Annotated in this window: 56 protein-coding genes (2 of these 56 cut by a window edge); 9 read left to right on the top strand and 47 right to left on the bottom strand. The window is 58.5% G+C overall.

Features of this window, described 5'->3' with window-relative positions; genetic code table 11:
* Positions 1 to 445, top strand: the 3' portion of a protein-coding gene (locus E2F43_RS15025) for a hypothetical protein (RefSeq protein WP_133214068.1). Its footprint begins 17 nt before the window's first position; 445 of the gene's 462 nt are visible here — the last part of the coding sequence; its start codon lies beyond the left edge, outside the window; its stop codon occupies positions 443 to 445.
* Between the two features lie 65 nt (positions 446 to 510).
* The gene (locus E2F43_RS15030; protein WP_133214070.1) at positions 511 to 1,458 is read left to right on the top strand and encodes a UDP-N-acetylglucosamine 2-epimerase; all 948 of its coding nucleotides are present in this window, start codon (positions 511 to 513) and stop codon (positions 1,456 to 1,458) included.
* Positions 1,459 to 1,514: 56 nt separating this feature from the next.
* On the opposite strand, the gene E2F43_RS15035 is transcribed toward E2F43_RS15030, so the two are convergent.
* From E2F43_RS15035 to E2F43_RS19095, 3 genes are all read right to left on the bottom strand, one after another.
* Positions 1,515 to 2,156 carry a hypothetical protein gene (locus E2F43_RS15035; protein ID WP_133214072.1) on the bottom strand — a complete coding sequence of 214 codons (642 nt, stop codon included), beginning with the start codon at positions 2,154 to 2,156 and terminating at the stop codon, positions 1,515 to 1,517.
* Between the two features lie 422 nt (positions 2,157 to 2,578).
* Positions 2,579 to 2,716: a BrnA antitoxin family protein gene (locus E2F43_RS15040; protein ID WP_476707503.1), complete on the bottom strand. Its 138-nt coding sequence runs from the start codon at positions 2,714 to 2,716 to the stop codon at positions 2,579 to 2,581.
* An 80-nt stretch (positions 2,717 to 2,796) separates the two neighbouring features.
* Positions 2,797 to 3,933 (bottom strand): trypsin-like serine peptidase, encoded by a 1,137-nt coding sequence (locus E2F43_RS19095; protein ID WP_165954337.1) that lies wholly within the window; start codon positions 3,931 to 3,933, stop codon positions 2,797 to 2,799.
* A gap of 593 nt (positions 3,934 to 4,526) precedes the next feature.
* Here E2F43_RS19095 and wecB point away from each other — a divergent pair.
* The 3 genes from wecB to E2F43_RS15065 all read left to right on the top strand — a co-directional run bounded on the left by wecB (position 4,527) and on the right by E2F43_RS15065 (position 7,963).
* Positions 4,527 to 5,654 (top strand): non-hydrolyzing UDP-N-acetylglucosamine 2-epimerase, encoded by a 1,128-nt coding sequence (gene wecB, locus E2F43_RS15055; RefSeq protein WP_133214078.1) that lies wholly within the window; start codon positions 4,527 to 4,529, stop codon positions 5,652 to 5,654.
* Complete coding sequence (wecC, locus tag E2F43_RS15060; protein ID WP_133214080.1) at positions 5,647 to 6,888, top strand: UDP-N-acetyl-D-mannosamine dehydrogenase; 1,242 nt, start codon at positions 5,647 to 5,649, stop codon at positions 6,886 to 6,888. The genes wecB and wecC overlap by 8 nt, the downstream gene beginning before the upstream one ends.
* Before the next feature lie 124 nt (positions 6,889 to 7,012).
* A complete protein-coding gene (locus tag E2F43_RS15065; protein ID WP_165954338.1) occupies positions 7,013 to 7,963 on the top strand; it encodes a nucleotidyltransferase family protein in 951 nt (316 codons plus the stop codon).
* A gap of 1 nt (position 7,964) precedes the next feature.
* On the opposite strand, the gene E2F43_RS15070 is transcribed toward E2F43_RS15065, so the two are convergent.
* From E2F43_RS15070 to E2F43_RS15205, 27 genes are all read right to left on the bottom strand, one after another.
* On the bottom strand, positions 7,965 to 8,660 hold the full coding sequence (locus E2F43_RS15070; RefSeq protein WP_133214084.1) for a WecB/TagA/CpsF family glycosyltransferase: 696 nt from the start codon (positions 8,658 to 8,660) through the stop codon (positions 7,965 to 7,967).
* Entirely contained in the window at positions 8,650 to 9,840 is a 1,191-nt protein-coding gene (locus E2F43_RS15075; RefSeq protein WP_133214086.1) for a delta-aminolevulinic acid dehydratase, read from the bottom strand. The genes E2F43_RS15070 and E2F43_RS15075 overlap by 11 nt, the downstream gene beginning before the upstream one ends.
* Before the next feature lie 66 nt (positions 9,841 to 9,906).
* On the bottom strand, positions 9,907 to 11,244 hold the full coding sequence (locus tag E2F43_RS15080) for a phenylacetate--CoA ligase family protein (RefSeq protein WP_133214088.1): 1,338 nt from the start codon (positions 11,242 to 11,244) through the stop codon (positions 9,907 to 9,909).
* A 324-nt stretch (positions 11,245 to 11,568) separates the two neighbouring features.
* On the bottom strand, positions 11,569 to 12,636 hold the full coding sequence (locus E2F43_RS15085; RefSeq protein ID WP_133214090.1) for a glycosyltransferase family 4 protein: 1,068 nt from the start codon (positions 12,634 to 12,636) through the stop codon (positions 11,569 to 11,571).
* On the bottom strand, positions 12,633 to 13,049 hold the full coding sequence (locus tag E2F43_RS19560; RefSeq protein ID WP_420820778.1) for a serine O-acetyltransferase: 417 nt from the start codon (positions 13,047 to 13,049) through the stop codon (positions 12,633 to 12,635). The genes E2F43_RS15085 and E2F43_RS19560 overlap by 4 nt, the downstream gene beginning before the upstream one ends.
* 11 nt (positions 13,050 to 13,060) lie before the next feature.
* Positions 13,061 to 14,263: a hypothetical protein gene (locus tag E2F43_RS15095; protein WP_133214092.1), complete on the bottom strand. Its 1,203-nt coding sequence runs from the start codon at positions 14,261 to 14,263 to the stop codon at positions 13,061 to 13,063.
* The gene (locus tag E2F43_RS15100; RefSeq protein ID WP_133214094.1) at positions 14,264 to 15,424 is read right to left on the bottom strand and encodes a hypothetical protein; all 1,161 of its coding nucleotides are present in this window, start codon (positions 15,422 to 15,424) and stop codon (positions 14,264 to 14,266) included.
* A gap of 384 nt (positions 15,425 to 15,808) precedes the next feature.
* A complete protein-coding gene (locus tag E2F43_RS15105) occupies positions 15,809 to 16,111 on the bottom strand; it encodes a type II toxin-antitoxin system RelE/ParE family toxin (protein ID WP_133214096.1) in 303 nt (100 codons plus the stop codon).
* Positions 16,111 to 16,350, bottom strand: a complete 240-nt coding sequence (locus E2F43_RS15110; protein ID WP_133214098.1) for a type II toxin-antitoxin system ParD family antitoxin — start codon at positions 16,348 to 16,350, stop codon at positions 16,111 to 16,113. Before E2F43_RS15110 ends, E2F43_RS15105 begins: the two co-directional genes overlap by 1 nt.
* Before the next feature lie 231 nt (positions 16,351 to 16,581).
* Positions 16,582 to 16,866 (bottom strand): tyrosine-type recombinase/integrase, encoded by a 285-nt coding sequence (locus E2F43_RS19565; RefSeq protein WP_133214100.1) that lies wholly within the window; start codon positions 16,864 to 16,866, stop codon positions 16,582 to 16,584.
* Entirely contained in the window at positions 16,830 to 17,321 is a 492-nt protein-coding gene (locus E2F43_RS19475; protein ID WP_133214102.1) for a tyrosine-type recombinase/integrase, read from the bottom strand. The genes E2F43_RS19565 and E2F43_RS19475 overlap by 37 nt, the downstream gene beginning before the upstream one ends.
* Positions 17,322 to 17,422: 101 nt before the next feature.
* A complete protein-coding gene (locus tag E2F43_RS15125; protein ID WP_133214104.1) occupies positions 17,423 to 17,758 on the bottom strand; it encodes a type II toxin-antitoxin system HicB family antitoxin in 336 nt (111 codons plus the stop codon).
* A 398-nt stretch (positions 17,759 to 18,156) separates the two neighbouring features.
* A complete protein-coding gene (locus E2F43_RS15135) occupies positions 18,157 to 18,864 on the bottom strand; it encodes a nucleotidyl transferase AbiEii/AbiGii toxin family protein (RefSeq protein ID WP_238946961.1) in 708 nt (235 codons plus the stop codon).
* Complete coding sequence (locus E2F43_RS15140) at positions 18,851 to 19,330, bottom strand: helix-turn-helix domain-containing protein (protein ID WP_133214107.1); 480 nt, start codon at positions 19,328 to 19,330, stop codon at positions 18,851 to 18,853. Before E2F43_RS15140 ends, E2F43_RS15135 begins: the two co-directional genes overlap by 14 nt.
* Positions 19,331 to 19,446: 116 nt before the next feature.
* Positions 19,447 to 19,707, bottom strand: a complete 261-nt coding sequence (locus E2F43_RS15145) for a helix-turn-helix transcriptional regulator (protein WP_133214109.1) — start codon at positions 19,705 to 19,707, stop codon at positions 19,447 to 19,449.
* Positions 19,708 to 19,853: 146 nt separating this feature from the next.
* A complete protein-coding gene (locus tag E2F43_RS15150) occupies positions 19,854 to 21,026 on the bottom strand; it encodes a nucleotide sugar dehydrogenase (protein ID WP_133214111.1) in 1,173 nt (390 codons plus the stop codon).
* A 7-nt stretch (positions 21,027 to 21,033) separates the two neighbouring features.
* Positions 21,034 to 22,173, bottom strand: a complete 1,140-nt coding sequence (gene gmd / locus E2F43_RS15155; protein WP_133214113.1) for a GDP-mannose 4,6-dehydratase — start codon at positions 22,171 to 22,173, stop codon at positions 21,034 to 21,036.
* A 229-nt stretch (positions 22,174 to 22,402) separates the two neighbouring features.
* On the bottom strand, positions 22,403 to 23,365 hold the full coding sequence (gene fcl / locus E2F43_RS15160) for a GDP-L-fucose synthase (protein WP_133214115.1): 963 nt from the start codon (positions 23,363 to 23,365) through the stop codon (positions 22,403 to 22,405).
* Between the two features lie 78 nt (positions 23,366 to 23,443).
* A complete protein-coding gene (locus E2F43_RS15165; RefSeq protein ID WP_133214117.1) occupies positions 23,444 to 23,779 on the bottom strand; it encodes a MarR family EPS-associated transcriptional regulator in 336 nt (111 codons plus the stop codon).
* Positions 23,780 to 24,026: 247 nt separating this feature from the next.
* Positions 24,027 to 24,533: a transcription/translation regulatory transformer protein RfaH gene (gene rfaH / locus E2F43_RS15170; RefSeq protein WP_133214119.1), complete on the bottom strand. Its 507-nt coding sequence runs from the start codon at positions 24,531 to 24,533 to the stop codon at positions 24,027 to 24,029.
* Positions 24,533 to 26,779, bottom strand: coding sequence for a GumC family protein (locus E2F43_RS15175; RefSeq protein ID WP_133214121.1), 2,247 nt, complete (start codon positions 26,777 to 26,779; stop codon positions 24,533 to 24,535). Before E2F43_RS15175 ends, rfaH begins: the two co-directional genes overlap by 1 nt.
* Positions 26,779 to 27,318: a polysaccharide biosynthesis/export family protein gene (locus E2F43_RS15180; RefSeq protein ID WP_238946945.1), complete on the bottom strand. Its 540-nt coding sequence runs from the start codon at positions 27,316 to 27,318 to the stop codon at positions 26,779 to 26,781. The genes E2F43_RS15175 and E2F43_RS15180 overlap by 1 nt, the downstream gene beginning before the upstream one ends.
* Positions 27,319 to 27,330: 12 nt before the next feature.
* Complete coding sequence (locus E2F43_RS15185) at positions 27,331 to 27,795, bottom strand: hypothetical protein (protein WP_133214123.1); 465 nt, start codon at positions 27,793 to 27,795, stop codon at positions 27,331 to 27,333.
* 10 nt (positions 27,796 to 27,805) lie between these two features.
* Complete coding sequence (locus tag E2F43_RS15190; protein WP_165954342.1) at positions 27,806 to 29,014, bottom strand: outer membrane beta-barrel protein; 1,209 nt, start codon at positions 29,012 to 29,014, stop codon at positions 27,806 to 27,808.
* Between the two features lie 56 nt (positions 29,015 to 29,070).
* Complete coding sequence (locus tag E2F43_RS15195) at positions 29,071 to 30,501, bottom strand: O-antigen ligase family protein (protein WP_133214127.1); 1,431 nt, start codon at positions 30,499 to 30,501, stop codon at positions 29,071 to 29,073.
* Between the two features lie 21 nt (positions 30,502 to 30,522).
* A complete protein-coding gene (locus E2F43_RS15200; RefSeq protein ID WP_133214129.1) occupies positions 30,523 to 31,008 on the bottom strand; it encodes a hypothetical protein in 486 nt (161 codons plus the stop codon).
* 100 nt (positions 31,009 to 31,108) lie between these two features.
* Positions 31,109 to 31,558: a lasso peptide biosynthesis B2 protein gene (locus tag E2F43_RS15205; protein WP_133214131.1), complete on the bottom strand. Its 450-nt coding sequence runs from the start codon at positions 31,556 to 31,558 to the stop codon at positions 31,109 to 31,111.
* 94 nt (positions 31,559 to 31,652) lie between these two features.
* Here E2F43_RS15205 and E2F43_RS15210 point away from each other — a divergent pair, with 94 nt between their 5' ends.
* Positions 31,653 to 33,353 (top strand): ABC transporter ATP-binding protein, encoded by a 1,701-nt coding sequence (locus E2F43_RS15210; RefSeq protein WP_133214133.1) that lies wholly within the window; start codon positions 31,653 to 31,655, stop codon positions 33,351 to 33,353.
* Between the two features lie 160 nt (positions 33,354 to 33,513).
* Here E2F43_RS15210 and E2F43_RS15215 read toward each other — a convergent pair whose 3' ends face one another.
* Entirely contained in the window at positions 33,514 to 35,430 is a 1,917-nt protein-coding gene (locus E2F43_RS15215) for an asparagine synthase-related protein (protein ID WP_133214135.1), read from the bottom strand.
* Positions 35,427 to 36,353: a phosphoenolpyruvate carboxykinase (ATP) gene (locus E2F43_RS15220; protein ID WP_133214137.1), complete on the bottom strand. Its 927-nt coding sequence runs from the start codon at positions 36,351 to 36,353 to the stop codon at positions 35,427 to 35,429. Before E2F43_RS15220 ends, E2F43_RS15215 begins: the two co-directional genes overlap by 4 nt.
* A 316-nt stretch (positions 36,354 to 36,669) precedes the next feature.
* Here E2F43_RS15220 and E2F43_RS15225 point away from each other — a divergent pair, with 316 nt between their 5' ends.
* Entirely contained in the window at positions 36,670 to 39,936 is a 3,267-nt protein-coding gene (locus E2F43_RS15225; protein ID WP_133214139.1) for a hypothetical protein, read from the top strand.
* 56 nt (positions 39,937 to 39,992) lie between these two features.
* Here E2F43_RS15225 and E2F43_RS15230 read toward each other — a convergent pair whose 3' ends face one another.
* From E2F43_RS15230 to E2F43_RS15290, 13 genes are all read right to left on the bottom strand, one after another.
* Positions 39,993 to 40,418 (bottom strand): hypothetical protein, encoded by a 426-nt coding sequence (locus tag E2F43_RS15230; RefSeq protein WP_133214141.1) that lies wholly within the window; start codon positions 40,416 to 40,418, stop codon positions 39,993 to 39,995.
* Between the two features lie 166 nt (positions 40,419 to 40,584).
* On the bottom strand, positions 40,585 to 41,880 hold the full coding sequence (locus E2F43_RS15235) for an adenylosuccinate synthase (protein ID WP_133214143.1): 1,296 nt from the start codon (positions 41,878 to 41,880) through the stop codon (positions 40,585 to 40,587).
* A gap of 310 nt (positions 41,881 to 42,190) precedes the next feature.
* The gene (locus E2F43_RS15240) at positions 42,191 to 43,357 is read right to left on the bottom strand and encodes an ATP phosphoribosyltransferase regulatory subunit (RefSeq protein ID WP_133214145.1); all 1,167 of its coding nucleotides are present in this window, start codon (positions 43,355 to 43,357) and stop codon (positions 42,191 to 42,193) included.
* Between the two features lie 9 nt (positions 43,358 to 43,366).
* Positions 43,367 to 43,558, bottom strand: a complete 192-nt coding sequence (locus tag E2F43_RS15245; RefSeq protein WP_133214147.1) for a DUF2065 domain-containing protein — start codon at positions 43,556 to 43,558, stop codon at positions 43,367 to 43,369.
* A 205-nt stretch (positions 43,559 to 43,763) separates the two neighbouring features.
* Positions 43,764 to 44,639, bottom strand: a complete 876-nt coding sequence (gene hflC / locus E2F43_RS15250; protein WP_133214149.1) for a protease modulator HflC — start codon at positions 44,637 to 44,639, stop codon at positions 43,764 to 43,766.
* A gap of 2 nt (positions 44,640 to 44,641) precedes the next feature.
* Positions 44,642 to 45,811: an FtsH protease activity modulator HflK gene (hflK, locus tag E2F43_RS15255; RefSeq protein WP_133214151.1), complete on the bottom strand. Its 1,170-nt coding sequence runs from the start codon at positions 45,809 to 45,811 to the stop codon at positions 44,642 to 44,644.
* Between the two features lie 292 nt (positions 45,812 to 46,103).
* Positions 46,104 to 47,375 carry a ribosome rescue GTPase HflX gene (gene hflX, locus E2F43_RS15260; RefSeq protein ID WP_133214153.1) on the bottom strand — a complete coding sequence of 424 codons (1,272 nt, stop codon included), beginning with the start codon at positions 47,373 to 47,375 and terminating at the stop codon, positions 46,104 to 46,106.
* Between the two features lie 56 nt (positions 47,376 to 47,431).
* On the bottom strand, positions 47,432 to 47,680 hold the full coding sequence (gene hfq / locus E2F43_RS15265; RefSeq protein WP_066052834.1) for an RNA chaperone Hfq: 249 nt from the start codon (positions 47,678 to 47,680) through the stop codon (positions 47,432 to 47,434).
* Between the two features lie 154 nt (positions 47,681 to 47,834).
* Positions 47,835 to 48,881 carry a tRNA (adenosine(37)-N6)-dimethylallyltransferase MiaA gene (gene miaA, locus E2F43_RS15270; protein WP_133214155.1) on the bottom strand — a complete coding sequence of 349 codons (1,047 nt, stop codon included), beginning with the start codon at positions 48,879 to 48,881 and terminating at the stop codon, positions 47,835 to 47,837.
* A 13-nt stretch (positions 48,882 to 48,894) separates the two neighbouring features.
* Positions 48,895 to 50,772, bottom strand: coding sequence for a DNA mismatch repair endonuclease MutL (mutL, locus tag E2F43_RS15275; protein ID WP_133214157.1), 1,878 nt, complete (start codon positions 50,770 to 50,772; stop codon positions 48,895 to 48,897).
* Between the two features lie 313 nt (positions 50,773 to 51,085).
* A complete protein-coding gene (locus tag E2F43_RS15280) occupies positions 51,086 to 52,390 on the bottom strand; it encodes an N-acetylmuramoyl-L-alanine amidase (protein WP_133214159.1) in 1,305 nt (434 codons plus the stop codon).
* A 34-nt stretch (positions 52,391 to 52,424) separates the two neighbouring features.
* Positions 52,425 to 52,904, bottom strand: coding sequence for a tRNA (adenosine(37)-N6)-threonylcarbamoyltransferase complex ATPase subunit type 1 TsaE (tsaE, locus tag E2F43_RS15285; RefSeq protein WP_275259683.1), 480 nt, complete (start codon positions 52,902 to 52,904; stop codon positions 52,425 to 52,427).
* On the bottom strand, positions 52,901 to 54,379 hold the full coding sequence (locus tag E2F43_RS15290; protein ID WP_133214161.1) for an NAD(P)H-hydrate dehydratase: 1,479 nt from the start codon (positions 54,377 to 54,379) through the stop codon (positions 52,901 to 52,903). Before E2F43_RS15290 ends, tsaE begins: the two co-directional genes overlap by 4 nt.
* 77 nt (positions 54,380 to 54,456) lie before the next feature.
* Between E2F43_RS15290 and queG the strand changes: the two genes are divergently transcribed.
* Complete coding sequence (gene queG, locus E2F43_RS15295) at positions 54,457 to 55,551, top strand: tRNA epoxyqueuosine(34) reductase QueG (RefSeq protein ID WP_133214381.1); 1,095 nt, start codon at positions 54,457 to 54,459, stop codon at positions 55,549 to 55,551.
* Between the two features lie 36 nt (positions 55,552 to 55,587).
* Here queG and orn read toward each other — a convergent pair whose 3' ends face one another.
* The gene (gene orn, locus E2F43_RS15300) at positions 55,588 to 56,136 is read right to left on the bottom strand and encodes an oligoribonuclease (RefSeq protein WP_133214163.1); all 549 of its coding nucleotides are present in this window, start codon (positions 56,134 to 56,136) and stop codon (positions 55,588 to 55,590) included.
* 83 nt (positions 56,137 to 56,219) lie between these two features.
* Here orn and rsgA point away from each other — a divergent pair, with 83 nt between their 5' ends.
* Entirely contained in the window at positions 56,220 to 57,227 is a 1,008-nt protein-coding gene (gene rsgA, locus E2F43_RS15305; protein ID WP_133214165.1) for a small ribosomal subunit biogenesis GTPase RsgA, read from the top strand.
* A 40-nt stretch (positions 57,228 to 57,267) separates the two neighbouring features.
* On the opposite strand, the gene asd is transcribed toward rsgA, so the two are convergent.
* A protein-coding gene (gene asd, locus E2F43_RS15310; protein WP_133214167.1) for an archaetidylserine decarboxylase crosses the window boundary here: on the bottom strand, positions 57,268 to 57,671 show its final stretch. Its footprint extends 457 nt past the window's final position; 404 of the gene's 861 nt are visible here — the last part of the coding sequence; its start codon lies beyond the right edge, outside the window — the gene reads right to left on this strand; the stop codon is at positions 57,268 to 57,270.

Genomic DNA, 57,671 nt, shown 5'->3' on the forward strand with positions numbered 1-57,671 from the left:
TTTTCTATCTGCCGCAGCACTGCTGACGGCCAGCATGACCAGCTTCGCCGCTGATCGCGAAACCATACTCACTCACGTACAGGCCCCGGTGATGGTTAACCAGGGGGAGAACTACGTGGAAGCCACCCAGAGCATGTTGCTGTACCCCGGCGACCGGCTGATGGTGATGCAGGGCGGCAGCGCCCAGGTACAGTTCGCCAACGGCTGCGTGCAATCGATCCGCTCCAATGAGATCACCACCGTCGGTGACGCCCAGGCCTGTGTCACCCACCAGGCGGCTGGCACCTACAACCAGGTAGGCAGCACCGGCACCGCCGGCGGCGGCAGCGGCAGCTCCGACCTTGACCCTGCGGGTATTATATTTTCCGTGGCGGTTGGCGGTGGCTTCATGTACGCCATTACCGACGACGGCAATGACCGCGAGCCGCCACCCGCCTCACCCTGAGGCCGACGCGACCCGCTGAATAGCGAACCGGGCGGCACCAGCTGCCCCTCGCAAGCGACTACACCATGTTCAAAGCCTTCGCCCTGTTCGGCAGCTGTCGGGAGATCATTGATACCGCCGCAGCCGCCCGCAATATCGCCCGGCAACGCGGATGCAAGCTGGTCAGCTGCCTCGCCGCCGACCAGCCCCACGCCATGCTGGCCCCCCTGACCGCCCTGGGACTGCGTGCCCACGGCCAGATTCCGAGCCTGCCCGAAACCGGCAAACTGCCCGCCGCCGCAGTGACCGCGCTGGAAGCCCTGGTGAAAAAGCACCAGCCCGGCCTGTTAATCGCCCAGTACGGCACACCCGCTGCGGCGCTTTGCCAGCCGCTTGCCCTGCGCCACGGCATTGAACTGCGGCTGCTGTCCCGCAGCCTCCGGCCGCTGGCCGATTGCATTCGCGCCGACCACGAGCTGGCGCTGGACCTGGAACGCCAGCTGCCCTATATCCCCCCGGACCATCGTCTGCTGCTGGTGTACGCCCGCAACCGCAAGCGGGTTCCCCACGGGGAAAGCGCCACCTGCCGTGCCGTCCAGGCCCTGGCCAGCGAGCCCCGGTGCAGTGTGGTGTTTCCGGTGAACAAGAGCCCGGACATCCAGGACATTGTGTACGAGCAGGTTGCCTGGCACGAGCACATCCACCTGCTGGAACCTTTGGAGCGGCTGGTGTTCCTGCACCTGTTGGACAAGGCGCAGGTGGTGCTGACGGACTCGGTTCACGTGGCCAATGAGGCCGCCGAATTGGGCCGTCCGGTGGTGTTTGTTTTCACCGACGGCGCCACCACGCCCATCGGCCTGCCCACCGGCACGCTGACCCGGGTGGCCAATGAGGCCGGGAGTATCGAGGCGGCGGTGCGCGCCATGCTGGCTCCTCCCGCAGGCGAGCAGGAGGCGCCCACAATGCTACCTGCTCGGGTGATGTCCTGGCCTTACCCCCTGCGTCGGCTCGAGGGCAGGGTCAACAAGGGATAAGCCCCTTTTCAGCCATGGGCCCGCCAGGGGGTGCATTCGGTTATTTTTGCCGTGTACTAGAACCTCGCCAGGAGCATCTCCACGCTATTTTTTGCGCGACCGGAAATTTCAGCCGTATTCACAATTTCCTGTACCCGCTTCCTGTGGTCACTGTTACCCGCCAACAAGTGGGCGCGGCGAAGGTAATCTATCGACAACAGGGGGTTTTTCTCCAGTTCATCCGCCAATTGCACGAAATACTCCTCCAACTGCAGAGTTGAATCCAGAAAAGAACCGAACCGTCTGTTGAAGTGGCCATCGGCCCGAATATATTCGGTTCGCACGAAGTCTGAGGGGATCGCGGCGCCTGGAGATTTTACGACTACGGTATGCTTACCGAGCGCATCCATCATTCCAAGCTCGTAAAAGATGTTAGCCACGGTTTTTGGTGACATGTCTTCATGGATTATGGCGACACCAATCGGCACTGAAACAATTAAACGCCAAATTTTGTCCAGAAAGTCGCCACCGGTAACCACGCTGTCTGCATCGATCAACTCGATCTTTTTCTTTTTCAATTGGTTTTCGACACTCGATCGGATGCGGGAGATTTCAGCGGGAACAGGCGTGCCCAATTGAGTCATGAGAAAACAGGTTTTGGGGCGCGGAGTTACCGCAGTCGTCAATACTTCCCCATCCGTGGGTCTGTAAAGAATCACTTTTTTGACTTCCTCGCTACCGGCACTCCCTTGTAGGGACCTTCCGACTTTTTGTGGGAAATGATTCGACCCTCAGTGCGATCAATTTTGACATACCTCTGTGTCACCGGGTTCTTCACCTGCACAATGTCACGCTGCTTGGTCGCCATCAGCACCTCCTTAACAAGCTTCCCAAGGATGCCAGCTTTGCACTACTCATGCCATATCATTTCTGATCACAGCCGCCGAACTGGGGCCGCCTACACCCAGTCGGCCAGCGCCTACAACGCGGGAATGGCCACCGCCACCAGGACAACGCCGAGAAGCACAGAGATCCGCGCCAGCTTTACCTCCAGCGCGTAGAATCAGGCGCGACGGCACGTACTGAAGAGGGCATCTCCAGTCAAACAGGTGCGTGTACAGCCCTGTTCAGGTGCTTGCTCTCAGTCATGACGATGCGCTTCATAGCAGGCCCTGAGCACAGCATTGATCCGGCTCTGGTAACCCCTGCCCTGGGCCTTCATCCATGCCAGGACGTCAGCGTCGAGCCGAATGGTCACCGACTTTTTACCTGTTGGCACGCTTGGAGCCTGTACCAATTCGACACACAGGCGTGCGCAGCAAATCAAAGTTTTAGCCGACTCTCACCTCATGGGACTTTTTAACACCCCACACGGCTAACAGTGCTTCCAGCACCCGCTAATTTTGCCGCATCAAACAAGCATTCGGCATCGTTGCCACTGAGTCGCGGGCCTCCCATGTACGGTTTGCCACGAGAAGGGCCATAGCTATTTACGGAAATTATTGGGCCTTTCCCCAGGTTCAGCTCCGTAGACTGGCTCCAGGGGCCGCCCGAAGCACCGCCAGACAGACCGCAATTGCGGAGAAGTAATCCCTGATAACTGCTATCCGTGACCGGTTCACCACAGTACATGAAGTTGGGGTCATCACTGTAGGAATAGCCCAGGGCGCGGGTATAAACATTGACCGTCGCATCTGCAGCATCAAAGGAGACGTCCATCGGAGTGGTCACGTTATCTAAAGAGCCACGTAAGCCAGACCCTGGATACTGTGGATCCGAGTCGTTGCCAAGGGCATAAAACCCATAATCCCAGGGGATGCTGTTGGGCCACGCGTTGGCCACCCAATCGTTACTTACCACACCAAAATCAACCACCCAACAACCTAAAGGGTCGTTATTGCAATCGAAATCGGTGCGGCTGCCATCGGTTCCCGCCTGATTGGGAATAAAAATCGCGGACTCCGCAAACCCGCCGCCAGGGCCCTCGTGAACACAGTGGGCGGCGGTCAGAATAATACTCCGATCGTTGTCCAAATTGCCGTCATTCACCAACGTCCCGGAACACACGTAGAACCCATCGCTCATTTCAAACAGTATGCGTCCCGCAGCGGTCTGCACGTTACCGCCATTTAACCACTCGGCGTTCTTAACGTTCTCGAACCCTGTCTCGCCAGTATCACCACCCCCTGAACCACCTCCTGGCTTACCGCCACCATTGCCACCATTACCGCCTCGCGCGCGTGGCTCAGGCTGAGCAGGCGTGGAGTGGCCGTAAGGGGTCAATTTTCCCTGCCTACCTTTCAGATACCAGAGTCCGCGCTGGTCTACGACAAGGTCCCGTGGCTGGGCCGAAGAAATCCTCTCGGCAGTCCAAAAGGCCTTGATCGCTGCCACTTCCTTCGCCCTATCGGACGCATTTGGGGACTGGGCAACTGCAGCAGGTAGGGCGGAGATAAAGACAGTGAATGTTAAACCTGTGGTGATTTGCTTGATCATGCCGACTTTCCTCCGTTTGCGAGCTCGCCTAACCATCACGAACCAGCTTTTCATCCCGCTGCTCGGGAATTGGCTCTAGCTAGTGAGCATCCGGAAACGCAGTTTTCAGCTGACCCCGTCATCCCCGCGCAGGCGGGGATCCAGTTAACTGATTGAATTGACTGGATTCCCGCCTGCGCGGGAATGACGGCATACGTTTAAAACCCGCGTTTCCGGATACACACTAGCTAACACTCTCAGTCTAGCTGGTTCCACGTGATCCTTCCAAAACACAATATAGCTTTTATATACACAGCATGATCTCCAACTAACATACGTGAGAGGTCTGAATATTCCCTTTCACACCTCAAAGCCGACATTAAAGTGGCTACTCATTCCGAGTAGACGCAGCTCTGGATCTTCTGGAGAAGGGTGAACCCCTGGAAAAAATCATGCTCAGAGGCGGATGGAAATCTGATTCCACCGCTATGAGATACCTGCGCGAGTGGCAAGCTGTTACATGAGTTCAGGTCGAATACCAATTACTCAATAAGAGGCAGAAAACGCAAAATAAGCTGGTATGATACGCGCTGTTTTAAGTTTATCTGTATTCCATGCCCACTATACTCACCATCTTCGGTACCCGCCCCGAAGCCATTAAAATGGCGCCTGTTGTAAAAGCAATTGAGGAAGAGCCAAGCCTCACCGGCAAGGTGTGCGTTACTGCGCAGCAAAGAGAAATGCTGGACCAGGTGCTGAACCTGTTTGAAATCAAGCCAGATTATGACCTCGACCTGATGACCAAAAATCAGGGCCTGGCCGACCTCACGGCCAGGGTGGTAACAGGCTTGCAGGAGGTACTAACCGAGGTAGAGCCCGACCTGGTACTGGTACACGGCGACACTACAACCACCATGGCCGCTAGCCTGGCGGCCTTTTACCAGAAGGTACCGGTGGGCCATGTTGAGGCAGGGCTGCGCACCCACAATATCTACTCTCCCTGGCCTGAAGAAGTTAACCGGCAGATTACCAGCCGGATTGCGGCACTCAACTTTGCCCCTACACAGCTTTCCCGCCAGAACCTGCTGGATGAGGCCACGCTCGCCGAGAGCATCACAGTAACCGGCAACACGGTGATCGATGCACTGCTCTCCGTGGTGGACAAGATCCAAAACGACGAACAGCTGAAAGCCGAGTTAGATGCCCAATTACCCAACTGCCCAGCCGATAAGAAACGCATTCTGGTAACCGGCCACCGCAGGGAAAACTTTGGCGAAGGCTTTCTCAACATCTGCCGGGCACTGGGCGAACTGGCGGAAAACCCAGAACTACAAATTATTTACCCGGTGCACCTGAACCCGAACGTACAGGGGCCGGTTTATGATGCCCTGGGTAACCATGACAATATCCAGCTGATCGAACCGCTGGATTACCTGCCCTTCGTGCACCTGATGAACAAGGCCCACATCATCCTCACCGACTCCGGCGGCATACAGGAGGAAGCCCCCAGCCTGGGCAAGCCCGTGCTGGTAATGCGCGACACCACCGAGCGACCGGAAGCCGTTGATGAAGGCACCGTACGTCTGGTAGGTACCGACAAAGACAAAATCGTGAGCGAGGTCAATCGCCTGCTGGGGTCCGAGCAGGATTACCAGGCCATGGCCCGCGCACACAATCCCTACGGCGATGGCAAGGCAGCCAGTCGCATTGTGAACACCATCAAGGAGCGATACGTTGACTAAAATCGCTGTAATCGGCCTGGGCTACATTGGCCTGCCCACCGCGACTGTGCTGGCCCTGCGCGGCTTTGATGTATTGGGCGTGGATATTTCCCAGAAGGTTGTGGATACGCTGAAGGAAGGCAAGATCCACATCGTGGAGCCAGATCTGGATGTATCCGTAGCCGCCGCCACCAAATCCGGCGCGCTGCAGGTAAGCACCCAAGCAGGCCCCGCCGATGTTTTCATCATCGCGGTACCAACGCCGTTCAAAAATGGCAAGACACCTAATCTGGATTATGTGGAAGCCGCCGCCCGCGACATCGCCGTTCACCTGCAACCGGGCAACCTGGTGATACTGGAATCCACCTCTCCCGTAGGTACCACACTCAAGGTTTCTGAGTGGATAGCCGAAAAACGCAGCGATCTCGAACTTCCCCACCAGAACCCGACACAACCGGACATCAACGTATCCCACTGCCCGGAGCGCGTACTCCCCGGCCGCATCATGACCGAACTGGTGGAAAATGACCGCATCATCGGCGGTATCTCCCCAACCTGTACGGAAAAGACCATCGACCTCTACCAACAATTTGTGCGCGGCCAGTGCCTGCCCACGGATGCAGCCACTGCTGAAATGGCCAAGCTCACCGAGAACGCTTTTCGCGACGTGAATATCGCCTTCGCCAACGAACTTTCCCTCCTGGCAGACAAACAGGGCGTAAACGTGTGGGAGTTGATCAAACTCGCCAACCACCACCCACGGGTTAACATTCTCAGCCCCGGCCCCGGCGTGGGCGGCCACTGTATTGCCGTTGACCCCTGGTTCCTGGTGGACGCAGATCCGGAACAGGCGAACCTGATCAGAACGGCGCGCGAAGTTAACGACCTGAAACCGGCGTTCATTATTGAAAAGGTGAAGCAGGCCATTGCCGGCAAAGACAAACCCACCATCGCCTGCTTGGGACTGGCCTTCAAAGCCAACGTGGATGATTTGCGGGAAAGCCCTGCACTGGACATCTGCCAGGTCATCGCCCAAATCGAAGGTGTGAATATCGCGGCGGTAGAGCCCCACATCAAGGAACTCCCAGAAAGCTTAAGCCAATATGCCAATGTACGCTTGGAGGTTCCAGAAGCTGCCATCCGCGCCGCAGACATCCTGGTGCTTCTGGTAGACCACCGCCAGTTCAGGGATATTCCCTCGCTGTTCGATCTTTCCAGCATCGAGATTATCGACACTCGTGGGCAGTGGGAATAACAAACTTCATAAACACACTCCCGCCACATTAAAGCTGGCGGAAGTCCTTCTCGACCCTACAAAAAGTAATATAAATACACTTCGATCGAGACTAATTGATTACGAACTGGAATGTTCCTCTACATTGGCACCCTTAGCCTATGAATTCGCGCCTTACTTCTACTACCTACTTAACCAGCTAGATTGCTTCGAAAATATACCAGAAAGCCTACAGCAGCTGATGCGAGACAGTTCGCTTCATGCAGCAAGTGTCGCCATTGCCCGCCGCCATGTCATAGAAAAATTAGGAAGGAGTCTAAAAGACGCTGGTATAGAGGCCATACTTTTGAAGGGTGCAGCTATGGACCGATGGACATACCCCGAACAGGCTTTTCGACTGGGCGGTGATGTAGACCTGCTAGTCAGAGAGAGTGACTATCACACAATCGATAAGATCTTAGCTCCAATAGCAAAGCGCCATGACAAATTCCCCGGACAACCCGCCTTTAGTGCACTTGCAGTGGAAAAGCCATTTGTCGTTTCAAGCCCAACAAAAGTGTGCCTGGACGTACATCGGAACCTAACTATCCCCCATGTCTATAACATTGACCTAGAAGGCTTCTTCGACAGAGCAACTCCGCACCCGGCGAAAAGCAACTTTTTGGTGATGAGCCCAGAAGACAATTTGCTGCATTTTGCAGTACACAGCTTCTACGACATGCGTCTTTTCAACAAACAGACGATGGACGCCGCGCAGTTGATGGAAAAGACGCAGATCAATTGGGATGCTCTGCTAGACAGTGCCAACCGTTATAAAATGCAAGGACCGCTGAAACTTTTTCTGTGGGGATTACGCTCAGCATTCACTCAACAGCAAGCAATGCCACAGCAAGACATCGACACCCCTTCCCTCTGGAAACAATATCTTACTCGTATGCTTTTGACGGCTAGTAATGAGACCCATGGAAGAAAAGGTAAAGTGTTCAGATTTCGGCAGGTGACTAGCCAGATTTTTCTTTCGGGAGATATAGCGGGTTACACGCGTTACAACATCGCCTATGCCGCTGCAAAAATGGGGAGAATAACAGCAAAATAAGTTACAGCTTTCCTAATGCTAATTGCCAGAGATATCTAACAAGATGAATTTGCCTCGCAGCTCGCCAGGGTTCTTTGACCAACCGGTAGAGCCACTCTAGCCCATTGTTTAACCACCAATCTGGAGCTCTCTCTACACGCCCTGTATATAGATCAAAACTACCGCCGAGCCCTTGATATAGAGCAGAATGACAGTTACTCATTTCTTCCATAAGCAGTTCTTGGCGAGGAGAACCCATCGCCACAAAAACAACATCTGGTTTTTTTTGAACAATATCTGCCAGCAACAACTCTCTCTCACCTTGCTTTAGGTATCCGTTTCTGTAATTGACGATATTGATTCCAGGAAACTCAGACCGCAACTTAAGTACTGTTTCCTCTATAACTTCATCCTTTGCACCAATCAGATAAAAGCGCTTGTCTTTCATTTGGGTACGAATGATATCTAACCAGAGTTCACAACCTGGAATTTTGATTACTTGATCAAGTCCCTTCTTCTTCAAACCCATTACCGCGCCGATACCGTCTGGATAACCCAAATTACGATTGATGATATCTCGAGTCTGATCCGTTGCGTGCAGTACTTTTTCAGCGTTCACAGCTACCAGTAGACTATGATTATTCAGGGCGTAGTTAATTAACTCTTGTCTTGTAGCAGGTGCGTACACCTGTACTCCATTGAGCAGCCTACTTTCCATGAGTCTCCAATAGATAATAGGACATTGCATTAAACATGAAAGCGTTACTCCAGCGCATATATGGGATCTTAGAGCTTAGCCCTCTCTTCAATTGATAATAAAAATATCCCGCTTGATCCTGCATATTTCTAATAGTCCACTCCATAACACGTCCGCAAAGTGCCTCGTTATCCTCCCACTTTCCTAGCACACTTAAGGTAACCCAAAGCTGTGCAGGACAATGAATATCAATCGGGTAGACCTTATCGTGGTAATACTTCGGCGTTCCATTCGACTCAAAAAAGTTGTCAATGTAGTAATAAAGCCCCTTTTCCATATACACATCGAAACTAGAGTCATCGCAGAAAGTACTGTAGTGCGAAATGGCATCAAGATTGTATCCGGTATGAAAACTATCTTTCCATGATTGTATTGGCAGCAAGCCGTAGACCCATGAACCATCGGCTTCCTGTCCAGCGCATGCAGCACTCACTATTTCGCTAGCAGCGTCCTTGTACCTCACATTCTGGGTATAGCGATAGCAATAGCTGAGCAACTTAGCTCCAAGCAATGACGCGTTGTAAACCGTATCATTTCCGGGAATAGGGCTGTATGACAACATAAAACCGCCCTTACAAGCTGAGCGATTAAGATCTTTCAATACGAAGTCACCGGATGAAATCGCAACGTCCAAATACTTTTGGTTTCCTGTCGCCTCGTAAGCAGAAAATAGAGCACTAGCGCAAAACGCAGTTGCGACAACGGTAGGAGTATATGCAGGGAATAAGAACAATCTACGAGCCTGCCAATCAAAATTGTAACCCCAGCATGCCCCTGAATAGCCTTCTGATCGAAGCGATAGTAACAATTCAGCGAGCATGTTTATTTTACTTAGATGGTCAACAGGTTGGCCAAATCGACTATCCCCTGCAAGAGCCATCGCATATAAATTGCAATACCCATTTAAAAAAAGCCCCACACCTTTAGCGTTATACTCTTTTGGAATTCGTAATATTGGCCTGAAATTAATAGGGCTTCGCTTGCAACCCTGAATCAGTACAAGCCGAGCAACATCCCAATTTCGCAGTGGAGTCGCTTGGAATATTTTGGAATTGAGACCATCATATGGATCCCAGCCTTTGTATCCTTCTTTTTCACAATATTCCATTAGTGAAGTAAATGACGATTCGGAACTAGACATAATTATTTGACTTTTACAAGATTTACTGACCCATACGATCACCCAGAAAATCCAGACATTGTTCACTCAGGCCTTGATAGCTTCTTCATCTATGTATTGCTTTAGCGGCAAGAACTTCCCGTTTGATTCCTTCGGTATCGAATCGGTGTAAACGAACTTGTGGGCGCATTTCCCGCGCAAGGCCGTTGCAAAGTGTTCTGTAAATCTCTTTTCTGTTGACTTCGTGAAGCGTTCGCCCTTTATCAGATGAACCTCCAACTTACCAACTTCCTTTTGTACGTATTGCATACCGTCGATAAATGTATAGAGATCTGAATGAAGATTAAGCGCTGTAATGGACACATAACTTAGGTCATCTAAGTATATTTTATTGATTTCCCACCTACCCTGAATATTGTCGATCAAAGGTAAGTGTCGCTTGCAATAGCTACAGTAATCACCAACGTAATCTGCAAAGTCACCCGTCCGATAACGGATCAGAGGCATATATTTATTATGCAATGTAGTAGCAACGATTTCACCAGTCTTCCCTTTTTCGTTAACTGGAGCTCCGTCCTCATCTATCAACTCAAAGAATCCATACGTTGGCTCTATATGTATAGCGCTGTTTCCTGGACATGGTCCTCCAAGAACTAATTTCTCTGAATGACCATAAAAATCGTAGATTTTGATACCCAAATCGCCAACAATAAGCTGCCTTTGCAAATCAGTAACTCCTTCAGAGCCACATAGAAAAGCCTTGATAAAAGAAACGTTTTTTTTGAATGCCTTGAGGTAGCGAGCAAATTGGTGCGCACTGCTTGGATATGCATGAACATATCCAATTTTGTGTCGACGGAGCACTTCATACATCAGTTCGTAGTATTCTTGATCCGTTCTAAAACCATCAAAAACTACTTCTTTCTTTATCAAATCAACTACAAACAATTTTCCGGGTTTAATATGCTTGTTTCGAATCACACCTCTCAATTGACCTGTCCAGCCAACATTCCTCCACATGCTGAACATAGTATTGAACTCAACAATATAACGGTCTTTTCCTGCTATTAATTTAAGCGGCTTCCCTGATGTACCCCCAGTTGTCCCCTCATCAACCTCTCTTGAATTTACGTTGGGCAACAAAAAACTCTCCCAGTTTTCCATAACCTGGTCTTTATCAATAAAAGGCATCTGCTCTTGAAAATCACTAATGCGAGAAATGGGACAAATACCCAGATCTTTATAATGCTCTACATTACAAAGCGCGAAATTTACTAAATCAATTAGCTCTTTCTCGCCACTAAATTGAGTGGAGTTTGATTCAAAAAAAGATGTATAAGCCATATACTTGCGCCCCAAAAATTTCGGGAACACAAAGTTTAGCTTAGCAAGCAGAATCAGAACATCGGAAAATCTAAACTGCACATTACTACCTATAACTTGATCTAAAATTCAACTTCGTAGCATTCGACCAATGACAAGCACTAGTGCAGCGCAAGAAATTAAATACTAACGCGAAATGTGATTACTCGAGAGACCTTACAAATATAAATTTAACTGTTACGTCTTTGAAAATGCTGTATAGACTTCAGTTAGATAGGGCTTTAAGTGAAGCACCAAAGTCACTACAAACAAGTGGCGCATAAAGGCCTTTGCCAGAGTATACATTTTTCAGATTCTGACCAGAAATCGAGACACCTCTAAGCTCCGGTCTTAATTTCTCAAAGGTGCCTAATAAGCAAAGACAATCTATCCTTCGCGAACCTGGTCGTAAATTTCATTAAGTCGCATCGACACTTTCTCGGGAAAGTATTCTTCAACAAATTGGGTAGACTTAGATCCAAATTCATTAATAGTGGATTTATTACCCGATAATAGGGCTATCTTATCTGCAATATCTTCAGGACAACCCGGTGTCACCAGATATCCGTTTACATTATCGATAACCAACTGGGGTATTCCGCCCACTCTAGTTGATATGATTGCTTTGCCGTATGACATAGCCTCCAATATTGATATTGGGAGCCCTTCGCTATACGACGGCAATATATATACATCACTCGCTTGAAGATATTTTTGCTTTATTTCACCTTCAATCCAGCCCAGAATTGTAATGTTGTCTTCCAAACCCATCTCACATATCTGTGATTCCAATCTTTCAAGTTCTCCATTTCCACCAATGAATAGGTGAGTTACGGATTTTTTAGCATCGGACAACTGAGACATGGCAACCAGTACGTCGAATATACCTTTTCTTTGGACGATATCTCCAAGGAAAAGATAATTCGTTATCTCGCGCTGCTGTCTTCCATGTTTGAGTTTCAGAGGGCGCTCAATAACATTGTTTAATACCTCAACTTTACGTGGCTTGAAATTCCGTTCGATAAAGTCAACCCATTCTGGCGAAAGACATATAACACAATCCGCCCCATTGATGAGTTTTCTAATATACTGCTTAACAATGAAATTAGATGCCCTGTAAAAATTTTCATACCCCCCACCGTGAATGTGATAAATGACCTTACGATCACACACTCTCTTAGCCACTAGAAATATGAGGTACTTCCTCCAAAAGCTAGAATACGAGGCACCGTGAATATGTACCAGATCAATTTCTGGATGGGATTTAATAGTGCGGAAAATCTTCCATAGCAACGCCGGAAATCTAATTAACTTTACAATCTTATTTTCATGATTAACCGAAGGCAAAAATAGAAAATTAGGGTCGAATTTCTTATAAGAAGAAAGAACTGAAGCAATTCCTCCACGCAAGAGGCGATAGTCAGGTCCAACGGTGAGGACTCTAGGGGTCTTCATACCGAAGTTACTACTAGCCTAGCTGGGACACCGACAACAACTGCACCAGCCGGAACATCCGTCAACACAACGGCGCCGGCGCCAACAATCGCGCACTCACCTATCGTTACAGGACCCAGGATGCAGGCGTTTGCACCTATGTAGACGCCGTCTTTTATTACCGGAACTTCGCTCAACTTGGATCTGCCGCCAATAGTGACTCCTTGAGAAATCGTAACATCATTACCAATTCTAACTTTGGGGTGAATAACTACGGCTATTCCACCATAGCCAAAAGTCACCCTTTCCCCAATTGACGTCGAACTAAATATCGCACAACGGAATATTATTCGTATCATGCCATCAAATATGCGAGGAATGAGCCGGAATCCTCGATCATAGAACCAATGTCCTAATCTATAAAAATGTATCATCACTCAAATCCTTATTCCCTCAATCCAACTAAACTATTCAGGAATTTTGCCCTGGCTAAACTGCTAATACTGACTGTTGCTGCTAAAGCCCAGACAAAATTCAATCCACTTAGCTGGCAAAGAATACAGAACAAATAGACTGATACTATTACGGCTAGACATACGAAATTTGATTGATTTAGTGACTCAAGTCTTTCACGAGCCATAAAAAAATTGGAAGCCGGTAGCGAAAATTGGGACATTAAAACTGGAAAAGCCGTTGCCATTAGCACCGCCAGAAGTACTGGCTCGCTGACACCAACTAATTCTTTAAAAGACATTATCAGACTAATACTTGCCGCACTCAGAACTATAAGCGCTGCTAAGAAAATATTTAACAGAAACCTGAACTCAAAAAACAGTTTCTTCAAAGCAACTAAATCGAATACGGATTGGCTCATGCGCCTCAAGTATACAGCTGACATAGACCTCGGAATAAGCAGCACCGCCGAGTAAATCGCAATTGAAAGTCCAGAAATTCCAGCAGCCTCGTCGCCAAGTTCCGCACGGATAATTGGTGTAATGAGAAGTATTATCGGCGCAGTAAGTAGGTTAGACAAACTGACTCTCCATGCAAAAGCAACATCTACCCTCGGTAGAAGGGAAGTACCTACAAACGAATTATGTTTTAGTAAAAATGCGATTACGGGAATTATTCCTCCCAGACTAACTAGAACCATTGGATCAACAAAATCAAAAGCCAGCAAAAGGAGTACGCTTAATGCTAGTAAAATCAGCTCAAATCCCAATAGCCCCGAGAACAAGTTTTGAGAAATATAATAACTGCGAACAATTTGAACCAACCCAAAACTCGCAAGAAGAAAAAAACAGTCAACTAATCCCTTTAAAACCCCAAGTTTAACCAACAAAATTAACGGGAAAATCGAAAGCACGAGTAGCAGAAATAGGGTCCATATGCAGCTATAAAAAAACTTTAAGGACTGAATCTTATCCAGCTTTGGAAGCCTGGTTAGTACTAGGCCACTCAAACCAACAGCGGTCGGAATCATCAACACTTGAACAATGAAGTAGTTTGATGCAAATACACCTAGCTGCCCTACACCATGGATATTTTGGATAAGCCCAAAGGCGATGATGCGATACACCCCGGGCATACCCAACGCCACCAGAGTGACGACTTTACTAAATCTTAAACTCATGAAGTCTAGAGCCAATTATGCTCCAGCATAGCTACTATTGGAGGAAATACTGCTAAAACGTGAATTGACTTCGCGAGTTCCTGCAAGTGCAAAAGCGATGGAAAAATAAAGTAGCTGAATAGGTCGCCCTAAAAGCCCTGTGTTTGTAAGTGATGTGAAGATCAAAAATATCAGAAGGGATTTTTGAATAGGATTTGCGTTACGAAATAAAGCGACAATAAGAGCAATATATAGCAGCAAAGAAACAAGCCCTCCATTAAAAACTAATGAAATGAAGTCGTTATGTGACGCCTTTTCCTCCCACCACCACGTTGGTGTAACTCGAATGTCATCGCCAATTCCCTGACCGAAAAGCAGAGGGATTATGTCTCGCTCAGCTAAAATCCCAAGTCGCTCAGTCCATGCGGATATTCTTCCATTAGCTTCCTGATTTAACTCTTCAATAGACAAGTTTCCAACATAAAAAGCCAACACTGCAAGAAGGAACAGGAGCATATACAGATATAAAAATGTGACGGATAAACTGCTCTTATTCTGAAAATAAAAGATTGAACCGATGGCGACAGTTAAACCCAAAACTGCGTTTCTGGCGCCATAACCGATCAGAATATACACCACGATAGCTAATACCGATGCCCTCAATACCGGCTTCCACGTATGAAACGATGTCGTCGTTACTATTAAGAAGAGTAATATACAGACAGTATATGAAGATGTATGGGGGCCTTCCACTAAGGGTGCCAGCACTTGATTTCCGGCAACTTCAACCCTGTCTGATAGTAGAACAAACACCAAGCTAACGAAAAGAAGTGCAAGCAGATAGTACGTAACTATAGCTGTCCTGAAATTCGCATCTATTTTTGCACTAGAGAGTAGGACTAGGGCTTGCAAGAAGAGTACTGCATATAGAGCATCCTCAGCATCTCTGTACAACACAGTGACCACGACTAAAAGACAACCCAGAAATATAGTAAGGACCGATAAACCCGTTTTCAGTTTTTTCGCTGACAGTACCACAAGCACCACGCTACCGATAAACGCAAGACCCTTAGCGGAATTGAGAGCCGAACCTTTCTCCAATCCAAATAGATCATTCATCATCCCTATAGGAAACGCGCAAAGCAGTAGAAATAACACGACTCTAGAAGTGCGTCTAGAAACTGAATTCTCTGTCATACCATTAGATCTAATTAAGGTAACCAGTCAAATTGCATTAAAATAATTGGCATTCATCGTTCTTTTTATTGCGAAGCCTGAAGTTGACTATGCATTTTTAAAAATGTTCATCATCGCATTTTGATCTTTTAACCACCTTTTATAGCACCGACGCTCCCCTCTGGTCTCTCGTTATTTTCTTCAAATGTATCAGCCTGTTAGTGCTTCGCGCCAGCAGCAAGACCCTCAGGCAAATAACCCTCATCTACCGCGCAAGCAAAGACCGATAAGTTATCCGAGTCCACAGACTTGCAAAAGTCGCATCATTTTCGACCACTAGCGCCCCCATCAACCATCTCTACCAACCATCCTTTGTTGACCAGTCAACAACATACGTTCCTGTTGTTACGTGCTTTCCAGCTGTCGGGTGAGGTCCATACGTTTATGAATAATCCTGACAATTTCTACTTCGGCATGCGAGAGTCGGCGATAGAATATGACATGGCTGCCGTTTGGCAATTTTCGGTAGCCGACCTTGATGAAATCACACGCGGCTCCAGCTTCGGGGCTTTCGGCCAGCATATGAAATGCATCGTCAAACTGCCTGGCATAGATCCGACGTTGCGCTTTACCCCATCGGCGTTGGGTGTAAGCTGCTATCGATTTGAGGTCTGCTTTGGCCGCTTCGGTGAGGGAAAATGCCCCCATTAGCCGAGTTCTTCGTCGAGCTCATTCATAAACTCTTCGTAACTGTATTCAGCTCTACCGCTTCTTTCCCCTTCTTCGAGCAAGCTTCTAAGCGTGGCAAGTTTCCTTTCCGAGTCTTCGAACTGCCGCAGGGCAGCTCTAACCACTTCGCTTGCCGAGGCGTATCTTCCCTCAGCGATTTGCCTGGCAATAAATCCTTCGAAGTGCTCGCCCAAAGTGATGCTGGTGTTTTTTGCCATGCTGGGACCCCATTGGTACCAATAAATACCCATTATTGGTGCTTGGCGTGTGGCAAGTCAAGGCAGCAAGGGCCACGACTGGGGTTTGCGCCGCGGTTTCCGTTCGCCATCCGCCACGCAGCTTGATCCTTTCAATCGCATTTCATCATTTGCGCCCTGGAACCGATCTCATTCGGTTTGATAAGCGCTCTAAACGGACCCAGTTGAGCGCAATGTTGATACAGACAGCCATCAATCAGGTTGCCAGGCCCGCAGGTAGCGTATAACGCTGGACTCTGACTGCCACCCACCCCGCAACATGATGCGCTCTATTGACTCTCCCGCTTCGAGCAAGTCCAAAGCTGCGACCACCCTGAAGGAGTGACCACTCAATCTCCCACCTAAGTCCAAATTAGCCAGCTTCTGCAATTCCACCAGGCGTCGGTTTACGCTGGCAGGGCTGAAGCTCTCTCCGATCGGACCAAGGAAAGGAACGCTCCTCAATAGAAAGCCCTGCCCCCGGTTCTGTCTCGCCATTCCTCTATTAGCTCAACCAACTCAGGAGAAATAGGAATGAGTTTACCCACACCAGTCTGGTCGGTCTTCGAGAAGCGTAAAACCAACGCGGCCCGGCCATTCGGCAGGGTGCTCATGTCTTCAAACCGGAAGCTACACAATTCCGACCTTCGCCGCATGGTCTCGTAACCCAGTCGCAACAAGAGCTTATCTCGTACACCGCGGTCATCATTTTCGCAAACCGCCAGCAGTTCGAGCATTACGTCGCGTGTGAGTGGCAGCGCCTGCTTTTTCACCCTTCCCTTGGTGCGGTACATCCGCTTCATAGCCAGCACGACTTCTGAAGACTGGGCGATGTTAGGCCGGTCACTAAGGCGATAAATCGTGCTGAGGCTAGCGATGCATCGCTCGATAGTGCCGCTAGCCGATACCGGCATCATGAATTCGACAAACCTTGCCAGTAATTCCTCGAGCACAGCTATCTCCCATCCTTGGGTGAGTATCGATAAGCTTTGCTACTTCAGTATGAGTTTGCAATCGTTTGACCGAATCGGGCCGTATTAAAACGTATGTGACTTCAGCTTAGCTTGCTGGATACCAGCCGGTTCAGGCTTACACCGGATTCAGCCGCCTGGATAGACAGCATACGGTGTACATCGGGTGGCACCCGCACCAGAAATTTGCCGCTATAGGCTCGAACCGCATAGGGCTGTGGCGGATCTTCACCGTTACTGGCCATATCACGAAGGGCATCCTGCACAAGTTTACGAATACCGGCCAGCGCCTCCTCCGGGCTGGCCGCCAACCAGCTCAGGCCTGGGAACTCCGCGCACAGACCGATGTGCTCCTGGTCTTCCTCAGACCAGGTGAGCCGGTAGGTATACTGATCCCGTTGTTTATTAGCCTTATTCAAGACGCTCTATCGCCTCCAACACTTGCCGCACCTGGTAGGCTTTTGCCTTGCCCCGGTGATTCTGGATGTTGACCCGTGGATTGCCTCGCCAGGGAGTCTTATAAACTTTGTGGCTGCTGCCCTTTTGCCGGGGCGGGCCAAAGTAATGCTCACACACGAGTGACAGCTCATTGAAGCGAATGCCGCGAGGACTTCGCCGCATTTTCGTTACGATACTGTCGATTTTGCTCATTCATGAACAGTATCACTATTGGTATCATAGAAAGAACATCCTGTTCAAGCACATTCCATCAAATGCTTCCGCGATCCGATCTCATTCGACCCTATAAGCGCTCTTATCAATCTGCAATGGCAGACCTTCGATAACAAGCATCATCGGCAATAGACAATGGAATTTGCTAGCACATTGAATCAATGCGCTTGAGATGCTTGAGTACCAATGCCGCCGGCACATCCATCGCCAGAGCTTCCAGGCAACTTGAGAGTCGATCTGGATTGTTTTGCAGAGTGGCCACAGCCTTGTGGACGTCTCGCCCTACAGCATCACCATATGCAGTCTCTGCCTTGGCAAGCGCCTGACTCCATTTTTTCTCCGGCAGATCCAGCATCGCCAGGTCAATAATGTCCCGGCCATATACACCCGCGTCCGACCATCTATCCACATTGGCGAGCAACTTACTGGCAGCAAGGTCGATCTCGGTCAATGTGCTAACACCTGCCACCTCATCATCCGGCCCCGGGCTATCAAAAGAAATTCGCGCCTCAAACACGATCTCAAACTTGATACCGCCAGATACCAGCGGCAGGCGGGTACGAATGCCGTACTGGTCTGCGCGAAGCTCAGGCATTTCAGTAAGAGGACCTCGGCCCATGCCAAAAACCTGATCGAGTACTTTCGGCGCTTGCAGTTGCTTGCGCAGTTCCCGGTAGGCCTCAATATCAGATACCAGAAAGTCCATATCCACAGACTCCCGGTATTCGCCGCGGCGCAATACAATGGCGGTACCACCGCCAAAATAACACTGGTGCTGCGCCAGGAACGGGGCATCCAGCGACTGCAGCACCTGGTGGATCTTTTGATGGTGCTGGCGCCTAAACACTGCCATCGCCGCCAAACACTTTTCTCAGGCCATCGATCAGCGCGGCCTCTTCTGGTGTCAGCTTGTCCCGATCGAGATGGCGCTCATTGCGCTCATATATATCAAACGCCGCGCGGGCAGGCATTTCCGTGCCATCTCGAAGCTGCCATGCCAGGGCTGCCAGCTGTGGGTAATCCGCCGTGGAGATGGTGACCGGAATGGTGCCCGTCGCATGCGCGCTGCGCCGCTCATCGCTAACCCCCACACCGAATTCAAACCCCAACGCAGCGAGTGCATTGAACCAGGCCCCGATGGTCACGGTGACCTCGCCCTTTTCCATGCGATGCCAGGTATCCCGGGACATACCCGCCGCTTGTGACGCCGTGATCACGCTCACGCCCAATACCTTGCGGCGCTGGCGAATCTGTTGGCCAAGCTCGATCACGCGAGCTTGCAACTGCTCCGTTGTCAGTTTCTCTATAGCTGCGGGCATGGATGTGCCTATTATATGCTGCTCATTTCAGTAAATTTTATCAAAATTACTGAAATGAGCAACACTTAGAGCAAAACAACTTGAATAAGGTAAATAGCCTTCTGATCTTGGCGCAGTCAGGCTGCTGATTCTTTGGCGGTATCCCACCCGGGAAACACAAGCACGGCCGGATGACACTTGAGAGCCCTTGCAAGCGCCTTTGCTCGTTCAACCCCAAGGTTAACTCTCCCGCTTTCAATCGCAGAAATGGTTGACTGGGGTATCCCTGCCCGCTCGGAGAGCTGGTTCTGACTGAGTTCCTGCAATTCACGCAGGATGCGAACAGACTCGCCAGGAGAAACTTTTATGCGCTGTTTTGCTTTGCGAAAATCCTTCATCAGGTCCTCTTCCTATAATCGTGGGGCGTTATCCCCAGCACAGTGTGCCTGCTCACATATAACACTAAGGCTTACGACAGCGAAAGCTAGAATTTGGGCGCATTTGATTAATTAAGTGTTGATTTAGCCGGCGATAACAAGCGTTATCAGGCGTCACCGCCAAACAAATCACGGGTATAGACTTTGTCAGCCACATCCTGAAGCTCCGGATGCTGGCGATTTGTGACTATCAACTCGCTTCGCTGCTTGAACTGACCCAGGTCGATCAATACTTCCGAGCCAAAGAAGCTGGCCTGCGCCAGGGTGGGTTCATACACCAGTACCTCCACCCCCTTGGCCTTGAGGCGCTTCATCACCCCCTGCATGGAGGAGGCGCGGATATTGTCTGAGCCCTCTTTCATCACCAGTCGGTAAATGCCCACCAATTTGGGTTTTTTCGCCAGAATGGCATTGGCGATAAAGTCCTTGCGGGTGGAATTGGCATCCACAATGGCCTGGATAAGGTTGCTCGGCACGTCGGAGTAGTTGGCCAGCAGTTGCTTGGTGTCCTTGGGCAGGCAGTAACCGCCGTAACCGAAGGATGGGTTGTTGTAGTGGGTGCCGATGCGCGGGTCCAGCCCTACACCTTCAATAATGTTGCGGGTATCGAGGCCGTGGGTTTCGGCGTAGCTGTCCAGTTCGTTGAAGTAGGCCACGCGCATGGCCAGGTAGGTGTTGGCAAACAGCTTGATGGCTTCGGCCTCGGTACTGCCGGTATGCAGTACGGGTACGTCTTTCTCTTCAGCGCCCTGCAAAAGCAATTGAGCAAACTGCTGGCCCCGCTCGCTGTTATCGCCCACCACAATGCGCGAGGGGTGCAGGTTGTCGTAAAGGGCCTTGCCCTCGCGCAGGAATTCCGGGCTGAAGATGATGTTGCCCTGCCCGCTCTGCTCCCGCAACTGCCGGGTGAAACCCACCGGAATGGTGGATTTAATGACGATGGTGGCAGCCGGGTTAATGCGGCTGGCGTCTGCCACCACCGCTTCCACGGTGGAGGTATCGAAATAGTTTTCAACCGGGTCGTAGTTGGTGGGGGTGGCTACCACCACGTAGTCGGCGTTGTTGTAGGCCAGCTCTTTGTCGGTAGTGGCAATGAGGTTGAGGGTTTTCTCGGCCAGGTAGTGGCTGAGCTCGGGGTCTTCCACGGTCGGTTCGCCGCGGTTGATTTGGGCCACGCGCTCGGCGTTGATATCCAGGGCCACCACTTCGTTGTGCTGGGCCAGGAGCACGGCGTTGGCCATGCCTACGTAGCCGGTACCTACCACTGCGATTTTGGTCATACCCTTGTTACTCCTTGGGGGAGTTCACCTCATAGCCGCTGTTCAGCAACAGGCGGTTTTTGCGCGCTATCGCCAGATCCGAGGCGATCATCTCTACGATCATTTCATCCACGGTGGTGCTCGGCACCCAGCCCAGCGCGTTTTTTGCCTCGGTGGGGTCGCCCAGCAGGGTTTCCACTTCCGCCGGGCGGTAGTAGCGCTGGTCCACGGCGATGATTTTATCGCCTACCTTTACCGCGATGTCGTGGGCGGCTTTGTCGCTGTCGATCGCAGCCACCATGCCCACCTCGTCGGTACCGCTGCCCTCAAAACGCAGGGTGATACCCAGGGCCTCGGCGGAGCGCACGATGAAGTCGCGCACGGAGATCTGCTGGCCGGTGGCAATCACAAAGTCACGGGCTTCTTCCTGCTGCAGCATCAGCCACTGCATCTCCACGTAGTCGCGGGCATGGCCCCAGTCGCGCTTGGCGTCCAGGTTGCCCATGTACAGGCACTGCTCCAGGCCCTGGCTGATATTGGCCAGGCCGCGGGTGATTTTGCGGCTGACGAAGGTTTCGCCACGGCGCGGGCTTTCGTGGTTGAAGAGGATGCCGTTGCAGGCGTACATGCCGTAGCTTTCCCGGTAGTTCACGGTAATCCAGAAGCCGTAGAGCTTGGCCACGCCGTAGGGGCTGCGGGGGTAGAAGGGGGTTTTCTCGGTTTGCGGGGTTTCCTGCACCAGGCCGTAGAGTTCGGAGGTGGAGGCCTGGTAGATGCGGGTTTTCTCGGTCAGGCCCAGCAGGCGCACGGCCTCCAGTATGCGCAGGGTGCCGATGCCGTCCACGTCGGCGGTGTATTCGGGCTCCTCAAAGCTTACCGCCACGTGGCTCTGGGCGCCCAGGTTGTAGATCTCGTCCGGCTGCACCTGCTGGATAATGCGGGTGATGTTGCTGGTGTCGGTGAGGTCGCCGTAGTGGAGAACAAAGTTGCGGTTTTCCGTGTGAGGGTCCTGGTAGATGTGGTCGATGCGCTCGGTGTTGAAGGAGGAGGCGCGGCGTTTTATGCCGTGGACCTGGTAGCCTTTTTCCAGCAGGAACTCGGCGAGGTAGGAGCCGTCCTGGCCGGTGATGCCGGTGATGAGGGCGGTGCGTTCGGTGTAGGGTTTCATGATTCTATTTCTTTATTGGGGGCGCTGGATCCCCGCCTGCGCGGGGATGACGAATATTTGGGGCGCTGGATCCCCGCCTGCGCGGGGATGACGATGTAACGCGCGGGGATGACGATGTAACGCGCGGGGATGACGATGTAATGCGCGGGGATGACGATGTAACGCGCGGGGATGACGATGTAACGCGCGGGGGCGACGATGTAACGCGCGGGGGTGACGGTATAGGAGCTTAGTGGCGGGCATCGGTGATGTTTTCCAGATACCAGGTGTAGGCGTGTTGGAGGCCTGACTTCAGGTCGTATTTCGGTTTCCAGCCAAGGCTGTTGAGTTTGCTGCTGTCCATCAGTTTTCGGGGGGCGCCATCGGGTTTGCTGGTGTCCCAGGCGATGTCGCCGTGGAAGCCGGTGACTTCGGCCACGGTTTCCACCAGTTCCCTGATCGAGCAGTCGCTGCCGGTGCCCACGTTGATATGGCTGAGGCGGGGTTCAGTCACGGTGGCGTACTGTTCCCGGGGCAGGTTCATCACGTGAACGCTGGCGGCGGCCATGTCATCCACATGCAGGAACTCGCGCAGGGCGCTACCGGTGCCCCAGTTGGTCACGCTGCTGGCGTTGTTTGCCACCGCCTCATGAAAGCGGCGCAGCAGCGCGGGAATCACGTGGCTGTTCTGTGGGTGGAAGTTGTCGCCGGGGCCGTACAGGTTGGTGGGCATCACGCTGCGGTAGTCGGTGCCGTGCTGGCGGTTGTAGCTCTCGCACAGCTTGATGCCGGCGATCTTGGCAATGGCGTAGGGTTCGTTGGTGGGTTCCAGGGCGCCGGTAAGCAGGGCCTCTTCCTTCATCGGCTGTGCCGCCAGCCGCGGGTAGATGCAGGAGCTGCCCAGGAACAACAGCTTGTTCACCCCGTGGGCGTGAGCCTGGTGGATAACGTTGCACTCCAGCATCAGGTTGTCGTAGATGAAATCGGCGGGGTAGGTGTCGTTGGCGTGGATGCCGCCGACTTTGGCGGCACAGAGGTACACCTCGTCGATGGCGTGGCAGGCGAAGAAGTTGGCCACGGCGGCCTGATTGCCAAGGTCCAGCTCGGCGCGGGAGGCGGCCACCAGCTCGATGCCGGGCTGGTCGGCCAGTTGCCGCATAATCGCAGAGCCCACCATGCCTTTGTGGCCGGCGACAAAAATCCGTTTTGTCATGCGCTGGTTTCCATCAATCGCTGGTTCAGTTAACGCGTATCTTACCCGATCGCGGGCGTTAAAAACGCCCGCCAACCCTCACCGGCTTGCCTTGTCCCGCTTGGCCACTTCCGCCCGCAATTCCTCTATCTCCGCCTTGATCGCCTCGTAGTCGGCGATTTTACGCTGCAGGTAGGCGGCGGTGATGCGGGCCTTGGCTTTCACCCCGCGCGGGGTCAGCAGGTAGAGGTAAGCGGCCTTGTTGCTGGAGTTCTTGAAGTTCTGCGCCTTCACGTGGCCTTTTTCCACCAGCGCTTTCAGGCAGTAGTTGACCTTGCCCAGGCTCACGCCCAACTCGCGGGCAATGTCGCGCTGGGAGATGCCGGGATTGGCCTCCAGCAGGCGCATGATTTTGAGGTGGGCTTCTTCGGTCAAGTTTGGGTTTGGGTCTATTGAGCCGTTGGATTCCGGAGTGCCGGACCACCGCTTTCGCGGGAATAACGCAGTTTAGCGCGCGGATGACAGGGTTTAGCGCGGGGGTCACGACACGGCTTCAGGCACGCTACCGCCCTACCCTGTCATTGGTCGGGCATCGGCGACGGCGCAAGCGCCTGCGTTCAACAGTTGAACGCAGGGCATTAAAACGTAAAAGCGGGGTGGGGTTCAAGCCGATGTGGCGTTTTTAGCCGGTGGACGCGCCCAGTGCATCCATGGGGAGGGAAATTTCGGTCACCCGGCCCAGCAGCTCGATGAGCAACAGGGCACGCTGCTCGCCGTCGGCCTGCTGGTACACCGCGGGCAGGCCGGCAAAGGGGCCGTCCAGCACCTGTAGCTTATCGCCGGGACGGTGCGGCCAGGCGGTGTCGTCACGCTCGCCGGTGGCGGCGTCCTCGGCCGCCCGCAGGTAATCGATCACCGCGTCGGGCACCGGGCGCAGCAGCTGGCCAAAGCGCACCAGGCCGGCAACGCCCACGGTCGAGCGCACCGGCGCCAGGCTCTGCACGCCGGTGTCCACCTGAATGAACAGGTAGCGGGGGAACAGGGGTTCGGTCACTTCTACCCAGCGGTTGCGGCGGCGCTTTTTCAGCCGGATGCGCGGCAGGTAGGCGCTGTAGTCCTGGCGCTGGAGCTGTTCCAGGGCCACCGCTTCCTGGCGGGGCTTGCTTTGCACGGCGTACCACTGCTGCATCAGCCGGTTTCCCGGTTCTGGTAATAGTCACCGTACGGGTCGTGCCCGCTGCCGTAGTAACGGCTGGCTTTTCTGGCGTCGAACTGGGTCAGCACCACGCCGGCCAGGGGTTCATTGCTGCCAATCACGCTGGCCACCCCGCGCTGCGCCTGGGTGGCGGGGGTTGCATCGGCCTTCACCAGGTACACCACCGAATCCGCATAGGAGGCCAGTACCAGGCCGTCGCTGACCGCCATCACCGGCGCGGAATCGAGAATGATGCGGTCAAAGCGTTGTTTTAACTGCTCCAGGGCGTCCACAAAGCGGCGCGAGCTGATCAGCTCCAGCGGGTTGGGGGGAATCACCCCCGCGGGCATCACGCTCACCCCCAGTTCGTCCAGCCGCTCGATACACTCATCCAGCTCCGCCACTCCCGACACATAATGGGAAAGCCCCTTGTGGTTGGGGTCCAGGCCACACTTGCCAGCCAGGCTGGGGCGGCGCATATCGGCGCCAATCACCAGCACGTTTTCCATCTGGCCCATGGCCGAGGCCAGGTTGAGGGCGGTGGTGGACTTGCCTTCGCCGGGCACGGTGGAGGTCACCACCAGCACTTTCAGCGGGCGGTCCGGGCTGCTGAGGAAAATACTGGTGCGCAGGGTGCGAATGCTCTCGGCGTACTGGCTCTGCGGCCGCTCCCAGACGTGCTCAAAAAAGCCTGCCTTGCCGTGCTGCTGCAGGGGCAAGGCTCCCAGCAGCGGCGCGTGCAGCTTTTCCTCCACCTCCTCCGGCCGCTTGATGGTGTTGTCCAGCATGTCCAGCAGAATGGCCACCCCACAGCCGAGCATCACACCCAGCACAAAGGCCAGGGTCACGCTGAGGCGCTTGTTGGGCTTGATCGGCGCCGTGGGTACCAGGGCGCGGTCCACCAGCCGGGCGTGGGGCTTTTCAAAGCCGCCGGTTTCGCTCACGGTCTTCATGCGGGTAAAGAAGATGTCGTACAGCTCGCGGTTGGTGTTGACCTCGCGCTGCAGTTCCCGCAGGCGGAACTCGGTGCGGTTGAAGTCCTGGACCTCGCTCTTGCGCGTCTCCCAGGTGGCCTGCAACTGCTGCTCGTTGCGCAAGGCAACCTCGTATTCCCGGTTGATCCCCGACACCACCTTGCGCACTTCCCGGGCCAGGTCACTGTTGGCCGCCGCCAGGTCGGAGCGGGCGGCGATCATTTTCGGGTGTTTGGGGCCGTAACGCTTGCCCAGTTCGGCCACTTTGCGCTCGGCGGCCGACTGGTCTTTCTTGATGTCGCGAATCACCTGGTGCTGGAGCACGGCGGGTACGGTCATCAGTTCTTCGGTGCTGGCATTGCTCATGCCCTGCACGTCTTCCTTGATGTTCTGCGCCTCGATACGGGCCTTGCGCGCTTCTTCCAGGCGCTGGGCCAGGCTGCGCAGCTCGTTGCTCCCCAGGCTGGTTTCGCCTTCCACCTCCACCAGGCCCTCGCTCTCGCGAAAGGCCTGCAAGGCCTGCTCAGACTCATGCAGCTTGCGCTTGAGGTCGTCCATGCGGCTGCTCAGCCAGTCGGTGGCCTGCAGGGTACCGGAGAGCCTCACTTCCAGGTCGGCGTCGATAAATTCCTGGGCCACCGCGTTGACGATGGTGGCGGCAAGTTTGGGGTCGGTGGACTCGAACGACAGGTAGGCGAGATAGCTATAATCCACCGGCTGCACGTCCAGGCCTCCGGCCACATAGCCGGTGACGCCCTGAATCGCCTGCTCTTCCTTTTCCGCCGCGGTGAGCTGCACCGGGGGGGCCTGTTCCCGCGCCGGCAACAGCGATGTCAGGCTGGAGCCAAAACCGCTCTCCTGCGCGTCTTCCTCATCGGCGGCGAAGAAGGGGTGCTTGTGCAGCTGCAGTTTGCGCACCACGCGCTCGGCGAGGTGACGGCTCCTCAGGATTTCGAACTGGGTCTGGTAATAATCGTAATCGCGGTAACCCATGGAGTAGACCTTCTCCACGTTAACCACGTTGGACTCCTGGGACTCCAGCACCACGGAGGCGGAGGCGCGGTAAACCGGCTCCAGGGTGTACACCCACAAGCCGGTGATGAGGGTCATGGCAAAGGCCAACCCGAGAATGCCCCACTTGTAGCGCAACACGGCGTGCAACAGGCGACCCAGGTCGATGAAGTCGTCATCCGTTGCCCCGCCCTGCCCGGGCCCGAAGCCCGGCTGGGGGGAAACCACTGTTTGCAGCCTGGTCTGGGTGTTCATCAGAAGAAGGTATCCTGCACGGTGAAGATATCCCCCGGCTGCACCCGGTAATCCAGGTTGACCTCCTGCTCCCGGCGCGCCGGGTCATTGTCGGCAATCACCAGCACCCGCTTCTTGTTGGCCCGCTCGGTAAAACCGCCCGCCAGGGAAATGGCCTTGCGCAGGGTCAGACCGGGCTGGAAGTCCACCCCGCCCGGGCGCTTCACTTCGCCGTTGACAAAGAAGGGGCGGTATTTCACCACGCTCACCGACACCCGGGGGTCAATCAGGTAATCCGGTTTCAGGCCGTCGCTGAGGGCCTGCTGTACCTGGGCCGCGGTTTTGCCGGCCACGGTCAGCTCGCCGAGGAAGGGGTAGGATATCCGCCCGTTCTGGCCGACCAGCAGGTTTTCGAAGGTAAGGTCAGGCTCGCCGTAGACGTAAATGCGGATGGAATCCCCGGCGTTCAGGGTGTAGCCACCGGCCTCCTGGGCCTGCCCGACAGCCGCCAGCAACAGGGCGCTGAGCAAAAGCACACAGTGGGCGAATCCCTTGATCACAGTTGTTGGGCCTCAATCACGCTCGGGTTGCAGGGCGGCAATGCGGGACTGAGCCAGTTCCAGCATACCGGCGCCGCCGCTTGTTCGGGAGGCGTACTCTATCATTTCCAGCCAGCCCTGTCGGTAGGCGGGGCGCTGCTGCAGGGCCGCGTACTGGGTATCCACCGCCTGCTGGTTGAGGTCCAGTCGCTCGGCCATATCGGCGCTGAAAAATCCCCGCCACGACAGGTAATAGGCCTCCAGCGCCAGGTAATCCGGGTGTCGGGGCTGGTGCTGCCGCAACCGCGCCAGGTGGCTGCCCACCCGACCGATGGTGCTGTCTGTCGGCACATAGGTCTCGCGGCCCCAGAAGGAAAGCTCCACCTCGGTGGCGGCATAGGTCAGGTCAAGCAGGAAGGTGCGAGCACCGCCAGCGGCCATCCAGGCGGCTAGGATAATGGCCGGCAGGGCAAATAGGATTCGCGGGGCGCCGGCCATGGGTCGTCAGCTACAGGCTGAACCGGGCTTCCAGATAGACCCGGTTGCGGTCGTAGTCGTACAGGTCCAGGTCCGAGTTGCGGTCTTCGTAGCGATACCCCGCCCCCAGGTCAAGCCAGCGGCGCAGGGCATAGGAGTAGCCCAGTTCCACCCCGTACACATCGTCCTGGCGGTCGGAGCCGGAATAGTCCTCGTTGCGGAACAGGGCGGACAACCGGGTACTGGCGCGGCCATTCCAGTCGTGATCCCAGTCCAGCCGTGTCTCCTGGGTATTCACCGAATCACCCAGGCCGTTGGTCTCCTGGCTGAACCGCCCTGAGGTCAGGTGAAACACCGAGTAGCTGCGCGGCGTGTAGAAGGCATCAATCTGCCAGGAGAAGCCGTCGTCGTCCTCGCGCCGGGCAGATTGGTAGCGCCGGTCGAAGCTGCCCAGCTTCACGCTGCCGGAAGTCCTGGCGGTGGGCTCCCAGCTTACCCCCAGGAAGTAGTTGTACTCGTCGCTGTCGAAGCTGCCGCCGCGGCGCAGTGGGTCTACCAGGTCGTAGCGCACTTCCTGGTAATTCACCTCCGCCAACACATCGGTACGACTGCCCACCTTCCAGAAAAAGGTGCCCCGGTAGCGGTCGGTATCGCGGTCCCGGTACTGGGTGTCGGCGCGGAAATTCTGGTACTCGATGTCCTGGTACTTGTACTCCAGGGTGACCCGGCCACGGGAATTCCGGTTACCCAGGGTGTAATCGGTGCCCAGGCTTTCCCGCTCGTACTCGACCGGCTCGTCGATAAGATTTGCCACCCCTTCGGAAAGGCCGGTACCCCGCTGTTCGTGGGTATCCCAGTACTCGCCGTAAATGTTCCAGACATTTCTGGCGTTGAACTCGTGATGCACATCGATGTTGAAGCGGTGATCGGTGTAGTCGTCGTCGCTGCTGTCAAAGTAGCGCCAGTCGGTCAGCCTGTAGTCAAAGGAGTAGGTGTTGAGCCCGTTCTGCAGCCAGGCCTGGACCTTGGGTTCGATCACGCTGAGCCCGGTCTCTTTCTTGTTGTCCGGCGTCCGGAACAGGTTGTCCACGTACTCCAGCCGCGAGTCCAGGGTGGGCGTGATAAAGACGGAACCCCATTGCAGGTTGGCGGGCTCGAGCGCCGAGGCGGGAACCCCTATCGCCCCCATCCCCAGAACCGCTGCCCCCAGCAAGGGCCTGCGCATCTCAAATTGTCTCATTGCGTGTTCAATTCCCAGGCTCGCAGCCAGGTATCCAGAATTACCCAAGCCGCCCATTATAGATTGTTTGCTTTATTTTTCACCGCCCAAAACGGGGCGGCTGCGCCGCCCGGCAGGGCTCTCACCACCACCGCCATGGCCAGGATAATGACAAAGGTCAGTGCGTTGGCCGGTATCTGTAAATTGAAATCCGCGGTCGAGTGAATGGCCGCCCACGCTATCGTCATCAGCACGGCAAAGGCCGCGCCTCTGAGCAGGGGCGTGCGCCGCGTTCGCAGCGCTCGCAAGGCCTGCACGGCGCACAGGATAACCACCGCCAGCAACGCCGCGGCGGCCGGCAGGCCCAGTTCGACCGCAAATTCCAGGTAGTCATTGTGGGCGTGGTCATAAAAGCCCGGCAGGTCCGCGGGCTGGAAGTTGGGAAACACGCCGTAGTAGCTGCCCCCGCCGGAACCCGTGAGGGGGAAGTGCTGCAGGTAATCCCAGGTATAGGCGTTGGACCACACCCGCCCCTCGGTCTCCGGGTTGGTTTGTTCCAGCCGCTGCACCAGTTGGTCGAAACCGAACCAGCGTCCGAGGATGAACATGTCCACCACCAGCAGACTGCCCAGGAAGGCCAGAACCCGGGACGAGAAGCGCCCGCTGGCAACCATGTATAACGTGCCGGCAAACGCCAGCGAGGTGAAAAAAGCCACATTACCCATGCGCGACCGGGTCAGCACCAGGGCAATCACCATCACCGCCAGGTAAATCCGCAGCCGGATTTTGGCGCTCAGCAACAGGCGTAGCCAGCGCTCGAGGCGCTGCTTCCAGTTCTCCCCCCCGGTGACCGCCAGTTGCGAAAGCAGCAGGCCAATGCCCGCGGCCAGGCACATCACCAGGTAGCCCGCCAGATGGTTGCGGTTGACAAAGGTGCCGGTGGCGACGCCCTGGCCCGCGTACTTTTCCACCAGGAAGCCATACTCGAGGCCGCTGAGCACCATGAAAGCCCCATAGGCGGCCTGGAAGGTGCCACTGAAAACCAGTACCTGCAGCAGCAGGCGCAAGCGCCGCTGGCTGTTGATGAGGGCAATGGTGAGGAAAAAGGCCGCGGTCAACGCGCAGCCCTGCAGCAGGTAAAAGCGGGTGGCGGTCGGGTCCAGGGAGAGGCTCAGCCACCCTTCCCGCAGGTGCCAGGCAAATGCCTCGGGGGACAGCATTGCCACCACTGGGCGCGGCAGGGGAAGGCCCTGCAACAGCACCCAGCACTGCACCAGTACCAGCAGCGCCAGCGGCCAGCGCCCATAGTGCCAGGCGTTTGCGCCGATGCTGGTGCGACCGGCCAGGAACAGCAGCAGCCACCCCAGCAACAGGCAGGACACAAGCACTACCAGCAGGCCGGCCGCCCAGGGGCGATTGGAGGCAAAGGGCAGGGGCGCCCAGACCAGGATCGCCAGGTAAAAGGCGAACAGCCCGGACTCCAGGCGCCCGGGAATGAAGCTAGGCATATTCCCGGCGACTGGGGCGGATCAGGAAGCCGGGCTCACGGGTGGCCGGGTGCCGCCAAGCGGGGGACGGGTACCACCGCCGGGGCCCTGGGGATTATAGGCGCCACCACCGGTCGGTTCCGCGGGGTCGTGGTGGATGAAGGGCTGGTCCATAAACTCCAGATAGGCCTGCAACGCGGCATCGACCGCCGCACTGTCGCCGGAGGCGAGCCGGGCAGCCGCGGCCACTGACTCCGCCTCTGGCAGGTTTGCAGCCGCGGCAATGCCAGCACGAGTGAAGGAATCGGCGTTGGCCTCGCCCCCGGCCTCAATGGCCATTGCCGTTGCATCCTCAAGGCCGAGCTCAAAGGGCGCCTGCTGCAACTGGCTGATGATGGCGGCGTGCTCGACACCTTCGGTCAGTGCTGCATTAACCGCTGTGACCACTGCTTCCGGGGCGGCTGACCGGGCCTGTGCCGCCATTACCATCAACACTATTGCACAGAGGGCGGAGAGCATACGATTCATACATTAATCCCGGGGCAGACGAAGCGCGAAAAGTTCAAAGCAGGTGCCAACACCGTAATTTTTTCTTCCCGGGGTGTCAATTTCCGCTGACAAACGCGGCTTACCATGCGAAACCGGCAATCACCACAAAGCGCTCACTACCGGCCTCACCACTCACTATACGGTCGCCGCATTGCAGCCAGGCGTGGGCCAGTGAGTCGCTTTCCCGGGGGAAACCTTCGCGGTTGACCCCGAGGTAAAATTGTCCCGGTATCCCGCGCCGCACCAGCAGGTGCCGGGTTGCCAATACCTGCGCCAGGCAGCGGCTGGACCAGGGGGTGGCCGCAGCCGCATGCGCCACCAGGCGGCCCAACTCCTCCGCCCTCGCCACAATCTCCGGCGCCAGTGCCGGGGGTGTCTGCCCGCCGTTATCTCGCGCCAGGTCCCGGGTGATTCGCTTCAATGGTACGCTTGCCAGCGCGAGCCGGTAGTACAGCAGCAGGCACCAGGCCTGGCCCATCAGCATTTTCTGGCGAAAGCTTAACGCCAGGAATTTTTTGGCGCGATGCATTGGCAGTGGCGACCCGTGGACCTAATTGTGTACGCTGGCCACTTTAACAAATCAGCCCGTGCAATCCCATCCACGGCAGCGAAGCGGACAGGCAATGAATCTCACCCCCCTGCTGGGCATTATCACCCCCCATCGCCGGGTGCTGTATGCGATCCTGGCACTGATGCTGGCCTCGGCGGGGCTCAATCTGCTACAGCCCTGGCTCGCCGGAAAGCTGACTGAGGCAGTGCTGGGCAACACCGGCGCCTGGAATGTACAACAGTTACTGCTGCTGTGGCTGCCGCTGCTGGCACTGCGCGCCATATTCGAGTTTGGCAGCCGCTACCGTACGGGTTCTGCCGGCGAGGAGATGAGCGCGCAACTGAGATTGCGGGTATTCCAGCACCTGCAGGCACTGCCACTGAGCTACTACCAGCAGCGGCGCAAGGGTGAAGTGCTTACCCTCCTGGGCAAGGACGCAGATATCATCAGCCACTTTGTTACCAGCACCCTGGTCAGCCTGCTGCCACTGGCACTGACCTTTATCGGGGCCCTGGTGATGATGCTGTTCATCGACCCATTAATCGCACTGCTCGCTGCCCTGCTGCTGCCGCTTTACTACCTGGCGATGAAGCTGCTGGGGCGCCATATCCGCCCCGTTTCCAGGGCCTGGGTCAGCGCCTACAGCGACTTGATCAGTTTTTTTGAACAGCACCTGAGCATGAAGCCGGCGGTCAAAAGTTTTGCCCGCGAAGAACTGGAGGAATCCCGGTTCATGACCCACAACCAATATTTCCTCAGCCTGGCGCGCCGCCAACTGCTGCTGGAAGCCCTGCTGCCACCGGTCATTGGCCTGTTGGCCGGCCTGGGACTGCTGCTACTGCTGTGGCTGGGCAGTGCGCGCATCGAGGCCGGACAATTGAGCCCGGCGAACATGGTCAGCCTGCTGCTGTACGCAATGTTGATGAGCCAGCCACTGCGCAGCCTGGCCAATGTCTATGGCCAGGTGCAACAAACCCTGGGGGCCGCAGAGCGCATTTTGCAGTTACTGGCTGAGCAGCCAGAGCCGGATGATCGGGGCCTGGCTGTCCTGCCCCCGGTGCGCGGCGATATCCTCTTTGACCAGGTGTATTTCCGCTACCCGCAGGGCAAGCCGGTGTTGGTAAACCGCAACCTGCACATCCGCGCCGGGGAAACTGTGGCCCTTGTCGGCCCCAATGGCGCGGGCAAATCCACCATTGTCTTCCTGCTGCAACGCATGGCGGACCCAGACCAGGGGCGTATCCTGATTGATAACATCGACATTGCCAGCGTCAGCCTGTCCAGCCTGCGGCGCCAGATCGGCCTGGTCGCACAGCATACCCTGCTGGTGAACGGAAGCGTTGCCGACAATATTGCCTGGGGCTGCCCGGGGGTTGATAAGTCAGCCATTGAAGCGGCTGCGCGCAAGGCCATGGCAGACGGATTTATTGCCGCGCTGCCCGAGGCCTATGACACCCTGATCGGCGACCAGGGCATTAAATTATCGGGTGGACAAAGACAGCGCATCTCCCTGGCCCGGACCCTGTTGCTGGATCCGCCGATCCTGATTCTGGACGAGGCCACCGCGATGTTTGATCCCGAGGGAGAAGCTGATTTATTCGAGGCCTGTCGGCAGTTGATGGCCGATCGAACCGTGATCATCATTACGCACCGGCCGGCAGCACTGGCACTGGCAGACCGCGTGCTGACCATTGAACCGGTGACTGATAACGGGCACGGGGGTACATTCAATGCACGAGCGGGCGCCGATCAAGACCTGTTGCAGCCCTTGTAGTGACCGTTGTTGCCGCACTCGTCAACCTGGCTGTTGTTAAGCGAACCGGTTCTGTCACGCACCGCACCCAGATTCCAGAAGCGGGGGGTTTTGTAGGACAATCTCTGGCTCGCCGCAGCGCTGGTAAGAGATTGCTTGTCGGTTTCTTTTATTGCCACGTTTATCCACTCTTGTTGTGCTGCAACCAGGACGCGAGTACGAAAGCCGCTTTGGCGCGTGTGCACACGACATCAAAAGCCCGCCGCTCTTCCGGCAGGCTGTTAAGCCCTGATAACAGGGCGTTCAGTTTATCATCATCCAAACGCCCGGCAAGTAAGGCCCGGGACCCGGCGATGGTCTCTTGAATATGCTTGCGCTCACGCAGCAACCAGGCGCGCTCGAAGTCCCAGCCAACGTGGTCGTTGGCGCCACGGCGCCAGCAGATGGCCGGCGGCAGTTCCCGTTCAGCGGCCAGGCGCATCAGATATTTGTTCCAACCTTCCTGTACTTTCAGCTGCCAGGGCAGGCCCAGCATGAACTCAACCAGCCGCTTGTCCATTAGCGGATGACGCGGCTCCACGCCCACGCTGGCCGCCAGGCGGTGATAGCGCTCCAGGCCCACCACAGAATACGGGTGCCGCAGGTAATCGATACTCAACTGGGCAATCGGCTGCGGGCCTGCAGCGGGCTGTTTGTAATCCCGCAATTGCCGTAGCCTCTGGCCGAGGCCGATATCGCGGGCAAACTCCCGATTCACCAGGCTGCTCGCCAGTGCCAGGCGCTCGGCCCGGCCCACACTGAATTTCCGTCTTAGCCGGCGCAGCGGGTCGGGCACAAGTGCAAACCGCGTGCTCTGCCAGCTCAGCGAGAGCGTCCCGACCTGGCCGCCATAGGTGTTTTCGGCCTGCAGCCCGCAGAGGCGTAACGCCTCCCGCCAGCGCCCGGCCCGCATCAGATATGCCGGATAGTTGGGGGGGACCGAAGCGGCGCCGTCGCCGTCTATCCCATCCAGCACCACCCGGTACTGCCCCTGTTCGGCCCGCAGGTACACTGCCGCCACCATCAGCATCGGGTCAAAAGGCTCGAACGGATTCGTCAGCAGGGCGTTCAGCTTCTGCTCCAGGTTACCGGGGTCTTCAGCCTGCACACCGTGCCAGTCCAGGCCGCCCTGGGCCACCACCTGGTCGATATGCTGGCGCTCACGGACTGCCCGCTCACTGCTGCCCAGGGCGGAGATCACCGGCAGGCGGTCAGGCCCTCGCAGCCGCCTTGCGTGCGCGACGATGGTGGATGAATCCAGGCCACCGCTGAGCATGGCCGCACAGCCTGACCCCGGCTCCAGTCGGTCGGCCACCGCCTGGCGATAGAGGCTGTCGAAAGCCTCCACCGCGTCGTTGGTGCACCACTCCGTCTCGGGTTCCGTGGGCAGTTCCGGCTGCCAGTACTGGCGGATGTGCAGCCCCTGCTCGCCATAGGTCAGCACATGAGCGGGCGGAAGACGGTACACGCTGGCGTAGAAGGTCGACTGCTTATCCAGACCCTCCAGCTCAACCACCAGGAAGTCGGCGATCCTGGCTTCATTGAGCCCTATCCTATCCTGGAATGCCTGCCGGATAGCCCGGGCATCCGTGCAGAACGCCAGGCCGCCCGGCCCCAGGTAGTAGTTGAGTGGACGCACACCCAGATGATCACGGGCACAGAAAAGCCGGCGGCGCTTTTCGTCCCAGATGGCAAAGGCAAAGTCGCCGATCAGCCGGCTGACACAGTCCTCACCCCAGGTTTTATAAGCTTCCAGGATCAGCCGGCTGTCGCTGTAGGCCGCGACCTGTTGGTCGAGGCGCAGGCTGGCTAGCAGTTCCCTGCGGTTATCGAGGCGGGCGTCGGCCACCACCGCCAGCCCGGCCGGCTCATCGTGCAGTACACCGTCCTGCGGCCGCGTGGGAGAGGTATTGAGCAGGTGCTGACCCAGACAGAGGCCGGGCAGTTGCCGGGCAGACGTCGCATCCGGGCCCCATTGTCTGCAGGCGCCGGACAACCGCTCGAAGCGGGCTGCGGAATCGGCGGACTGCGCCGTCATCAAGCCAAAAATCGCACTCAAAATACGCGCTCTAAGGCCTGGCGCACCGCGGGAAGCAGATCGAATTGCCGGGGGTATTGCAGACGATAAACAGCGGGCCTGGCCGCCAATAAACCGTCGAAGGTCTCGAAGTGTTGTCGCATCACGGTTTTGTTGCCCGGATCGACCAGGAACAATTGCTCGATCAGTGCCATAAGCTGGTCCGCGCCGGCCACCGGTTCGAGATCAATGGCCTGATCGGTGGACTTCTCCAGCAGAAACATCCCGTCCAGTTGGCCAGGCGCCGGCAATTGCGCTGCTGCACCCGGGGACAAATAGCGTTGCTTGCTGGAATAGTGGGCCACGTCACCAATACAGGCACCGAGTTCAGGCACTCTGGCTGCCGAGTCTTCGAACAATCGCACACCCGCGTAGTTGCCCACCAGCGATACTCCCCGGGAGGTGATTCGAACAGCAAAGCAATCATCGCTCAGCAGGGTTCCGCCCGCGGCAGCAAAACTCGCCGCCAGTGTTGACTTGCCCGCCCCCGACTGCCCAAGCAGGGCAAAACTTCTCTGGTGATAATTCACCAGCGCCCCGTGCAAAATCAGCTCTCCCGACTGCCCCAGCATCCGCGGTAACACCTGGTCAACCAGCAGGTGCCGCAGGGTGTACGCATTCAATGTCCTGCTCGGCTCAAAATAAACCGCACGGCAGTCAAGGCTTACCAGAAAGTCCTGCAGACCCAGGAAGCGCAGCCAGTAGCCTTCAGGGGCCATTCCCACGTGCAGGAAATCGGTTCCGTCACAGCTGCACCAGCGCTGTATCCAGCGCACTTGTCCAATCCTGAGCCCGGGATGCAGGCGCACGCCAAGGTGGGGGCTTGGTGCTCCGGCCTCCGCAGCCGGCAGTTCAGGCAGGGCAATGTCGCTCTCCAGCGGCACATCGAAAATGGTGTATTGCAAGGGTGTTCCAATCCACAGGTAGACGCTGACATACGCCGGAGCGTGTTATCAATCCGGTATATTATCACTGTCGCTGCCACTGAAAGCATTTTGGAGCGCGCTGTGGGCGCTGCCACTTACCGCCACTCATCACTGGCCCGAAAGGCGTAACTGATCTAAAGTCAAAGAATAAAAGATCACAGCAGGGGTCAGTGCGATGTTCAGCGCCGCAAAAGTGGCACCGGTGGCCGCCGGCATTCTGGCGTCCATGGTCAGTTATTCTCTCGCCAGTCCGGCGTGCTAACGTGGTGAAAGGCCAGACAAGGGTGGCATCCCGGTGCTGCAACAAGAACGCCCCCTAGCGACCAAAACCATCCGCCTTCCGCTCATCAGCGCCATCGCCACCCTGGCGCTGACCACAGCGGCCAGTGTCCTCACGTGGCCGGACGCCCACGCCGGCGCCTGCCCCAGCGCCCCGGAGCAGGGCAATCTCTGCACCGCCAGGGACTTCATCGTCTCCAGCGCCATTGTCGACGGCCCCAGCGAATGCACGGCGGGAGAAACCATTGCGGTAACGGTTCGGGTCGGGCTGACGTCCACGGCCAACCAGCGCTACGACATCGGCATTTTCAGCGGCGATCACGGTGAGCCGGTGTTTGGCGGCGCCAGTTGCAGCCTCGACGCACTGGTGCCACTGGAGCCCCCCTTCGACGGGGACTCGGGCTTCGGCGGCTATCGCGACCTGGACGGCGACGCCTGCGGTGACGTCAGTGAAACGGACGGGGAAATTTTCCGGGACGTCGCCCTCGACAAGGTGCTGTGCCAGGACAACGACGGCGACGGCCAGGTGGATATCAGCGGCCTGGTGACCTGGAGCAGTAACGCCAGTCAGGACGTGTGCAGCGACCCGACGGACCCGGTGCAGTTTTTCCCCACCTCCAGTTCCAAGTGCATCCTGAACCCGGATTTCAACCTGCCGATCATTGTGGAACCGCCCCCCTCCCTGCGGGTGTTCAAGCTGGCCTTCCCCGGCAACCTTCCCGCCCCCGGGGGCAATGTGCTGTTTGTCCTGGACCTGGATAACAACTCCACAGGCACCGACCCCATTACCGTCTCCAGCCTGGTGGACGATGTGCACGGCGACGTGACCCGGGTACAGGGCACGGTCAGCCAGACCAACTGCTCGGTTCCCCAGCTGCTGGTACCGGGAGCTAGCTATACCTGTGAGTTTGTCGCCGAGGTCACCGGCCCCCCTGATTACGTCGAGGTCGACACGATTACGGTGACGGGCACAGACGATGAAGGGGAAATCGTCACCGCCACGGGCCAGGCCCGGGTGATTATTGGCGATGAACCGGCCTCGATACTGGTGGGCAAGTCGGTCACGCCCACGGTGGTCAGGGAGCCGGGTGAGGTGGTCACCTACTCGGTACTGGTCGCCAATGAGTCCGACACCGAGTCGGTTGAGATCACCACCCTGGACGACGATCTCTACGGCTCCCTGTCAGGGGTCGGCAACTGTCCGCTCCTGCCATTCAGCCTGGCGCCCGGCGAGATCATGCGCTGCAAGTTCCTGGAATTGGTCAGCGGCAACGCCGGTGACCCCCCGGTTGTCGACGTGATTACCGCCGATGGTCCGGGAATCGATTTCAAGACCGATGACGCCGCGGTGAGCATCGCGGATGTGGCGGCGTCCATCGAGGTCAGCAAAACCGCCATACCGAGATCGTTACCGGAACCCGGCGGTACCTTCACCTATGAGTTGCAGGTCCAGAATACCTCGCCGGTTGATACGGTCACCATCGATGCCATCGCCGACACCCCCTATGGCGACCTCGATGGCCAGGGTAGCTGCGCCGTTGGCCAGACGCTGGCACCCGCCGAGATCTACAGCTGCAGCTTCACCCGGGAATTTCTCGGGCCACCCGGCGCATTTCAGTCCAACGTGATCAGCGTCACCGGCACCGATGCGGATGGCGGCCGCGAGTTCGATTATGACTTCGCCACCGTGTTTATCGAGGATGTGCCCTCGTCACTGGCGGTCACCAAGACCCCGAACCGGGCCGAGCAAATTGCCGGGGGACCCGTGGTCTACACCGTATCGGTGGAGAACACCTCGGCCGCGGACACGATCACCCTGAACGGGATGCAGGACACCCCCTACGGCGACATCACGACAGTCGGCGGCGCTATCACCGCCACCACCTGCGCTCTCACTCCCGCTATCGTCCTGCCCCCTGCCGGCAACTATACCTGCCAGTTCACCGCCACCGTCACCGGCGCGCTGGGAGAGGGGGTAACCGATACCGTGTCGGTCAGCGGGATTGATAATGCGACGAATATCGTGATCGGTGCCGATTCGGCGACCGTGACCATCGTGGATAATAGCCAGCCGCCGCCTCCCCTGGCGGTGATCGTCACCAAGGTGGCCCTGCCGAGCGCCGTGCCCGTCGACGCTGTGCCGGCAGACGTCACCTACCTATTCAGGGTCGCCAACCCCAACGGTTTCGATATCCAGATCACAGACCTGGCCGATGATATTTACGATATCCGTGGCAACGCGCCGGCCAAACTACCCGTAACGACACTGCGGGATTGCCCGCTGCCGTTTCTGCTGGCGGCGGGCCAGTCACGGGTCTGTATCTTCTCCGGCGCCGTTGACGGTAGCGAGGGGGACGTGGTGACGGACGTGATCACCGTCTTTGCCTGTGCCCCGCCCGCCTGCGCCGAGACCGTCACCGACAGCGATGACGCCAGCGTCACCATCACGCCAGGCGCCAGCAGCCTGGCGCTGCTGAAGACCGCCGATCCGGTCACTGTGCAGAGTCCGGGGGGGCCGGTGACTTTCACCGTGGAGGCCATCAACACCTCCCCCTCGGCACAGATCACGATCACCAGCCTGGTCGATGACATCTACGGCGACATCACCGCCGTCGCGGGCGATATCACCAGCACCAATTGCGCCAACGGGCAGGTGCTTGCGCCCTCGGGGGGTCGCTACAGTTGCAGCTTTAGCGCCAACGTCACCGGCGTGGCCGGCACTGAAGTGGTCGACACCGTGACCGCCAGTGGCGAAGCGACCGGCGGTTATCCCGTACAGGGCGCCGACAGCGCCACGGTTGAAATTCTGGGCCTGCTGCCACGGGTGGAGATGACCAAGACAGCCGACCCGGTCGCGGTAAGGGCACCGGGTGGCACGGTCACCTTCACTGCGGAAGTGTTGAATACCTCGGCCACCGAGACGTTGACGATGACCAGCCTGGTGGACGATGTTTATGGCGACCTCAATGGCCAGGGTAACTGCGCAACCCCGCAGGTGATCGCGGCGGCCGCGACCTACCGCTGCGAGTTTCCCGGTGTGGTGAGCGGCGACAACGCGAGCCTGCACCGCGACACCATCGCCATGGCGGGTAGCGATGAGAGTGGCGACCCCGTCGCCGACAGTGACTGGGCCGTGGTCCTGGTATTGCCCTTCGGGATTGGCGGCGAACCGATTCCGGTGCCGGTGAATCCGCTGTGGCTGGCGATAGCGGCCAGCGCCGGCGGTATCGGACTGGGCCTGCTGGCCCTGTGGCGGCGGCAGCGGCGCAAGCAATCCAGCTAGAATCCGAATAATTTTCGTGCGGCGCCTGCCACGGTGCGCAGAACCGGGCCCAACCCTCAGGCGACCGCCAGATCCGACGCCCTGCGGCCGCGCCTCATGCGTCGATTGGGCTTGCCTGAATGGTCAAAGAATTCCCGCTCGATCTGGGACAGGCCACGCCGGTCCTTTCTGCCGGAACGGCGGTCTTCGTGATGCACGTACACGCAGTCACAGCGGGCGGCGGTGCAGCCCGGCAACGGCAGGGACGGCGCCTCGCGCTCCAGGAAGCGTTTGCCGTCCAGGTTCCTGACCGCCGGGCAGGGACCACTGCATGACACCGCCCGGTACTGGCTGCGGGCGGCTGGCTTTACCTGTTTGTAGTGACTGGAGGCCTGGTAAACGGGCGCAGACCGGACCCTGGGCTGACGCTTGTGGGCGAACAGCCGAAGAAACAACACGATGCCGGCGGCGAGCGCAGCGGCGAGTACGAACGTCTCAATCATGGGAATCCTTCCCCCGAATAATTGATTTACCGTCTGATTATCGAGTGTAGACCCCGGCAATCATTTCTGGCCAGCAATTTTAGATGAGTGGTCGCTAACGATTTATGGGCGGTTTGCGGCGCAGGACCCCGCTTGCGCGGGGGTGACGATAATCTGAGAGGTGGCTTCAGGCATCGAAGGGGTGACGCAACACGATGGTCTCCCTGCGGTCCGGGCCGGTGGAGATGATATCGATGGGGGCGCCCACCACTTCCTCGATTTTCTTGATGTAGTCCCGGGCCGCCTGGGGCAGAGCGTCCAGGGACTGGGCCCCCAGGGTGGATTCACTCCAGCCGGGCACTTCCTCGTAGAGCGGGTGCAGGCCTTCATAGTCGTCTGAATCAACCGGGTTGGGTACCGGGTTGCCATTTTCACAGACGTAACCCACACAGATGCGGATGGATTCCAGGCCATCCAGGACGTCCAGCTTGGTCAGGCACAGGCCGCTGACCGAGTTGATGTTGACCGCGTTGCGCAGGGCCACCGCGTCGAACCAGCCACAGCGGCGCGGACGCCCCGTGGTGGCACCGAATTCGTGGCCCTTTTTGGCCAGGTGGGCGCCGGTCTCGTCGAACAGTTCCGTGGGGAAAGGACCGGAGCCGACCCGGGTGGTGTAGGCCTTGGTGATTCCCAGCACATAGTCCAGGTACAGCGGGCCAAAGCCCGAGCCGGTGGCGGTGCCGCCGGCGGTGGTGTTGGAACTGGTCACGAAGGGATAGGTACCGTGGTCGATATCCAGCAGCGAGCCCTGGGCTCCCTCGAACATGATCTTGGCGTTGGTCTTGCGGCACTCGTGCAGAATGGCGGTGACGTCGGCAATCATCGGCTTGAGCTGCTCGCCCATGGTCAGCGTGTCTTCCAGCACCTTGTCGTAATCCAGCGGCTCGGCGTGGTAGTAATGCTCCAGCGCGAAGTTATGGTATTCCATCACTTCCCTGAGCTTGCGGGCGAAGCGTTCCCGGTCCTGCAGGTCGCCCAGCCGGAGGCCGCGACGGGCGACCTTGTCCTCGTAGGCGGGACCGATACCGCGACCGGTGGTACCGATCTTTTCCGCGCCCCGCTTGGCCTCGCGGGCGAGGTCCAGGGCCACGTGGTAGGGCAGGATCAGGGGGCAGGCAGGTGAGATTTTCAGCCGCTCCCGCACCGGCACACCCTTCGCTTCCAGTTCAGCCATTTCCTTGAGCAGCGCGTCGGGCGCCAGTACCACGCCGTTGCCGATCAGGCACTGCACATGCTCCCGCAGAATGCCCGAGGGTATCAGGTGGAGAACGGTTTTCTCGCCATCGATCACCAGGGTATGGCCGGCATTGTGCCCGCCCTGGAAACGCACCACGGCGCTGGCCTGGTCGGTGAGAAGGTCTACGATCTTGCCTTTACCCTCATCACCCCACTGGGTGCCGAGGACCACTACGTTTTTGCTCATGTGTGTTGCTCGTTACTGTTTCCATGTGGCCCCGTCATTCCCGCGCAAGCGGGGATCCAGGGGCATTCAAACCTGCTTCCCGTGTCCCGGGGCATTAACCCGGGTGACACTAGATCCCCGCTTGCGCGGGGATGACGACATACTTCGCTGCTATCACGCCTGGACTTGCCAGTTACCACCGTTCTCTACCAACTCCCAGTCACAGCGGGGATGACGACATACTTTGCCGCTATCACGCCTGGGCTTGCCAGTTACCACCGTTCTCTGCCATTTCCCGATCACCGCGGGGATGACGACATACTCTCGCTTGCTATAGATCCTGGACTTCCCAGTTTCCACCGCTCTCTACCAACTCCCGATCACAGCGACTATCGTGCTCACCACCGAGGTTGTTGATCACTATCTCACCTGCCTGGCGCAGCTCTTCAACCCTGGCCAGCAGTTCCGTGTCATCAACATCCGGCATACTGATCGCCCCCTGCCCGGCGTCACCCGCAGGCAACAGGCCCATCAATGCCTTCAGGTCAGTGGCAAAACCGGTGGCCGGCCGCGAGCGGCCAAACACCTCGCCGACGCCGTTGTAGCGTCCGCCATTGGCCAGGGCCTGGCCGTGGCCGGGCACATAGGCGGCGAACACGATCCCGGTGTGGTAGTGATAACCACGCAGTTCCGCGAGATCGAAATAAACAGGGAGGTCCGGGCGCTGGCGACGGATATCGGTAGCCACATCCTGCAGCTCATCCACGGCGGCCAAGGCCTCGGGAGCACGGTCGGCGAACAGTTCGCGGGCAGCCGCCAGCACTTCGTCGTCACCGTGCAAGTCCACCAGGCCGATAATCAGGGTGGCAATGTCTTCCGGCACCTCGTCCAGGGCCTGCATCAGGTCGGGCACCGACTTGCGCTGCAGGCAGTCGAAAATCACGGCCTCCTGTTCAGCATTCAAATCGGCGCTGGCGAGCACGGCTTCGTAGATACCGACATGGCCCAGGTCCAGGGTACAGGAGGGCTGCAGCCCGGCCTCGTCAAGGGTCGCCAGCATCAGGCGGATCACCTCCACGTCGGCTGCCAGGCTGTCGTCGCCATAGAGTTCGGCACCCAGCTGGATTGGTGAGCGGGACGCCATCAGGGATTTGGGTCGGGTATGCAGGGTGGACCCGGCGTAGCAGAGCCGGGACACCCCTTGCGGGGCCAGGCTGTGGGCATCAATGCGGGCGACCTGCGGGGTGATATCGGCACGCACGCCCATGCTGCGGCCGGAAAGCTGGTCAGTGAGCTTGAAGGTAAGCAGGTCCAGGTCCTGGCCCAGGCCACTGAGCAGGGAATCGGTGAATTCCACCAGCGGCGGAATCACCAGCTCATAGCCCCAGCTACGGAACATATCCAGCAGTCGGCGGCGAAGCTGCTCCACGGTGGCGGCCTGTGCGGGAAGGACTTCTTCTATCCCGTCGGGCAGTTGCCAGCGATCAACCGATGTCATTTATAGCCTTCAATTCACCAAATAAAGCAGGCCAAGCCCGAACAGCATGCTGACGAGGCCAATCCTGCGAATCACGCGGTCATCCATCTGCGCCACCAGGGCGAGCATGTTGCGCCAGTGGTTGGGGCTGATGAAAGGCATCGCGCCTTCAATGATAAAAACCAGTGCCAGAGCCACCGGGAGCACTTGCCAGAAGTCCAAACTTTCTCCCCAGAATGCGCCAGACACAAAAAACCGTGGGTCCGGCGCTTGTGGCTCAAACGTCGAATCCCACGGTTGCGGGATGCTACCACATTCGGTGGGCGGAGTATTGGTGTTTTTTGGCTTATCGCCGCTCCCGGCCTGACCTCAGGGAGGCCCATTCACAGGCCCTGGACCTGGCACAGGACTGGCCGGGTCAGGGGGCTTAGCTGCCCCCTTTCGAATCCTTCAGGTAACGGAAGAACTCACTGTCCGGCTTGAGCAGCAGCACGTCACCCTGGCCCTGGAATGATTCCTGGTAGGCCCTGAGGCTGCGGGTGAACGAATAAAACTCCGGGTCCTGGTTGAACGCGTCGGCATAAATGCTCGTTGCCAGGGCGTCGCCCTGACCGCGAATCTGCTCCGATTCCTTGTAGGCGTTGGCGATAATCACGGTGACTTCCCGGTCCGCCGCGGCGCGGATACCCTCTGCCAGCTCCTGGCCCTGGGAGCGCAGCTCGCGCGCTTCCTTCTCGCGCTCGGCGTTCATCCGCCGGTAGACCGACTCGGACACGTCTGGCGGCAGGTCGATCTTTTTCACCCGCACATCCACCACGCGCACGCCCAGTTCAGCCAGCGCCACGTCGTTGAGTACGCGGGTGATGTCCTCCATCAGCTGGTCGCGCTCACCGGAGACCACTTCCTGCACCGAACGCACGGCGACCTGGTTACGCAGGCCGTCGTTGATACGCTGGGCCAACAGTCCGGCGGCGCGGGCCTCTTCACCGTTGGTGGCGGTGTAGAACTTGGCCGTGTCGGAAACCTGGAACTTGGCGTATGAATCCACAATCAGCGCTTTCTGCTCCTGGGTAAAGAAGCGCTCAGGCTGTGAGTCCACCGTCAGCACACGCCCTTCAAACTTGCGCACGTTGTTGACGAAGGGAATCTTCCAGTGCAGTCCCGGGCTGATGTCCGGGTTGACCACTTCACCAAAGCGCAGCAGCACACCGCGCTCGGTTTCCTTGATCACATACAGGGCGTTGCTGACGATAAAGATACCTACAGCGAGCAAAACCAGAATTGTCATATTACGGCTGGACATGATTAGCGACCTCCCCGACGACTGGTGGAACCCGAGGCGGCGGCGTCACGACGCAGCTGCTCGGTGACCATGTTGGTGATCTCGCGCAGCGTGTTGCTGTCGAGGCTGGGTGCGCGGACGGCGCGCTGCTGGCTCTGTTCCGCCAGCTTGTCCAGGGGCAGGTACATCATGTTGTTACCCCCTTCCACGTCGACCATCACCTTGCTGGTGTTGCCGTAAACGTTCTGGATCGCGTCCAGGTACAGGCGCTCGCGGGTCACTTCCGGTGCCTTGCGGTACTCCGCCAGCAGCTTGCTGAAGCGATCTGCCTCACCCTGTGCGTTGGCGATCACCTGTTCCTTGTAGGCGTTGGCCTCCTCGATCTGCCGCTGGGCGCCACCGCGGGCCTCGGGCACGATACCGTTGGCGTAGGCCTGGGCTTCGTTCTTCACCCGCTCCTCGTCCTCGCGGGCCTTGATCACGTCGTCAAACGCCGCCTGCACCTGACTGGGAGGCTTGGAGTCGTCGACGTTGACCTTGCTCACCAGGATGCCGGTTTCGTAAAGGTTGAGATATTCCTGCAAGCGGGTTTGCACATCGCTGGCGATTTTCGCACGACCTTCGGTCAGCACCAGGTCCATCCCGGTGTCACCCACCACGTGGCGCAATGCGCTCTGCGCGGCATGCTGCAGCGAAATCTCCGGATCCCGCACCTTGAGCACGAACTTGTCGGGATCGTTGATCACATACTGCACCGACATGTTCACCTCCACGATATTCTCGTCCTGGGTGAGCATGATCTCCCGGAAACTGGCCGCACGCACCTTGGTGGTGTTGACCTTGATCACCTCGTCGACCAGCGGCGGGTTCCACTGCAGACCCGGCTGCACGGTTTCCAGGTACTTACCGAAGCGGAGCACAACCGCCCGCTCCTGCTCGTCGATCTGGTAGAAACCCATCAGACCCCAGACCACCGCCGCACCCAGCGCCAGCACCCCCAGCAACGGAGCCGAGAAGGCCGGGCCGCCACCGCCGCCGGAACCCCCTGAGCCCGATTTGCCACCAAAAATTCCGCCGAGTTTCTCCTGCAGTTTCTGCAGGGCCTCGTCGAGATCAGGTGGCCCCTGGTCTCCGCCGCCCCAGGGATCCTTGGGGCCTTTATTGTTACCGCCACCCGGTTCATTCCAGGCCATAATCTACTCCTGTGTTCAAAGTCGGAAGAGTCTAACAAATTTTTGTCGGGGCGGGTCATTCGCAACCCACTCATTCCAGCGCAGTCGCACCCCGGACAGGGCGAACCCTGACCGCACCTGCCTTGCCGCCCACCACAGGGCACCTTCTCTTGCTTCGCAATTCACCTTGCACCCCAGGGCACCTTCTCTTGCTTCGCAATTCACCTTGCACCCCAGGGCACCCTCTCTTGCTTCGCAATTCACCTGGTACGCGGGGATGACGAACGGTGATTGATAAGGCGACCGGGGATGACTAAAACAGGGGCTCCGGCCCCTTTTTCATCAATCTGTTCCAGTCCGCCCGGGGCAGCCGCACCTGCAGGTGGGCTTTGCCGTCGTCGGAATACTGTTCAGATTCCACGGCGCCCAGCCGATAGAGCGCGGCCCGCAGCCCGCCCTGGTCCGGCGCCAGTTCCAGTTCCTCGTTGACCATGTCCTGGCCCACCAGTTCGCTCACCGCCTGCAATAACAGCTCAACCCCCGCGCCGGTGGCCGCGCTTAGCCAGACCCGCGCGGGCTGACCGTCGGCGTTACGGTCTATACGCGGCACCTGCTCCAGCAGATCCAGCTTATTGTAAATTTCCAGTCGGGGAATCTGGTCAGCACCGATTTCCTGCAGGACTTCCTGCACCTGGTAGATGTTGTCCTCGCGCTCATCGCTGGCGGCATCGATCACGTGCAGCAGCAGGTCGGCGTTGAGGGTCTCTTCGAGGGTGGCCTTGAAGGCCTCAACCAGCTTGTGTGGCAGGTGGGCGATAAATCCCACGGTATCGGCCAACACCACCGGTCCCACATTTTCCAGTTCCAGCCGGCGCAGGGTCGGGTCCAGGGTGGCGAAGAGCTGGTCGGCGGCGTAGACGCCGGACTCGGTCAGGCAGTTGAACAGGGTGGACTTGCCGGCGTTGGTATATCCCACCAGGGAAACCGTGGGGATTTCCTGGCGCTTGCGGGACCGACGGCCCTGGTCACGCTGCTTGCGGACCTTTTCCAGCCGGGCAGTAATGGATTTGATACGCGCCCGCAGCAGGCGGCGGTCGGTTTCCAGCTGGGTTTCACCCGGGCCGCGCAAACCGATGCCGCCTTTCTGCCGCTCCAGGTGGGTCCAGCCTCGCACCAGTCGTGTGCTGACGTGCTGCAACTGGGCCAGTTCAACCTGCAGCTTGCCCTCGTGGGTGCGTGCCCGCTGGGCGAAAATATCGAGGATCAGCCCGGTGCGGTCCACTACCCGGCACTCGAGCTCCTTCTCCAGGTTTCGCTCCTGGCTGGGGCTGAGCACGTGGTTGAACATCACCACTTCCGCCTCGTGCAGATTCACCTCGTCGCGAATTTCCTCGAGCTTGCCCGAGCCGACAAAGGTGCGTGGGTGGGGAGCCGTGCGCTGGCCCATCACGTAGGCAGCCGGATCCCCTCCTGCGGAAAGCACGAGTTCTTCAAATTCACGGGGGTCTTCCCGCTCTGATTCGCTGTCGAGATTCAGGTGAACGAGCACTGCCCGCTCCCCGGAATCGGGTCGGTCAAAAAACAAGACTACCTCTGATGGGGGCCCCTGGGCGGCCGCCGCGGCGGCCGCAGGTCACGCTCTTAGCTGTCACCGCCCTCTTCCGGGGGATGCTGCATCGGCAGACGCACAACCCGGCTGGGTACGACGGTAGAAATGGCGTGCTTGTACACCATCTGGCTGACGGTGTTTTTCAGCAGCACCACGAACTGGTCGAAGGATTCAATCTGCCCTTGCAGCTTGATTCCGTTCACCAGGTAAATGGATACAGGAACGCGTTCCTTACGCAAAATATTGAGGTAAGGGTCTTGTAGCGTGTGCCCCTTTGACATGGCTATATCTCCTGGCAGGCTCAACTCGAGCCGAAAAAAATGAAAAACTGGCCTTCTTCCCTACATCGACGTTGACTCGCTCCCCTGGGGGCGACGTGATGTGAGCTGCGGGCCCTCGTTACCACTGAACGCATTATAGTGCATCCGCAAGATTCTACATGGGGGCATACCCCAAATAGTTCAAGGCGGCCTGGAGCGGCTTTTGGCCGATCAGCCGACTACTCGGGTCGCTGGATTCCCGCCTGCGCGGGAATGACGGTGATGAAGCCCCCTCACCGCCCTTGTTGGACAGCACAAATTCCTCAATGTTCCCCGCTTGATCGGTGTATATCCACGCAAGATCGCGCCATTTTCGCAGCCATGTCAGTTGCCGCTTGGCCAGCTGGCGGGTGGCGGCCACCCCCTGCTCCACCGCCTGTTCCAGCGAACACTCCCCTTCCAGGTACTGCCACAGCTGGCGATAGCCCACTGCCCGCAGCGCCGGCAGGTCTGGGCTGAGGTCGCCGCGCCGGTGCAGTGCTCGCACCTCCTCCAGGAAGCCTGCCTGCATCATCTGCTCGAAGCGCAGGGCGATACGCTGGTGCAGCACGCTGCGTTCGCGGGGGCAAATGGCCAGTTGGGCAATGGCAAAGCGCCCGTGGGGATCGTCCAGGCCACCCGCACCCGAGTCGGCATGCCATTCGGTCAGGGTGCGGCCCGTGCTGCGGTAAATCTCCAGGGCCCGGGCCAGTCGCTGGGAATGATTGGGGTGGATCCTGGCCGCCGACTCGGGGTCAACCTCGGCCAGCCGGGCGTGAATAGCCGGCCAGCCCAGTTGCTCCGCCTCTGCCTCTATGGCGGCACGTAGGCCGGGGTCGGCGGCGGGCATGGTGGCCAGTGGCTCCAGGAAGGCCTTGAAGTAGAGCATGGTGCCGCCCACCAGCAACGGAATTCTGCCACGGGCGGTGATCTCGTCCGCCAGGCGGTTGGCATCGGCGGCAAAATCCGCCGCCGAATAGGGCTCGGCGGGGTCGCGGATATCCACCAGGTGATGGGGATAGTCGGGTTTGGCGCTGCCGATATCCATGCCGCGGTAGACCAGGGCCGAGTCGACGCTGATCAGCTCGCAGTCGAGCCGGCCCGCCAGCGCGATGGCAAGGTCAGTCTTGCCCGAGGCCGTGGGGCCCATCAGGCAGATCAGCGGAGGCTTGGAGGAGGCCATGGAATGGTTGCTGTCAGCGCCCCCGCAGGAACAGCCTGTCCAGCTCGTCCAGCCCCAGCTGGGTCCAGGTCGGGCGGCCGTGATTACACTGGCCGGAGCGCTCGGTTTCCTCCATGTCACGCAGCAGGGCGTTCATTTCCGGCACGGTCAGGCGCCGGTTGGCGCGCACCGAGCCGTGGCAGGCCATGGTAGAGAGAATTTCATCCATATGGGCCGCTATACGCTCTGAGCTGCCGAACTCGATCAGATCCGCCAGCACGTCACGCAACAGTTGCTCCACGTCAGAATCGCGCAGCGCCACCGGGATCTCGCGGATCACCAGGGCCTCTTCGCCGGCCACATCCACCGACATGCCAATGGCGCGAAACAGCTCGGCGTTCTCGCCCGCCACGTTCACCTCGCGCTGGCTCACGGCGACCGATTGCGGCACCAGCAGGGGCTGGCTGCGAATGCCCTCGGCATCGCGGGAGGCTTTCAGGCGCTCATAGGTAATGCGTTCGTGGGCGGCGTGCATGTCCACCAGCACCAGTCCGGCGGCGTTCTCCGCCAGGATGTAAATGCCCTTGAGCTGGGCCAGGGCATAACCCAGCGGGGGAACATCCTCCTCACGTCCCTGCTCGGGCAGTGACGGGTGTAACTGGCCATAGGCCGCCATCTGGTCCTTACCCTGGCTGCCGAGGCCCGGATTGGCGCTGAAGCGGGGGCCGAACCCCTGCCCCAGCTGGCCCTGCCGCGGCGGCGCGTCGGCCACCGCGGCGCCCTGTTCCGCGCCCCACGCCAGCCCGCCCTGGGTGCTGATCTCCCCGGTTTCGGTATTGATGGCCATCCCATCGCCGGTGCGCACCGTGTTGGGCGGCAACTGGTCATTGGGTCGCACGTCGGCCAGCGCCCGGTGCAGGCTGGAAAAAATGAAGTTGTGCACGCTGCGGCCATCCCGGAACCGCACCTCGTGCTTGGTGGGGTGCACATTGACATCCACCTGGGCAGGATCCACCTCCAGGTAGAGCACGAACGCCGGGTGACGACCGTGATAAAGCACGTCACGGTAGGCCTGCTTGATCGCATGGGCAACCAGCTTGTCGCGAATCACCCGCCCGTTAACGAAGAAATACTGCAGGTCGGCCTGGCTGCGGGAGAACGTGGGTAATCCCACCCAGCCCCAGAGCTTCAGACTACCGGAGGGCAGGCCGCCGCCTTCATTCTCGATATAAATGGCCTGTTCCATAAAGGCCGGGCCACAGACGCTGGCCACCCGCCGCTGCTGTTCCACCTGGCCGGTGCCGGCCTTGAGCTGGTGAATGCCGCGGCCGTTGTGGCGCAGGCTGAAGGCGACATCAAAGCGGGACAGGGCCAGCCGCTTGACCACCTCTTCCAGGTGGTTGAACTCGGTTTTTTCCGTGCGCAGGAATTTGCGCCGGGCGGGAGTATTGAAGAACAGGTCGCGCACTTCAACCGTGGTGCCCCGGGGATGGGGCGCGGGTCTGGTCACCACCTCCATCTCCCGCCCTTCACAGGCGGCGGAGCTGCCCTCGCTGCCCTGCTCGGCGGCGTTGCTGGTGAGCGTCAGGCGGGAAACCGAGCCGATACTCGCCAGGGCCTCGCCGCGAAAGCCCAGGCTAGCGACCGCCTCCAGGTCCTCCAGCGAGCTGATTTTGCTGGTGGCATGGCGGGCCATGGCCAGGGGCAGGTCATCCGCCTCGATACCGAGGCCATTGTCGCGAATCCGGATCAGCTTGACGCCCCCTGCTTCCACCTCGATATCCACCCGGGTGGCGCCGGCGTCCAGGCTGTTCTCCAGCACTTCCTTGACCACCGATGCCGGGCGCTCGACGACCTCGCCGGCGGCGATCTGGTTTGCCAGGCGGGTGGAGAGGCGATGGATTTTGGACATAGGTAACATTTTCCGGCGTGAAGCTGCCCCGCGTGACCTGACTCTTGTCATTCCCGCGCAGGCGGGGACCCAGTATCTGCGGGTGTGTGGGGGATACTACTGGATGTTTGGGGTGGTGGGCTACTTCAGGGAGCAGTTTGTGTGCGCACAATCCCTGGATCGAGGAATGAACGCAATAGCGAGCCCCGTCATTCCCGCGCACGCGGGAATCCAGGGACGTTGAAGCCAAAAACAGGGAGATCACGGGATTCCCGCTTGCCCCAGGGCACCTTCTCTTGCTGCGCAATTCACCTCATTCGCTAAGATGACGAAATCAGGTCGCAGGAATGGTCAGCTTCTGTCCCACCATGATCTTCGAACCACGGATGCCATTGGTGCTCTTGAGCGTCGACAGTGACACGTTGAAACGCTGGGCGATTCCGGACAGGGTATCACCACTGGCAATGGTGTACTCGGTCCCGCGCTGGGCCTTGTTCCAGGCGATGAGGGTGCCCGAGGGAGGATGGGCCAGCATATAGCTCCTGATCCCGGCGTGAATGGCGCTGGCCATCTTCTTCTGGTAGCTGCTGGTGGAGAGCCGTTTGGCTTCCGTGGGATTGGAAATAAACCCGGTTTCCACCAGGATCGAGGGTATATCGGGCGACTTCAGCACGGCGAAACCCGCCTGCTCCACATTTTTCTTGTGCAGCCTGGCCACGTTGTCGACATTGCGCAGCACCTGGGTGCCGACTTGCAGGCTGGCATCCAGGGTGGAGGTCATGGACAGGTCTGCCAGCACCCCGGCGAGCACGTCGTCCTTGTCCGAGAGACGAACACCACCCACCAGGTCGGCGGCGTTCTCGCGCTGGGCCAGATAGCGGGCCGCGGTACTGGTGGCGCCGCTGGTGGACAGGGCGTAGACGGAAGCGCCGTTGGCTTCGGTGCGCTTGAAGGCGTCGGCGTGGATGGACACGAACAGGTCCGCCTGGCGCTGGCGGGCCAGGTCACGTCGTCCCTTCAGGCTGATGTAGTAATCGCCGGTGCGGATCAGGGTGGGCGCAAATCCGGTATCGGCCTGGAACAGGCGGTGCAGTTCCCGGGCGATCGCCAGTACCACATCCTTCTCCCGGCGCTTGCCCGGGCCCAGTGCGCCCGGGTCCTCGCCACCGTGACCGGCATCGATGGCGATAATGATGTCGCGCTTGCTGCCCTGCTGGGCGGTTTTCTTCACCGCCGGTTTGGCAGCCGTCGCGTTCTGGTCGAAAAGGTCCACCACCAGGCGATCGCCGGCTTTCTCGTTCGCCTTCAGTGAGAAGCTGCGCGGGTCCACACTGGCACTCATGTCCATGACGATGCGCAGGTCATCCCCCTCGCGCACCGCCGAACGCACCTGGCGAATCGGGGTGTTATCCAGCTGGAGATCAGAGAGATTGGTTTTCAGCCGGGTGTCGGTGACATCCAGCACGATGCGAGTGGGGTTCTGCAGGACAAAGAGATTGTGCTCCGAGGGACCGGTGAGATCAAACACCACGCGCGTGTGGTCCGGCGCCCGCCACAGGCGCACGTCGTGCACGTCCGCCGCCATCGCGGCGCCGGCCACCAGCCAACCCAGGATCGCCCCGATCCACGCCCTGCCCATGTCACTCCCGCGCGCTGTGCGATTGTTATTGACGTTATGGTCGGGCGCCCGCCTGTAAACGCTGCAATACCGCTCGTCCCCTGGCGGTACTGGCGTCCAACTGCAGCCGACGTCCCAAGCCCTTGCGTTCTATGTTAATCACTAAATCCGCCGGGGGCAAAACGCCCAGCCCCCTGGCAGGCCACTCCACCAGGCAAATCGAGTCGCTTGTGAAATAATCACGGATTCCCATGAATTCCAGCTCCTCGGGATCGCCCAGCCGGTATAGATCGAAATGGTACAGGGTGAGTTCCCCGAGCTCGTAGGGTTCCACCAGCGTATAGGTGGGACTCTTGACCGCCCCCCGGTGGCCAAGCGCCTGGACGATGCCGCGACTGAGGGTGGTCTTGCCCATGCCAAGTTCACCCTGGAGGTGGACCACCGTACCCGGTTGCAGGGCCGCCGCCAACCGCTTACCGCATTCCACCATGGCCGCTTCGTCATCGGCCTGCCACACGATTTGCTCCCCGCTCAACCCAGCAACTCCCGCAACCAGGGCATCAGGTCCGAGGCCAGCAGGCCACGCATGCCCTCCCCGGCGGCGAGGTCGGCAGCAGCGCCGTGCAGGCAGACGCCAAGGGCCGCTGCCTCCAGCGGTCCGGCGCCCTGGGCCAGCAGCGAGCCGATCACCCCGCTGAGCACATCACCCATGCCCCCGCTGGCCATGCCGGGGTTCCCGTAATCGCCAAGCAACAGCTGTTGCGCATCCGCTACCAGGGTGCCATTGCCCTTGAGCACTGCCACCGCGCCGGTTTTGTGCTGCAGGGCGCGGCAGGCAGCAAAGCGGTCGCACTGAATATCTGCATTGCTGCAGGACAGCAGGCGTGCCGCTTCGCCGGGATGCGGGGTAATTATCATCCCGGGCCGCGGCGCCGCCTTGCCGGCGGCCAGCAGGTTGAGCCCGTCGGCATCCAGCACCAGGGGCTTGCCGCTCTTCATCGCCACCTGGAACAGGTACTCCGACCAGGGCGACTGGCCCAGGCCGGGACCCACCACCAGCACATCGGCGGACTCCAGCAGAGGCTGTAAATCCTCGCCGGACTCCACCCCTCGGGCCATCACTTCCGGCGCGCGCGCCACCAGCGCGGCAACATGCTCGGGCCGGGTCGCCACCTTTACCAGGCCTGCACCACAGCGCAGGGCGGCCTCCGCTGCCAGCGCCGCCGCCCCCGCCATACCGTAGTCACCACCGACCACCAGCACCGTGCCGTACAGGCCCTTGTGCGCGCTGGCGGGACGCGGCGGCTGCAGCTCCAACAGCGGCTCCAGCTCCAGGCGGTAACTGTCACAAGGGACCTGTCGGTACACCTGGGCCGGCACGCCCAGGTCGGCAAACTGCAGTTCGCCGGTGTGATCCCCGGCCTCCAGGGTGAACAGGCCGCGCTTGAGACCGATAAAGGTCACGGTCAGCTCAGCCCGCACCGCCCGGCCCAGCACCCGGCCCGTGTCAGAGCAAAGCCCGGAAGGGATATCCACCGCCAGCACTGCCACGTCGGCGGCGTTGATTTCATCGATCGCCTCAGCGTACGCGCCCCGGACATCGCCCCCCAGGCCAGTCCCCAGCAGGGCGTCGACGAGCACACCGGCAGACATGACCGCGCCCGGCTCAAAGTCCAGGATTTCTACCCCGTTGGCCAGCGCCTGGTTGCGGGCAAGCAGCGCATCACCGCCAATTTTATCCGCATCACCCACCTGCAAGACCCGGGTGCGAATGCCGCGCTTGTGCGCCAGGTCGGCGATGAGAAAACCGTCGCCGCCGTTGTTGCCAGTACCGCAGAGCACCTGTACGCACTCGGGGTCGGCCCAGGTATTGAGCAGGCTGTCGAAAGCGGCGTTGGCCGCCCGCGACATCAGGGTAATGCCCGGCAGCCCGTGCTCATCGATAGCGCAACGGTCGAGGGCGCGGGTCTGCTGCGCGGTGTACAATGCTTCGAAACTGGCCGTATCCACTAAAATCTCCGTCACTGTCGCGGGGAACCGTCAAGGCGGACTATCGCCCCGCCGGGAACCGATTGAATTATACGCAGATGTCCGACTCCGGTGACCTGAAATTTAGCACGCAACAGGCAGCGACCCTGCTGGCTGACCTCGAGCGCTGGGCGACGGAGCTGGGCTTCCAGCAGGTGGGCGTCAGCAACGTTGAGCTCGGCGAGCACGAAGCCTACCTGCAGAAATGGCTGGATGCCGGTTATCACGGCAGCATGGATTACATGGCCCGCCACGGCAGCAAGCGCTCGCGTCCGGCGGAGCTGGTGCCCGACACCTGCCGGGTGATCTCCCTGCGCATGAATTACCTGGCGGACGGCAGCGCCAGTGACGTGCTGGCCTCGTCCGAAAAAGCCTACATTTCCCGCTACACTCTCGGGCGCGACTATCACAAGCTGATCCGCAAGCGCCTGGCGCAGCTCGCGGCGCGTATCGAACAGGAAGCCGGCGGCGGCCGCTTCCGCGCCTTTGTCGACAGCGCCCCGGTGCTGGAGCGGGCCATTGCCGAGCAGGCGGGCCTGGGCTGGATCGCCAAGAACACCATGCTGATCAACCCGGACGCCGGTTCCTGGTTCTTCCTCGGCGAGATCTACACCGATCTACCCCTGCCGGAAACCCGCGCGCAGGAAAGCAAACACTGCGGTACCTGTACCGCCTGCCTGGAGGAATGCCCCACTGACGCGTTTGTCGGCCCCTTCCAGCTGGATGCCCGCCGCTGCATTTCCTACCTGACCATCGAGCACCACGGCCCGATCGATCCGGCGCTGCGACCGTTGATGGGCAACCGGGTCTTCGGCTGCGACGACTGCCAGCTGGTGTGCCCCTGGACCAAGTTCGCCGGCGACACCAACGAGGCCGACTTCCAGCCCCGTCACGGCCTGGCGGACGCGGAGCTGGTGGACCTGTTCCTGTGGGATGAGGAGGCGTTCCTGGCCCGCACCGAGGGGTCGGCGATCCGGCGGATCGGTTACGAGCGCTGGCTGCGCAACCTGGCGATCGGCCTGGGGAACGGGCCGCCAACGGACCAGGCGATCGCGGCTTTGGGCAAGCGGGCGGACCATCCGTCGGGCCTGGTGCGGGAACATGTCGAGTGGGCGCTGGCCAGGCTGGGGAAGGCGTCGTCAACGCCGGAATGACATCAACAGGGGGGCGGTAGATTGCCTGCCCTGCGCTCAGGCCTCCATCCGCAAAAAATGCTGCCGGTAATAACGCATCTCCTCGATCGACTCGCGGATGTCGTCCAGCGCCAGGTGCGTCCCGCTCTTGGTGAAACCCGCCTCAAGCTCCGGGCGCCAGCGCTGCATCAGGATCTTGAGGGTACTCACATCCAGGTTGCGGTAGTGAAAGAAGGATTCCAACTCCGGCAGATGGCGGGCCATGAAGCGGCGATCCTGGCAGATGGTATTGCCACACATGGGTGAGGCGTTGGCTGGCAGGTACTGTTCCAGGAAGGCCAGGGTCTCGACCGTGGCACGGCGCTCGTCGTAATCACTGGCTCGCACCCGATCCACCAGACCCGAGCGATTGTGGTGGGTGGTATTCCACTCATCCATGGCGTCCAGGCGCTCGTCCGAGGTATGGATGGCAATCACCGGCCCCTCGGCCAGGGTATTGAGGTCACTGTCGGTCACAATGGTGGCGATCTCGATGACCACGTCCTTGTCGGGGTCCAGTCCGGTCATCTCCAAATCAACCCAGATCAGGTTGCTGGCGCTTTGCATAGGGTGTCGCTCTTGATGAGGCTGTGACCGCAAGTGTAACAAATTGCCTCGACAGGCCCAGACGCTGGCCCAATAATGGGCTCATGTCGAAACGTAAACTCAGTCGCCAACAGGCCTGGCGGGTGGAAAAGATCCAGGAAGAGCGAGCCAAACGCGCCGCCCGCCGGGATGCCGCTGCGGAACAGGCAGTGACCGGCGGCGAGTTGGGACCCGAACAGGAAGGCCTGGTCATCGCCCACTACGGAACCCAGGTGGCGGTCGAGTCCGCTCCCGGTGTCAGCCAGCGCTGCCACGTGCGCGCCAATATCGAGGGCCTGGTTACCGGTGACCGGGTGGTCTGGTGCGAGGGTGATCCCACCGGCGTTGTGGTCGCGCAGCTAGGCCGCCAGAGCGTACTCTGCCGGCCGGATTCGCACGGCAAGCTGAAGGCGGTGGCGGCAAACATCGACCAGATTCTGGTGGTCATCGCCCCCTATCCCGAGCCCCATGCCAACCTCGTGGACCGCTACCTGGTCGCCGCGGAAGTGGTGGGGATCGAACCGGTTATCGTGGTCAACAAATCCGACCTGCTGGACAGGGATCCCGCGCTGCGCGAGCAACTGGAGCAGTTGATGGCGATCTACCCCGAGCTGGGTTACCAGGTGCTGTATACCTCGACCAAACAGGGCGGGCTGGAGACGCTACACGCCACCCTGCGCGAGCGCATCAGCGTATTTGTGGGTCAGTCGGGCGTCGGTAAATCCTCCCTGGTCAACGTCCTGCTGCCGGCGGCGGAGCTGCGGGTGGGCGCCTTGTCCGCGAACACCCGCAAGGGGACCCACACAACCACCACCGCCCAGCTGTTTCACCTCGACTGCGGTGGCAGCCTGATCGACTCACCGGGCATCCGCGAGTTTGGCCTCTGGCACATGGACAGGCTGGAGGTGGAGCAGGGCTTCAGGGAATTCCGTCCTCACCTGGGCCACTGCAAGTTTCGCGACTGTCACCACGAGCAGGAACCGGGCTGCGCGATTATGGCGGCGCTGGAGAGCGGCGAGATCAGCCAGACCCGACTGGACAGCTACCGCCACATCGTGGCGTCGCTGGACTAGTACTCCATCAACTTGAGATTGACGGGGTACCAGGGCCTGCTCACACGAACTGAGCTGAGCCTGCTGCCAGCGGCTCACCCAGACGGGTCGGCGTGCCGGCGGCGTATTGCGCCTCCCAGTTGATCGCCCCCCGGGGGAATAGCAGGATCACCGTCGAGCCGAGCTTGAAGCGCCCCATTTCCTCGCCCCTGGCGAGACTGACCGGGTCCGGCGCGCTGCGATAATCAACGCTGCTGGGGAGTTTCGGCGGCGGCGCCACCTGGCCGCTCCACACCGTCTCGATACCGGCAACCACCATGGCACCGACCAGTATCATCGCCATGGGCCCGAACGCGGTCTCGAAGTAGCAGACCAGGCGCTCGTTGCGGGCAAACAGCCGCTCGACGTGCTCAGCGGTCACGCCGTTGACGGAAAACAGGTCGCCGGGAACATAGGTGGTTGCCA

This window comes from Seongchinamella unica (assembly GCF_004354085.1).
Lineage (GTDB): Bacteria > Pseudomonadota > Gammaproteobacteria > Pseudomonadales > Halieaceae > Halioglobus > Halioglobus unicus.

Coding starts and splice junctions, on each gene's coding strand:
- E2F43_RS15030 (WP_133214070.1), top strand. CDS start 511: ATGTTCAAAGCCTTCGCCCTGTTCGGCAGCTGTCGGGAGATCATTGAT.
- E2F43_RS19095 (WP_165954337.1), bottom strand. CDS start 3,933: ATGATCAAGCAAATCACCACAGGTTTAACATTCACTGTCTTTATCTCC.
- wecB (WP_133214078.1), top strand. CDS start 4,527: ATGCCCACTATACTCACCATCTTCGGTACCCGCCCCGAAGCCATTAAA.
- E2F43_RS15070 (WP_133214084.1), bottom strand. CDS start 8,660: ATGGAAAGTAGGCTGCTCAATGGAGTACAGGTGTACGCACCTGCTACA.
- E2F43_RS15075 (WP_133214086.1), bottom strand. CDS start 9,840: ATGTCTAGTTCCGAATCGTCATTTACTTCACTAATGGAATATTGTGAA.
- E2F43_RS15085 (WP_133214090.1), bottom strand. CDS start 12,636: ATGAAGACCCCTAGAGTCCTCACCGTTGGACCTGACTATCGCCTCTTG.
- E2F43_RS19560 (WP_420820778.1), bottom strand. CDS start 13,049: ATGATACATTTTTATAGATTAGGACATTGGTTCTATGATCGAGGATTC.
- E2F43_RS15100 (WP_133214094.1), bottom strand. CDS start 15,424: ATGACAGAGAATTCAGTTTCTAGACGCACTTCTAGAGTCGTGTTATTT.
- E2F43_RS15105 (WP_133214096.1), bottom strand. CDS start 16,111: ATGGGGGCATTTTCCCTCACCGAAGCGGCCAAAGCAGACCTCAAATCG.
- E2F43_RS15110 (WP_133214098.1), bottom strand. CDS start 16,350: ATGGCAAAAAACACCAGCATCACTTTGGGCGAGCACTTCGAAGGATTT.
- E2F43_RS19565 (WP_133214100.1), bottom strand. CDS start 16,866: ATGGCGAGACAGAACCGGGGGCAGGGCTTTCTATTGAGGAGCGTTCCT.
- E2F43_RS15135 (WP_238946961.1), bottom strand. CDS start 18,864: ATGGCAGTGTTTAGGCGCCAGCACCATCAAAAGATCCACCAGGTGCTG.
- E2F43_RS15140 (WP_133214107.1), bottom strand. CDS start 19,330: ATGCCCGCAGCTATAGAGAAACTGACAACGGAGCAGTTGCAAGCTCGC.
- E2F43_RS15145 (WP_133214109.1), bottom strand. CDS start 19,707: ATGAAGGATTTTCGCAAAGCAAAACAGCGCATAAAAGTTTCTCCTGGC.
- E2F43_RS15150 (WP_133214111.1), bottom strand. CDS start 21,026: ATGACCAAAATCGCAGTGGTAGGTACCGGCTACGTAGGCATGGCCAAC.
- gmd (WP_133214113.1), bottom strand. CDS start 22,173: ATGAAACCCTACACCGAACGCACCGCCCTCATCACCGGCATCACCGGC.
- fcl (WP_133214115.1), bottom strand. CDS start 23,365: ATGACAAAACGGATTTTTGTCGCCGGCCACAAAGGCATGGTGGGCTCT.
- rfaH (WP_133214119.1), bottom strand. CDS start 24,533: ATGCAGCAGTGGTACGCCGTGCAAAGCAAGCCCCGCCAGGAAGCGGTG.
- E2F43_RS15175 (WP_133214121.1), bottom strand. CDS start 26,779: ATGAACACCCAGACCAGGCTGCAAACAGTGGTTTCCCCCCAGCCGGGC.
- E2F43_RS15185 (WP_133214123.1), bottom strand. CDS start 27,795: ATGGCCGGCGCCCCGCGAATCCTATTTGCCCTGCCGGCCATTATCCTA.
- E2F43_RS15190 (WP_165954342.1), bottom strand. CDS start 29,014: ATGAGACAATTTGAGATGCGCAGGCCCTTGCTGGGGGCAGCGGTTCTG.
- E2F43_RS15195 (WP_133214127.1), bottom strand. CDS start 30,501: ATGCCTAGCTTCATTCCCGGGCGCCTGGAGTCCGGGCTGTTCGCCTTT.
- E2F43_RS15200 (WP_133214129.1), bottom strand. CDS start 31,008: ATGAATCGTATGCTCTCCGCCCTCTGTGCAATAGTGTTGATGGTAATG.
- E2F43_RS15205 (WP_133214131.1), bottom strand. CDS start 31,558: ATGCATCGCGCCAAAAAATTCCTGGCGTTAAGCTTTCGCCAGAAAATG.
- E2F43_RS15210 (WP_133214133.1), top strand. CDS start 31,653: ATGAATCTCACCCCCCTGCTGGGCATTATCACCCCCCATCGCCGGGTG.
- E2F43_RS15230 (WP_133214141.1), bottom strand. CDS start 40,418: ATGATTGAGACGTTCGTACTCGCCGCTGCGCTCGCCGCCGGCATCGTG.
- E2F43_RS15235 (WP_133214143.1), bottom strand. CDS start 41,880: ATGAGCAAAAACGTAGTGGTCCTCGGCACCCAGTGGGGTGATGAGGGT.
- E2F43_RS15240 (WP_133214145.1), bottom strand. CDS start 43,357: ATGACATCGGTTGATCGCTGGCAACTGCCCGACGGGATAGAAGAAGTC.
- hflC (WP_133214149.1), bottom strand. CDS start 44,639: ATGTCCAGCCGTAATATGACAATTCTGGTTTTGCTCGCTGTAGGTATC.
- hflK (WP_133214151.1), bottom strand. CDS start 45,811: ATGGCCTGGAATGAACCGGGTGGCGGTAACAATAAAGGCCCCAAGGAT.
- hfq (WP_066052834.1), bottom strand. CDS start 47,680: ATGTCAAAGGGGCACACGCTACAAGACCCTTACCTCAATATTTTGCGT.
- miaA (WP_133214155.1), bottom strand. CDS start 48,881: ATGGCCTCCTCCAAGCCTCCGCTGATCTGCCTGATGGGCCCCACGGCC.
- mutL (WP_133214157.1), bottom strand. CDS start 50,772: ATGTCCAAAATCCATCGCCTCTCCACCCGCCTGGCAAACCAGATCGCC.
- E2F43_RS15280 (WP_133214159.1), bottom strand. CDS start 52,390: ATGGGCAGGGCGTGGATCGGGGCGATCCTGGGTTGGCTGGTGGCCGGC.
- queG (WP_133214381.1), top strand. CDS start 54,457: ATGTCCGACTCCGGTGACCTGAAATTTAGCACGCAACAGGCAGCGACC.
- orn (WP_133214163.1), bottom strand. CDS start 56,136: ATGCAAAGCGCCAGCAACCTGATCTGGGTTGATTTGGAGATGACCGGA.
- rsgA (WP_133214165.1), top strand. CDS start 56,220: ATGTCGAAACGTAAACTCAGTCGCCAACAGGCCTGGCGGGTGGAAAAG.